This window comes from Frankia umida (assembly GCF_023242945.1).
GTDB classification, from domain to species: Bacteria; Actinomycetota; Actinomycetes; order Frankiales; family Frankiaceae; genus Frankia; species Frankia umida.
This window is the reverse complement of sequence record NZ_JALKFT010000007.1, coordinates 151,291-208,961: the sequence shown is the minus strand read 5'-3', so window position 1 is coordinate 208,961 and position 57,671 is coordinate 151,291. Positions and strand designations below refer to the sequence as shown.

General features: G+C 72.6%; 45 protein-coding genes, 1 other RNA gene and 1 pseudogene (1 of these 47 running past the window's edge). 33 read left to right on the top strand and 14 right to left on the bottom strand.

Features of this window, described 5'->3' with window-relative positions; translation table 11 throughout:
* The 3 genes in view from MXD59_RS09770 to MXD59_RS09760 are tightly spaced (at most 8 nt apart) and all read right to left on the bottom strand, a layout consistent with a single transcriptional unit that may run on beyond the window.
* Window positions 1-1,402: the 5' portion of a transglutaminase TgpA family protein gene (locus MXD59_RS09770; protein ID WP_248824407.1), read on the bottom strand. Its footprint begins 1,199 nt before the window's first position; only the first 1,402 of its 2,601 coding nucleotides appear in the window; the start codon lies at window positions 1,400-1,402; its stop codon lies off the left edge, out of view.
* The gene (locus MXD59_RS09765; protein ID WP_248824406.1) at window positions 1,399-2,862 is read right to left on the bottom strand and encodes a DUF58 domain-containing protein; all 1,464 of its coding nucleotides are present in this window, start codon (window positions 2,860-2,862) and stop codon (window positions 1,399-1,401) included. Before MXD59_RS09765 ends, MXD59_RS09770 begins: the two co-directional genes overlap by 4 nt.
* Before the next feature lie 8 nt (window positions 2,863-2,870).
* Complete coding sequence (locus tag MXD59_RS09760) at window positions 2,871-3,899, bottom strand: AAA family ATPase (RefSeq protein WP_163547345.1); 1,029 nt, start codon at window positions 3,897-3,899, stop codon at window positions 2,871-2,873.
* A 695-nt stretch (window positions 3,900-4,594) separates the two neighbouring features.
* Between MXD59_RS09760 and mraZ the strand changes: the two genes are divergently transcribed.
* The 10 genes and pseudogenes from mraZ to murG all read left to right on the top strand — a co-directional run bounded on the left by mraZ (window position 4,595) and on the right by murG (window position 18,357).
* Window positions 4,595-5,026: a division/cell wall cluster transcriptional repressor MraZ gene (gene mraZ / locus MXD59_RS09755; RefSeq protein WP_248812737.1), complete on the top strand. Its 432-nt coding sequence runs from the start codon at window positions 4,595-4,597 to the stop codon at window positions 5,024-5,026.
* Window positions 5,027-5,192: 166 nt separating this feature from the next.
* Window positions 5,193-6,176 (top strand): 16S rRNA (cytosine(1402)-N(4))-methyltransferase RsmH, encoded by a 984-nt coding sequence (gene rsmH / locus MXD59_RS09750; RefSeq protein ID WP_248824405.1) that lies wholly within the window; start codon window positions 5,193-5,195, stop codon window positions 6,174-6,176.
* Window positions 6,173-7,000 carry a cell division protein FtsL gene (gene ftsL / locus MXD59_RS09745; protein ID WP_248824404.1) on the top strand — a complete coding sequence of 276 codons (828 nt, stop codon included), beginning with the start codon at window positions 6,173-6,175 and terminating at the stop codon, window positions 6,998-7,000. Before rsmH ends, ftsL begins: the two co-directional genes overlap by 4 nt.
* 467 nt (window positions 7,001-7,467) lie before the next feature.
* Complete coding sequence (locus MXD59_RS09740; protein WP_248824403.1) at window positions 7,468-9,177, top strand: peptidoglycan D,D-transpeptidase FtsI family protein; 1,710 nt, start codon at window positions 7,468-7,470, stop codon at window positions 9,175-9,177.
* A gap of 131 nt (window positions 9,178-9,308) precedes the next feature.
* Window positions 9,309-10,937, top strand: coding sequence for a UDP-N-acetylmuramoyl-L-alanyl-D-glutamate--2,6-diaminopimelate ligase (locus MXD59_RS09735; protein ID WP_248824402.1), 1,629 nt, complete (start codon window positions 9,309-9,311; stop codon window positions 10,935-10,937).
* Entirely contained in the window at window positions 10,934-12,595 is a 1,662-nt protein-coding gene (locus MXD59_RS09730) for a UDP-N-acetylmuramoyl-tripeptide--D-alanyl-D-alanine ligase (protein WP_248824401.1), read from the top strand. Before MXD59_RS09735 ends, MXD59_RS09730 begins: the two co-directional genes overlap by 4 nt.
* Window positions 12,596-12,644: 49 nt before the next feature.
* Window positions 12,645-13,712 (top strand): phospho-N-acetylmuramoyl-pentapeptide-transferase, encoded by a 1,068-nt coding sequence (gene mraY / locus MXD59_RS09725; protein ID WP_248812704.1) that lies wholly within the window; start codon window positions 12,645-12,647, stop codon window positions 13,710-13,712.
* A gap of 4 nt (window positions 13,713-13,716) precedes the next feature.
* Window positions 13,717-15,204, top strand: a complete 1,488-nt coding sequence (gene murD / locus MXD59_RS09720) for a UDP-N-acetylmuramoyl-L-alanine--D-glutamate ligase (protein ID WP_248824400.1) — start codon at window positions 13,717-13,719, stop codon at window positions 15,202-15,204.
* A gap of 183 nt (window positions 15,205-15,387) precedes the next feature.
* Window positions 15,388-16,755 (top strand): annotated as a pseudogene (ftsW, locus tag MXD59_RS09715) (putative lipid II flippase FtsW); the annotation flags it as partial.
* Window positions 16,756-17,217: 462 nt separating this feature from the next.
* Window positions 17,218-18,357 carry an undecaprenyldiphospho-muramoylpentapeptide beta-N-acetylglucosaminyltransferase gene (murG, locus tag MXD59_RS09710; protein WP_163547352.1) on the top strand — a complete coding sequence of 380 codons (1,140 nt, stop codon included), beginning with the start codon at window positions 17,218-17,220 and terminating at the stop codon, window positions 18,355-18,357.
* 184 nt (window positions 18,358-18,541) lie between these two features.
* Here murG and MXD59_RS09705 read toward each other — a convergent pair whose 3' ends face one another.
* On the bottom strand, window positions 18,542-19,105 hold the full coding sequence (locus MXD59_RS09705) for a nitroreductase/quinone reductase family protein (protein WP_248824399.1): 564 nt from the start codon (window positions 19,103-19,105) through the stop codon (window positions 18,542-18,544).
* 137 nt (window positions 19,106-19,242) lie between these two features.
* Window positions 19,243-20,907, bottom strand: coding sequence for a UDP-N-acetylmuramate--L-alanine ligase (locus MXD59_RS09700; RefSeq protein WP_248824398.1), 1,665 nt, complete (start codon window positions 20,905-20,907; stop codon window positions 19,243-19,245).
* A gap of 386 nt (window positions 20,908-21,293) precedes the next feature.
* On the opposite strand from MXD59_RS09700, the gene ftsZ reads away from it, so the two are divergent.
* The 7 genes from ftsZ to MXD59_RS09665 all read left to right on the top strand — a co-directional run bounded on the left by ftsZ (window position 21,294) and on the right by MXD59_RS09665 (window position 26,812).
* Window positions 21,294-22,847, top strand: a complete 1,554-nt coding sequence (ftsZ, locus tag MXD59_RS09695; protein WP_248824397.1) for a cell division protein FtsZ — start codon at window positions 21,294-21,296, stop codon at window positions 22,845-22,847.
* 23 nt (window positions 22,848-22,870) lie between these two features.
* The gene (gene pgeF, locus MXD59_RS09690) at window positions 22,871-23,602 is read left to right on the top strand and encodes a peptidoglycan editing factor PgeF (RefSeq protein WP_248824396.1); all 732 of its coding nucleotides are present in this window, start codon (window positions 22,871-22,873) and stop codon (window positions 23,600-23,602) included.
* Window positions 23,599-24,495 (top strand): YggS family pyridoxal phosphate enzyme, encoded by an 897-nt coding sequence (locus tag MXD59_RS09685; protein ID WP_248824395.1) that lies wholly within the window; start codon window positions 23,599-23,601, stop codon window positions 24,493-24,495. Before pgeF ends, MXD59_RS09685 begins: the two co-directional genes overlap by 4 nt.
* A gap of 10 nt (window positions 24,496-24,505) precedes the next feature.
* Window positions 24,506-25,066 (top strand): cell division protein SepF, encoded by a 561-nt coding sequence (locus MXD59_RS09680; protein ID WP_248824394.1) that lies wholly within the window; start codon window positions 24,506-24,508, stop codon window positions 25,064-25,066.
* 49 nt (window positions 25,067-25,115) lie between these two features.
* Window positions 25,116-25,400, top strand: coding sequence for a YggT family protein (locus MXD59_RS09675; RefSeq protein WP_504858348.1), 285 nt, complete (start codon window positions 25,116-25,118; stop codon window positions 25,398-25,400).
* A gap of 93 nt (window positions 25,401-25,493) precedes the next feature.
* On the top strand, window positions 25,494-26,474 hold the full coding sequence (locus tag MXD59_RS09670; protein WP_248812714.1) for a DivIVA domain-containing protein: 981 nt from the start codon (window positions 25,494-25,496) through the stop codon (window positions 26,472-26,474).
* Between the two features lie 179 nt (window positions 26,475-26,653).
* Window positions 26,654-26,812: a hypothetical protein gene (locus MXD59_RS09665; RefSeq protein ID WP_248824393.1), complete on the top strand. Its 159-nt coding sequence runs from the start codon at window positions 26,654-26,656 to the stop codon at window positions 26,810-26,812.
* 458 nt (window positions 26,813-27,270) lie between these two features.
* On the opposite strand, the gene ileS is transcribed toward MXD59_RS09665, so the two are convergent.
* Window positions 27,271-30,591 carry an isoleucine--tRNA ligase gene (gene ileS, locus MXD59_RS09660; protein WP_248824392.1) on the bottom strand — a complete coding sequence of 1,107 codons (3,321 nt, stop codon included), beginning with the start codon at window positions 30,589-30,591 and terminating at the stop codon, window positions 27,271-27,273.
* 502 nt (window positions 30,592-31,093) lie between these two features.
* On the opposite strand from ileS, the gene lspA reads away from it, so the two are divergent.
* The 7 genes from lspA (at window position 31,094) to MXD59_RS09625 (ending at window position 37,606) form a co-directional block, all read left to right on the top strand.
* A complete protein-coding gene (gene lspA / locus MXD59_RS09655; RefSeq protein ID WP_248824391.1) occupies window positions 31,094-31,882 on the top strand; it encodes a signal peptidase II in 789 nt (262 codons plus the stop codon).
* Entirely contained in the window at window positions 31,879-32,817 is a 939-nt protein-coding gene (locus tag MXD59_RS09650) for an RluA family pseudouridine synthase (RefSeq protein WP_163548525.1), read from the top strand. Before lspA ends, MXD59_RS09650 begins: the two co-directional genes overlap by 4 nt.
* The gene (locus MXD59_RS09645; protein ID WP_248824390.1) at window positions 32,814-33,818 is read left to right on the top strand and encodes a hypothetical protein; all 1,005 of its coding nucleotides are present in this window, start codon (window positions 32,814-32,816) and stop codon (window positions 33,816-33,818) included. The genes MXD59_RS09650 and MXD59_RS09645 overlap by 4 nt, the downstream gene beginning before the upstream one ends.
* A gap of 150 nt (window positions 33,819-33,968) precedes the next feature.
* Window positions 33,969-34,613 (top strand): DUF6308 family protein, encoded by a 645-nt coding sequence (locus MXD59_RS09640; RefSeq protein WP_248824389.1) that lies wholly within the window; start codon window positions 33,969-33,971, stop codon window positions 34,611-34,613.
* 89 nt (window positions 34,614-34,702) lie between these two features.
* Window positions 34,703-35,665, top strand: a complete 963-nt coding sequence (locus MXD59_RS09635; protein ID WP_163548522.1) for an ABC transporter ATP-binding protein — start codon at window positions 34,703-34,705, stop codon at window positions 35,663-35,665.
* Between the two features lie 40 nt (window positions 35,666-35,705).
* On the top strand, window positions 35,706-36,686 hold the full coding sequence (locus MXD59_RS09630; RefSeq protein WP_248824388.1) for an ABC transporter permease: 981 nt from the start codon (window positions 35,706-35,708) through the stop codon (window positions 36,684-36,686).
* Window positions 36,687-36,913: 227 nt separating this feature from the next.
* Window positions 36,914-37,606, top strand: a complete 693-nt coding sequence (locus MXD59_RS09625; RefSeq protein WP_248824387.1) for a hypothetical protein — start codon at window positions 36,914-36,916, stop codon at window positions 37,604-37,606.
* Here MXD59_RS09625 and MXD59_RS09620 read toward each other — a convergent pair.
* A complete protein-coding gene (locus MXD59_RS09620; RefSeq protein WP_248824386.1) occupies window positions 37,554-38,228 on the bottom strand; it encodes an LON peptidase substrate-binding domain-containing protein in 675 nt (224 codons plus the stop codon). The genes MXD59_RS09625 and MXD59_RS09620 overlap by 53 nt on opposite strands.
* 245 nt (window positions 38,229-38,473) lie before the next feature.
* Here MXD59_RS09620 and MXD59_RS09615 point away from each other — a divergent pair, with 245 nt between their 5' ends.
* On the top strand, window positions 38,474-38,914 hold the full coding sequence (locus MXD59_RS09615; protein WP_248824385.1) for a hypothetical protein: 441 nt from the start codon (window positions 38,474-38,476) through the stop codon (window positions 38,912-38,914).
* A gap of 54 nt (window positions 38,915-38,968) precedes the next feature.
* Here the strand turns inward: MXD59_RS09615 and MXD59_RS09610 are convergent, their stop codons facing one another.
* Together MXD59_RS09610 and MXD59_RS09605 are read right to left on the bottom strand one after the other, a co-directional pair.
* The gene (locus MXD59_RS09610) at window positions 38,969-41,362 is read right to left on the bottom strand and encodes a DUF8189 domain-containing protein (RefSeq protein ID WP_248824384.1); all 2,394 of its coding nucleotides are present in this window, start codon (window positions 41,360-41,362) and stop codon (window positions 38,969-38,971) included.
* 167 nt (window positions 41,363-41,529) lie between these two features.
* On the bottom strand, window positions 41,530-41,820 hold the full coding sequence (locus MXD59_RS09605) for a hypothetical protein (RefSeq protein ID WP_248824383.1): 291 nt from the start codon (window positions 41,818-41,820) through the stop codon (window positions 41,530-41,532).
* A gap of 194 nt (window positions 41,821-42,014) precedes the next feature.
* Here MXD59_RS09605 and MXD59_RS09600 point away from each other — a divergent pair, with 194 nt between their 5' ends.
* From MXD59_RS09600 to MXD59_RS09580, 5 genes are all read left to right on the top strand, one after another.
* On the top strand, window positions 42,015-42,932 hold the full coding sequence (locus MXD59_RS09600) for a Nif3-like dinuclear metal center hexameric protein (protein WP_248824382.1): 918 nt from the start codon (window positions 42,015-42,017) through the stop codon (window positions 42,930-42,932).
* Between the two features lie 128 nt (window positions 42,933-43,060).
* Entirely contained in the window at window positions 43,061-43,804 is a 744-nt protein-coding gene (locus MXD59_RS09595; RefSeq protein ID WP_248824381.1) for a zinc ribbon domain-containing protein, read from the top strand.
* A gap of 129 nt (window positions 43,805-43,933) precedes the next feature.
* Window positions 43,934-45,082, top strand: coding sequence for a bifunctional RNase H/acid phosphatase (locus MXD59_RS09590; protein ID WP_248824380.1), 1,149 nt, complete (start codon window positions 43,934-43,936; stop codon window positions 45,080-45,082).
* A gap of 530 nt (window positions 45,083-45,612) precedes the next feature.
* Entirely contained in the window at window positions 45,613-46,341 is a 729-nt protein-coding gene (locus MXD59_RS09585; RefSeq protein WP_248824379.1) for a hypothetical protein, read from the top strand.
* A gap of 88 nt (window positions 46,342-46,429) precedes the next feature.
* Window positions 46,430-47,320 carry a DUF4097 family beta strand repeat-containing protein gene (locus MXD59_RS09580; protein ID WP_248824378.1) on the top strand — a complete coding sequence of 297 codons (891 nt, stop codon included), beginning with the start codon at window positions 46,430-46,432 and terminating at the stop codon, window positions 47,318-47,320.
* Between the two features lie 5 nt (window positions 47,321-47,325).
* On the opposite strand, the gene MXD59_RS09575 is transcribed toward MXD59_RS09580, so the two are convergent.
* The 4 genes from MXD59_RS09575 to rnpB all read right to left on the bottom strand — a co-directional run bounded on the left by MXD59_RS09575 (window position 47,326) and on the right by rnpB (window position 50,940).
* Window positions 47,326-48,345 (bottom strand): NsdA family TPR-like regulatory protein, encoded by a 1,020-nt coding sequence (locus MXD59_RS09575; protein WP_248824377.1) that lies wholly within the window; start codon window positions 48,343-48,345, stop codon window positions 47,326-47,328.
* A gap of 262 nt (window positions 48,346-48,607) precedes the next feature.
* A complete protein-coding gene (locus MXD59_RS09570) occupies window positions 48,608-49,564 on the bottom strand; it encodes a TIGR01777 family oxidoreductase (RefSeq protein ID WP_248824376.1) in 957 nt (318 codons plus the stop codon).
* Window positions 49,561-50,370, bottom strand: coding sequence for a TetR family transcriptional regulator (locus tag MXD59_RS09565; protein WP_248824375.1), 810 nt, complete (start codon window positions 50,368-50,370; stop codon window positions 49,561-49,563). Before MXD59_RS09565 ends, MXD59_RS09570 begins: the two co-directional genes overlap by 4 nt.
* A gap of 152 nt (window positions 50,371-50,522) precedes the next feature.
* Window positions 50,523-50,940, bottom strand: an RNA gene (gene rnpB / locus MXD59_RS09560) — RNase P RNA component class A.
* Window positions 50,941-51,061: 121 nt separating this feature from the next.
* On the opposite strand from rnpB, the gene MXD59_RS09555 reads away from it, so the two are divergent.
* The 3 genes from MXD59_RS09555 (at window position 51,062) to MXD59_RS09545 (ending at window position 56,795) form a co-directional block, all read left to right on the top strand.
* Window positions 51,062-51,586, top strand: a complete 525-nt coding sequence (locus MXD59_RS09555) for a lipopolysaccharide assembly protein LapA domain-containing protein (protein ID WP_248824374.1) — start codon at window positions 51,062-51,064, stop codon at window positions 51,584-51,586.
* A 1,669-nt stretch (window positions 51,587-53,255) separates the two neighbouring features.
* The gene (locus MXD59_RS09550) at window positions 53,256-56,318 is read left to right on the top strand and encodes a serine/threonine-protein kinase (protein ID WP_248824373.1); all 3,063 of its coding nucleotides are present in this window, start codon (window positions 53,256-53,258) and stop codon (window positions 56,316-56,318) included.
* A 162-nt stretch (window positions 56,319-56,480) separates the two neighbouring features.
* Window positions 56,481-56,795, top strand: coding sequence for a GlsB/YeaQ/YmgE family stress response membrane protein (locus MXD59_RS09545; protein WP_248824372.1), 315 nt, complete (start codon window positions 56,481-56,483; stop codon window positions 56,793-56,795).
* Between the two features lie 117 nt (window positions 56,796-56,912).
* Here MXD59_RS09545 and MXD59_RS09540 read toward each other — a convergent pair whose 3' ends face one another.
* Entirely contained in the window at window positions 56,913-57,563 is a 651-nt protein-coding gene (locus MXD59_RS09540; RefSeq protein ID WP_163549773.1) for an MBL fold metallo-hydrolase, read from the bottom strand.
* Window positions 57,564-57,671: the final 108 nt, after the last annotated feature.

Genomic DNA, 57,671 nt, shown 5'->3' with positions numbered 1-57,671 from the left:
TGGTGGGTGCGCCCTGCAGGTCATAGGTGAACGTGGGGCCACGCAGGTACTCCTGGATGGCGTAGACCTTCTCGTAGGTGGTGGCGGCACCCTGGGTGAGGGTGGTGAGCAGGGTGCGCAGCCGGCCGTCGAGGTTCGCCGGCAGCAGTGTGTCGATGGCCAGGTCCGCGGGCACACGGCCGTTGGAGCTCAGCAGCTGCGCCCGGGTCGGATCCGGACTGACCGCCTCGACCTGGTAGCGCACACCGGCCGTCGAGGTGCGGGTCGAGAAGATGGTGCCGGTCGGATCGGCGAGCCGCCAGTCGCCGACCAGGCCCTTGATCTTCGTCGGGATGCCGGGCACCGGCAGGTACAGCTCGTTGAACCGGTCGCTGATCGTGACCTCGGCGCTGGCGATGCTGGTCGTCCCACCAAGCTGTGGTTTCGGGAGACCCTCGCTCACCCGGTCGTCGCGGGTGGCGTTGAGCGCCCGCAGGGTGAACAGCTGGCCGTCGAAGTTCTCCAGCGCGGTCAGCCGCAGGTAGCGGGGAGTCTCGGTGCGCACGCGCAGCAGCGGGATGGTGGCGTCGGAGTGCAGCTGCTGGCTGACCGAGACGATCGGCTGGACGACACTGGCCGAACTCGGGCCGTCACCAGCGCCGTAGCCGCTGCGCCGTGAGACCAGCCCGGAACCGTCCAGCGACGGCAGTGCCAGCGGCAGGGTGACCGCGACGACCAGCGCGGCCAGCGAAACCCCGAGGGCCGTCACGGCCACCCGGGGGCGCGGCGGCTCACCGGCCGACCCGTCGGCGCCGGCCCCGGTGGACGTGGCCACGGGACGGCCCCACCGGCCGATGGCGAGCCGTCCATCCAGCAGAAGCAGGGCGACGAAGCTCACCGCGCCGAGGCCGAACGCCAGCGCGCCGACCCCGCCTGGCAGGATCGCCGCCGACACCGCGTACAACGCCAGCAGCGGCAGCCCGCCGAGGGTCGGCCGCTCCAGGGTCACCACGATCAGCTCGACGAGCATGGTGGTCAGATAGACGCCGAGCACGATGAGCACGACCAGACCCGGCCGGTGCGGGACCGGCGTGGCCAGCCGCGAGATGTCCGAGCCGCCGTCGGCGATGAGATCGCGCAGGGTGCGTACGGTCAGCGGGGTCGGGATGAGCCCGAGCAGCGCCGTGCCACGGGCGCAGAGCAGTGTGACCGTCACGGCCAGGCCGGCGAGGCTGATCACCAGCCCGGCCACGGTGGGCAGCCGCAGCAGCCGGCTCACCGTCGCGGTCACCACGGCGACGACCACCGCGATCACTACCGGGACCAGCCACCAGCGGGTGCCGTCGAACAGCCGGGACAGCGCACTGGACGACAGCAGACAGGCCACCGTGGTGACCGCGGTGGGCGCGAAGCGACGGTTCACCTGCCCACCGCCGCGCCGCGCAGCCCCGGAACCGCCGGGGCACCCCGCCCGGGCGACACACTCGGCCCGACCGCGCCGTCACGACCGGCCGCGACACCCCGGCCGGGGAGATCACCCGGGCGGCCAGGCCCACCCGCGCCGGTGGCCGTGGCGCCGAGGCGACCGCTCGCCGCCGCCGGACCGCGGGCAGCGCCACCGGCGCCCGGCCACAGGGCGGCCAGCCGCGCCCCACGTGGGGCGACGAGCACCGCCCAGCCGGCCCGCGACAGAATTCCGCGCACCGCGACCAGGTCGCCGGCCGCCGATTCGGGTGCGGCGCCGGGATCCCAGCTGGTCACGTCGAGGAGGACGGCGATGGCCGGGGCGCCGGTCGGACGCAGCCCGCACAGCGCCGTGGCCAGCGTGGAATCGGCGTGCCCCAGCACCGCCACGATCATGCCGCCCTGGCCGGCACCGGCGCCGGCGCCGGGACGCCGCACCGCGGCCAACGCCGGACGCAGGGACGCCGTCTGCGCCGGGGACAGCGTGGACAACTCGTCGAGCAGGCCGGACAGGGCCGTGCCGGCGATCGTCGTGACCGGGCCACGGTCGGTGATCAGCCGGACGCGATGCCCGCCGCGGGCCAGGTGCATCCCGATGCCGCCGACGGCGCCGATCGCCCATTCGAACGCGTCCGACCCGGGGGCGCCGGTGAAGCCGGGGGAGCCGGGCCACGCCTGGGCCCGGGAATCCAACAGCAGGGTGGCGGCGCTGGTGTGCGGATGCTCCTCCCGGCGGACCATCATCTCGCCGGAGCGGGCGGTCGTCTTCCAGTGCACCCGGCGCAGGTCATCGCCCGGCCGGTAGGGACGGGTGGTGGTCTCGTCCTCCCCGACGAGGCCGCTGACGCGACGCTGCTCGGCCCGCTGGCTCGCCGACCCGCGGGGCAGCGTGCGGGGCAGCCGCTCCAGCGCCGGGGCGACGACCAGCTCGTCCAGGCTGCGGAAGCTGCGGGTCAGTTCGCACAGGCCGAACGGGTCGCCCAGGCGGATCGCCATCGGGCCGATCTGGTAACGCCCGCGGGTCGTCGCCCGCAGCGCGTAGGTCAGATCACGGCGGCCACCCGGTTCGATCCGGTCGAGGACGAACCGCGCCCCGCCGCCGAGCCCGGAACCGGCGGTGTCCTCCACGAGCAGCACCGAGGACGCCGAGCGGCTGACGTTCTCCAACTGGATGCGCACGGCCACCCGGTCACCGGCGGTGACCCGACGTGGCTCGAGGCGCCGGGTGCACGACAACCGGTACCGGGTGCGGCACACCACGGCCGCCGCGAGGATCGGCAGGCAGGCCAGCAGAATCCCGATGCGCAGCAGATCCTGCTCGCCGAGCAGGACGGCGGACACCACGCAGGCGGCTCCGGCCGCCAGAAACGAGCGGCCCCGGATCGTCAGACCGCGTAGTGCCGCGACAAAATCCCGCACACGCAGCTCTAACGACCGTGGCGCAGCGGGCGTGCCCCGCCGGGTCGGACAACGGGCACCCGATCCAGAATGTCGGCCAGAATACGGCCGCATACCTCGGTGGCCGGCTCACCGGAAAGCAGGATCTCCGGATGGGCCAGCAGCCGGTGGGCCAGCACCGGAATCGCCATCTCCTGGACGTCGTCGGGTAGGACGAAGGCCCGCTGGTCGAGGGCGGCCCGCGCCCGGGCGGTGCGGATGAGGTGCAGCGCCGCCCGCGGAGAGGCGCCGAGCGACACATCGGGATGCGCGCGGGTGGCGCCGACCAGATCGACGATGTACTGGCGTACCTCGGGGGAGACGTGCACCGTGCGAACCAGGGCGACGAGCCGGATGATCTCGGCGGCGTCGGTGACCGGGGTGACGCCGGTCAGCGGATTGTTGCTGCCGTGCGAGTCGAGCATCGCCATCTCGGCGGCGGGTGACGGGTAGCCCATCGAGATACGGGCGGTGAAACGGTCGCGCTGGGCCTCGGGAAGCGCCCGGGTGCCTTCCATCTCCACCGGGTTCTGGGTGGCGATCACCATGAACGGCGGTTCGAGCCGGTAGGTGACGCCGTCGACGGTGACCTGGTGCTCCTCCATGCATTCGAGCAGGGCCGACTGCGCCTTGGGCTCGGCCCGGTTGATCTCGTCGCCGACGACGATGTTCGCGAACACCGGGCCCGGCCGGAACTCGAAGTCGCGGGTGCCCTGGTTGTAGACGCTCACGCCGGTGACGTCACCGGGCAGCAGATCCGGCGTGAACTGGATGCGGCGCACGCGGGCGTCGATGGAACGGGCCAGGGCCTTGGCCAGCATCGTCTTGCCGACGCCGGGCACGTCCTCGATAAGCAGGTGGCCTTCGGAGAGCAGCACCACGAGCGCGGTGGTGATCGCCTCGCCCTTGCCGTCGATGACGGTCTCGACCGAGGCGCGCACGCGCCCGGCCACCTCGGCGAGATGACCGATGTCGGTCACCGGGTCACGCCAGTGACGCAGACCAGGATCGGTCACCACCAGTGTCCCCCTCCGGGAGTCGGTCGTTCGGGTGTCGATGCGTTCGGGCGCGCGTTCGGGTGCCGAGACCGCGAGGGGCTCGGCACCGGGTGGCACCGCCCGCGAGCGTCTCGTCACCGGTCGGTGCGCGGCTTGTTCAGGCGGTGCCCGTTTCTTTTGAGTGTGACATCCGCAGGTCCGCCGCAGGAGACGGTGGTCGCGGAATCTCACGTCCTCGCGCTTGTGTACGGACAGCCGCCGGACGGACTCGACCGACGCCCACAGATCGGTGCCGGGTTGGTACGGGGTTGGTCGGGGCCCCCGGGCGGGGGTCACCCACCCGTGCCGGAGGCGTTCCACCGACGTGCGATCTGGTCGACCGAGGCGTTGCAGGTAGAGCCTGTTTCTGTCTGGTTTTCGCGGTTTATACCACCCCGTAACAGGGCATAGCAGACGCCCGCTGATGGAGTGTTCCTGGTGGGTTGGTGCGGGGTGTCGAGGGGGTGTTGGGTGGGGGGTAGTGGAGTAGAGTGGCGCGCAGTGGGGGGCATCAGCGTGCAGATGGGCCTGCGGATGGGTTCTGTAGGTGAGCCCAGCGGGTGGGCCTGGCGAACGGGCCCGGCGAACAGGTCCTGCGGATGGGCCCGGCGGCCGGTTCTGGGCTGTCGGGCGCTGTCCTCCCGGTAAGGGGTCGTGGCAGGGAGGTCGAGGGCGCCGTGTTCCTCGGCAGTCACACGCCGCGGCTGGATGACAAAGGGCGGTTGACGCTGCCCGCGAAGTTCCGGGACGAGCTGGAAGGGGGGCTGGTGATCACCAAGGGTCAGGAACGCTGCCTGTACGTCTTTCCGATGGCGGAGTTCACCCGGATCAGCGAGTCCCTGCGCACAGCTCCGGTAACCGCCAAGGCGTTGCGTGACTACAGCCGGATCTTCTTCTCGTCCGCCGCTGACGACGTACCCGATCGGCAGGGACGAATTACCATTCCCGGCCCGCTGCGCGCCTATGCGGGTTTGGTCCGCGAGTGCGTCGTCAACGGTGCGAACACCAGGGTCGAGGTGTGGGACGCCACGCGTTGGCAGACCTACCTGGACAGCCAGGAGGAATCGTTCGCCGAGCTGTCCGAGGAGGTCCTGCCCGGAGTGATCTGAGTCGTCCTGGGCCGTGCCTGTCGCGGCCCGCCCGGCCCGCCTCCCGTTCACCTTCACCGGCCGCCTCTTCCCCGGCGACCGGCGCCAGGTGGGCGTGGAAGCCCTCACGCACAGCTGAAGAAGACGAGGTTCACGAGCGGTCGAGGGAGGCTCAGCACTGAACGCGATGCACACGCCTGTGCTGACCGACCGGGTACTCGATCTGCTCGCCCCGGCCCTGACCACGCCGGGTTCCGTGGTGGTGGACGCGACCGTGGGTCTTGGTGGGCACACCGCCGCGCTGCTCGAACGGTTCCCCGAGCTCCAGGTGATCGGGCTCGACCGCGACCCGGAGGCGCTCGCGCGCAGCCAGGCCCGCCTGGATGTCGTCGCCGGCGGCCGGTTCCGGCTGGTCCAGGCCGTCTACGACGAGATCGGCGAGGTGCTGGCGCGCCTGGGTCGGGCCTCCGTGCGCGGAGTGCTGTTCGACCTCGGGGTGTCGTCGCTGCAACTCGACACCGACGAACGCGGTTTCGCCTACTCCCGGGACGCCCCGCTGGACATGCGGATGGACGGCGGCGACAGCGGCGGGCAGACCGCGGCCGACATCCTCAACCATTACGACGCCGCGGCCCTCGCCCGCGTTCTGCGGGTCTACGGCGAGGAGCGGTTCGCCCGACGCATCGCCGAGGCGGTCGTGCGAGCCCGCGCCGACACGCCGTTCACCACCTCGGCCCGCCTGGTCGACCTGGTCCGCGACGCGATTCCGGCGCCGGCCCGGCGCACCGGCGGCAACCCGGCCAAACGCACCTTCCAGGCACTGCGCATCGAGGTCAACACCGAGCTGGACGTCCTGGCCCGGGCGCTGCCCGCGGCCTTCGACGCCCTCGACGTCGGCGGGCGTGTGGTGGTCCTGTCCTACCACTCGCTGGAGGACCGGATCGTCAAGCACCAGCTGGCGCCGTACGCGCAGACGCTGGTCCCGCCGGACATGCCGGTGATCCCGGCGGGTGCCGCGCCCCGGCTGCGCTGGCTGACCCGGGGTGCCGAACCCGCGAGCGAAGCAGAGAAGTCCGACAACCCGCGGGCGGCCTCCGTCCGACTGCGGGCCGCCGAACGTACGGCCCCGAACCCGGGTCAGGCCCGGCCCACCATCGGAGGTGCATCGTGACCGCCACCGCGCAGCCGCTTTCCCGCGACGATCGCGCTGCCCGTCCGGCCTCCTCCGGTCGCGCCGCCACCTCGGGCCGGTCCGGTTCGACGGGTCGTACCGGTTCGTCGGGCCGGACGGGTTCGGCCGGTCGCGCCCGGTCCGCGGCGACCCGGTCGGCCCAGGAACCGCCGGCGGGCCCACCGATCCCGCCGGGTCGCGCCGCGTCGATGCGGGCGGCGGCACCGGCCCGCTCGGCCGCCGCGACCGCTCCTGTCCTCGAGCCGGTATCGCGACGCGCACCCGTGCGGGTGCGGCTCACGGTCGTGCGGCCGGCGCCGCCGGGAGCCCGCAAGGGTCCCTTCGTCTTCCTGCTGCTCATACTGCTCGGCGCCGGGCTGCTCGGGCTGCTGCTGCTCAACCTGGCGCTGATGGAAGGCTCCTTCCAGGAGTCCAAGCTGCGCACCCGGGCGGCGTCGCTCGCGGACGCCCAGCAGGCCCTCACGCTCCAGGCCGACCAGCTCTCCGACCCGGCGGCCCTGGCCGCCGCGGCCGCCCGCGACGGCATGGTGCCCGGTGGCGTCCCGCAGTATGTCGCCCCCGGCTCGCCGCTGCCCGCCGGTGCCCGGGTGCTGTCCCGGTCGCCGGAAGGCGGTGCCATCCTCGTGATCGTGCCCGCGCCGGCCGACCAGCAGGCCGCGACACAACAGCCGGCCGCGTCCGATCCGCGGGACACGACGGCAGCGACCACCGGGACGAGCGCGACCACCGCGGATGCCCCCGCGGCCGGTGGTGACGCCGCCGCGACCGGCGCGCAGGCCGGGCCGGGTGACACCGGACGGTGAGCCCGAGCGAGCGCGGCCCGTCAGGCTCCGACGCCCGCCGCCCATCGGAGGGCAGGACCTCCGGGTCTCGCACGTCAGCCGCGCGCCCGTCGGAATCGGGCAGATCCCCGGCCGGCCGGACGTCGGGCACCCGGGCATCGACCTCCCGTAGCTCGCAGACCCGAAGCTCGGCGACACGAGGTGCTGGGACACGAGGTGCTGGGACACGCGGGTCCGCACCGCGCGGCGCTGGCACCGGGACCACCGGAAGTCGCGGCGTCGGCGCCCGGGCGTCCACGCGGGGGGAGTCGTCCCCGCGGGGGTCGGCGACCCGGGGGGCGGTGACGCGCGCGTCGAGGACGCGGGGCTCGGCGGGTCGACTGGCTGACGGTCTGCGTGGCGGGGGGCGTCCGGGCGGCGGCCGGCGACCGCCACGGCCGGTGGTACCGCGGACCTACCGCCTGGGCAGCCCGCGTCGGCGGGTCCGGGTGACGGTCGTGCTCATGGTGGGACTGCTCGGCGTTCTCGCGCTGCGACTGACCCAGCTGCAGGGGATCTCCGCGTCGAGGTACGCGGCCCAGGCCGAGGCGCAGCGGCTGCGGGTCATCCAGCTGCCCGCGGCCCGCGGTGCCATCACCGACCGGACCGGGCACACCCTCGCCCAGCACGTCGAGCTGCGCGCCGTCTACGCCAACCCGTCGAACATCAAGAACGTGCCGCTCACCGCGGCCAGGCTCGCCCCGCTGCTCGGCGAGAGCGTCGCGACGCTGACGAAGCGGATGACCACCGACCCGGACGCGGGCGTCAAGTTCGTCTACCTGGCCCGGCGACTCACCCCGCAGGTCGGCGACAAGGTCACCAGACTGGGACTGGCCGGTATCGGGATCACCGAGGAACGCGGGCGCACCTACCCGGGTGGGTCGCTGGCGGCGAACGTCATCGGGTTCATGCGCAGCGGCGAGGGCGACGCTCTCGTCGGCGGTGGCGGCATGGAGCTCGAATACGACCAGCAGCTGCGCGGCGCCGACGGCAAACGCCAGCTGATGGCCAACCCGGAGGGCATCGAGATCCCCTCCGGACGTACCTCCCAGACAGATCCGGTGCCGGGTTCGGCGTTGCGGCTCACCCTGGACCGGGACATCCAGTGGAGCGCCCAGAACGCCATCGCCGAGGCCGTTCAGTCGTCCCAGGCAGACGGCGGCACCGTCGTCGTGATGGACCCGCGCACCGGCGACATCCTGGCGATGGCCGACGCGCCCACGTTCGACCCGAACCACATCACCGCCAAGGACACCGCCGCGCTGGGTAACCGTGCCACTCGGGACGCCTACGAGCCCGGCAGCGTCAACAAGGTGATCACGATGGCGGCGGCGCTGGACCAGGGGCTGATCACCGACCAGACACCGGTGACCATCCCGCCGTCCATCGTGCGAGGCGGGGTGAGCATCGAGGACTCCGAGAAGCACGGTGTGGAGCACCTGACGACGGCCGGTGTGCTGGCCCGCTCGAGCAACATCGGCACCGTGGAGATCGCCGACCAGGTCGGGCGGGCAGGACTCGAACGGGCGCTGCGGGCCTTCGGTCTCGGCGCCCGGACCGGGCTGCACTTCCCTGGTGAGGGCAGCGGCCTGCTGCCATCCTCGAAGGACTGGTCGGGCAGCCAGGCGGCCACCATCTCCTACGGTCAGGGCATGTCGGCGACCGCCCTGCAGATGGCCTCGGTGTACGCCACGGTCGCCAACGGCGGCGTGCGGGTCACCCCGCGCCTCGTCGACGCCGTCACCGGCCCGGACGGTGTCGTCACCACCGCCGCGCATCCGCCCGGCCAGCGGGTCATCAGCGCGCAGACCGCCTCGACGCTGACCGCGATGCTCGAGACGGTCGCCACCAACGAGGGCACCGCGCCGCTCGCCCAGGTTCCCGGCTACCGGGTCGCCGGCAAGACGGGCACCGCCTACCGGCCCGACCCGGTGCACGGCGGCTACCAGGGGTACACGTCGTCGTTCATCGGGTTCGCCCCGGCCGACGCCCCGCGGGTGGTGGTCGAGGTCGTCCTCGACAACCCGAAGAACGGGTACTACGGCGGGCAGGTCGCCGCGCCGGTGTTCCAGAAGGTGATGAGCTTCGCGCTGACCACCCTCGGGGTGCCGCAGCCGACGACGAAGCCCTCCCCGCTCGTCCTCGACCTTGACCAATAGCCGCGGATGCCCCGCGTGTCCAGGCTCGTTCGGCGAGTCGGGCCCGGGCCCGGGCGTGTCCGGGGCAGGACCACCCCCATGCCCGGGCGCCCGTGCGGATGCCCGTGCCGGCGCCCACTAAGGTCGTCAGCGTGACCTCTCCGGCACCCCGACCGGCCGCCACCGCGCCCTGTGCCCTGGCTGACCTGCGCACGGTCCTCGCCGACACCGGCGCGGACGCCGCTTTCGACGCCGCGGCCGTCCTCGGTGTCACCCACGACTCCCGGCAGGTTCGTCCGGGGGATCTGTACGCGGCCCTGCCCGGGGCACATGTGCATGGTGCCCGGTTCGCCGCGCAGGCGTTCGCCGCGGGTGCGGTGGCCGTGCTCACCGATCCCGCGGGCGCCCATCTGATCGCCACCGACAGTGACCGCGATGGTTCGCCGACTCCGGCCTTGGCCTTGTCGTCGCTCTCGGCCGCAGGGTCGGCGCCGGTACCGGTGCTGGTGAGCGCCGATCCGCGGCGCGACCTCGCCGCGGTGGCCGCCCGGGTGTACGGCGACCCGTCAGCCCGGCTGCGGCTGCTCGGCGTCACCGGCACGAACGGCAAGACGACGACCGCCTTCCTGCTGGACGCGGGTCTGCGGGCCGCCGGCCACACCACGGGGCTGATCGGCACGGTGGAGACCCGCGTCGGCGCGCAGCGGCTGGCCAGCGCCCACACCACCCCGGAGGCCAGCGATCTGCAGGCGCTGCTGGCGCTGATGGTGGAACGCGGCGTCGACGCCGCCGCGATGGAGATCTCCAGCCACGCGCTGGCCCAGCACCGCGCGGACGCGCTGCACGTCGCCGGTGCGCTGTTCACCAATCTCAGCCAGGATCACCTGGACTTCCATCCGACGATGGAGGACTACTTCGAGGCCAAGGCGACCCTGTTCGCGCCCGGACGCGCCGACGTGGCCGTGATCGGCGTCGCCGACCCGTGGGGCCGCCGCCTCGCCGCCCGCCGCCCGGACGCGATCACCTTCGCCGTCGAGGGCCCGGCGGACTGGACGGTCGCGCAGCTGTCCGCCGGCCCCACCGGCTCGGACCTGGTCGCCCACGGCCCGCGCGGCCTGCGGGTACCGCTGTCGGTGCCGCTGCCCGGCCGGTTCAACGTCGCGAACGCGCTCGGCGCCCTGGCACTGCTCGTCGCGGTCGGTGTCGACGCGAACCGAGCGGCCGCGGGCATCGGCGCGCTGCCCGGCGTCCCCGGACGGATGGAACGGGTCGAGGCCGGGCAGCCGTTCCTCGCCCTCGTCGACTTCGCGCACACCCCCGACGCGGTGACCACACTGCTGGAGACCGTCCGGCCGCTGGTGAAGGGCCGCCTGATCACCGTGCTCGGCTGCGGCGGTGACCGGGACCGTGGCAAACGTCCGCTGATGGGCGAGGCCGCCGCGACACTCGCCGACCTCGCGATCCTGACCAGCGACAACCCGCGCTCCGAGGACCCGGCGGCCATCCTGGCCGAGATGCTCGCCGGTGTTCCCGCGCACCTGCGGGTGGACAGTCGCGTCCTGGTGCGGCCGGACCGGTCCACCGCCATCGCCGCCGCGGTGGCCGCCGCCGGCCCGCAGGACGCCGTCGTCGTCGCGGGCAAGGGCCATGAATCCGGCCAGGAACAGGCCGGTGTGATCACCCCGTTCGACGACCGCATCGTGCTGCGGGCCGCGCTGGACGCCCTGGACGCGGGCCATCGGGCCGCGGCCGAGGGCCCGACGGGTCGGGTGCGTGGATGATCCCGCTCACCCTCGCCGAGGTCACCGCGGCCACCGGTGGCCGCCTCGAGGCCGGTGCGGACCCGGCTGCCCTGGTGCGTGGCGTGACGGTCGACTCGCGGCTGGTCGCCCCCGGTACCCTGTTCGTCGCGATCGTCGGCGAACGGGTGGACGGGCACGACCACGCCGCCGAGGCGATCGCCGCGGGCGCCCCCGCGGTGCTGGCCACCCGCGCGGTGACGGTGCCCTCGGTGCGGGTCGACGACCCGCTGGCGGCACTGGCGGGGCTGGCGGCCCTGGTGCGTGACCGGTCGCCGGCGGCCGTCGTCGCGGTCACCGGCTCCGCCGGCAAGACCACCACCAAGGATCTGCTGGCGGATCTGCTCGGCGAGATCGGTCCGACGATCTGGCCGCCGGGTTCGTTCAACAACGAGATCGGCCTGCCCCTGACCCTGCTGCGCACCGAACCCGACACCGCGTTCGTCGTGCTCGAGATGGGCGCGCGCGGGCTCGGTCACATCGCGGCCCTGTGCGCGATCGCCCGTCCCAGCGTCGGCGTGGTGCTGAACGTGGGCAGCGCCCACGTCGGCGAGTACGCCGACGGCCGGGCCGGGATCGCGAAGGCCAAGGGCGAACTCGCCGAGAGCGCCACCGACACCGTCATCCTCAACGCCGACGACCCCCTCGTCGCCGCCATGGCCACCCGTGTCCGTCGCACCGCCCAGGTGATCACCTTCACCCAGGCCGCCGACGTCGGCGGGCAGCCACCGGCCTCGCCACCGGCGGCGCTGGTGACCGAGGTGGGGGCGCGGCAGGTGCGGGTGGACACGGCCGGGCGGGCGTCCTTCGTGCTGGTCGCCGGGGGAGAGCGGCATCCGGTGACGCTCGGGCTGGTCGGCGCGCACCAGGTCGCCAACGCGCTGGCGGCGGCGGCGGTCGCACTGCGGCTGGGGCTGCCGGCGGCGCGGGTGGCGGCGACCCTCACGGCCGCCCGGCCACGCAGCCGCTGGCGGATGGAGGTCAGCCGGACCGGGGCCGGGGTCACGATCGTCAACGACGCGTACAACGCGAACCCGGAGTCGATGCGTGCCGCGCTGCACACCCTGATCGGTCTGCGCGGGTCGGGCCGGGCCTTCGCCGTACTGGGTGGAATGGGTGAACTCGGTACGGTGGCCGACGAGGCACACGATGACCTTGGACGGCTCACCGTCGACCTCGGCATCGACCGGCTCGTCGCCGTCGGCGCAGCGGCCCGCCGCGTCCACGCCGCCGCCGAGACCGCACTGGCCACCAGCGGTGTCAGCGGTGGTGACGGTGTCGGTGAGGACGCTGTCGGCGGCAGGTCGTCGACGTGGGTCGCGGATGCCGACGCGGCGGTCGCGGCGGTGGTGGCGCAGGCGCGGGTGGGTGACGTCGTCCTGGTGAAGGCGAGCCGGTCGTACGGGCTGGAACGGGTCGCGCAGGACCTGGCCGCGGCGTTCGGCCCAGCGCAGGACAGTGCGGCTGGCAGGGACAGTGCGGCTGGCAGGGACAGTGCGGCCGGCAGCGGCAGTGCGGCTGGCAGTGACAGTGCGGCCGGTAGCGGCAGTGCGGCCGGCAGTGACAGGGGAACTGGTCAGAACAGCGGGGTCGGCCGGGGAGTCGGCACGCGGGTCGGTGCGGAGATCGAGGGGATATGAGGACGGACGGCTGTCGGCATCGACGTGATCCTGCGGGTGGGACGTCCGGGTGAGGGGCGTACTGATAGCGGCGCTGGTCGCGCTGGTGGTGTCGTTGCTGGGCACGCCCTGGGTGATCCGGCTGTTCCGCCGGCAGGGTTACGGGCAGGAGATCCGCGAGGACGGGCCGTCCAGCCACCTGACCAAGCGCGGTACCCCCACGATGGGCGGCACCGTGATCATCCTGGCCACGTTGGTGGGCTACTTCCTGGCCCATCTGGTGACCGGGATCGGCTTCACCGCGTCCGGACTTCTCGTGTTGCTGGTGATGACCGGGCTTGGGCTGGTCGGGTTCCTGGACGACTGGATCAAGATCCGTAAGCAGCGCAGCCTGGGCCTGACCGCGCGGATGAAGTTCGCCGGCCAGGCCGCGGTGGCGCTGGCGTTCGGCCTGCTCGCGGTGCGGTTCAAGAACCACGACGGGCTGCTGCCGGGCTCGACGTACATCTCGATCGTGCGGGACACGTCGATCTCGGTGGGAATCATCGCGTTCCCGTTGCTGGCCTGGATCATCATCGCGGCGACGTCGAACGCGGTGAACCTCACCGATGGTCTGGACGGGCTCGCCGCCGGAACCTCGGCGATGGTCTTCGGCGCGTACGTCGTCATCTCGTTCTGGCAGTTCGGTAACCAGTGTGGGTCGGCTGCCGACCAGTCGGGCTGCTACCTGGTGCGTGACCCGTTGGACGTGGCACTGGTCGCGGCGGCGGCGATGGGCGCCTGTTTCGGTTTCCTGTGGTGGAACGCGAGTCCCGCGAAGATCTTCATGGGGGACACCGGGTCGCTGGCGCTCGGCGGTGCGTTCGCCAGCATCGCCATCGTCAGCCGGACCGAACTGCTGCTGGTGGTCCTCGGCGGGCTGTTCGTGATCGAGACCCTGTCCGTCCTGATCCAGGTGGCCTTCTTCAAGGCGACGAAGAAGCGTGTGTTCAACATGGCGCCGATCCACCATCACTTCGAACTCGCCGAATGGCCCGAGACAACAGTGATCATCCGCTTCTGGATCGTCTCCGGCCTCGCGGTGGCGTTCGGCCTCGGCCTGTTCTACGCCGAGTTCCTGAATCACGGCGGAGGGTAGCAGCATGTCGGGCGGCGCCTCGAACGACCCCATCCGACCGGCACCAGCCGACCCTGCGACGCCCACGGGCCGGCCCGAGTCCGTTGGCTGGCCCGAGTCCGTTGGCTGGCCCGAGTCCGTTGGCCAGGCCGAGTCCGCTGGCCAGACGGAGTGGGCGGGACGGTCGGTGCTGGTCGTGGGGATCGGGGTGTCCGGGGCGGCGGCGGCGCGGACGCTGCTGACCCGCGGGGCCCGGGTGCGCGTCGTCGACGCCGGGGATGGCGAACGGCAGCGGGCTGCGGCCTCCCGGCTGCGTGAACTCGGCGCCACGGTCGAGCTTGGCGGACTCCCGGCCGGCCCGGGCGGTGCGTCGCTGGTCGTCACCTCGCCCGGCGTGCCCCCCACCGCGCCGTTGATCACCGCTTCGGCCGCGACGGGGGTACCCGTCTGGGGGGAGGTGGAGCTCGCCTGGCGGCTGCGAGGTTCGGCCGACTGGTTGGCCATCACGGGCACCAACGGCAAGACCACGACGACCGAGATGCTCGGCGCGATCCTGGTCGCCGGTGGGCTGCGCGCGACCACCGCCGGCAACATCGGCACCCCGATCGTCGAGGCTGTCGACGCCGATCCTCCCTATGAGGCGCTGGCCGTCGAGCTGTCCAGCTTCCAGCTGCACTACACCGAGCGCCTCGTCCCGTTCGCGGCGACGGTGCTCAACATCGCACCCGACCACCTCGACTGGCATGGCGGTGCCGAGGCGTACGCCTCGGCGAAGGGACGGATCTTCGCGGCCGAGCAGACCATTGCCATTGGTAACGCCGACGACCCCGCGAGCCTGCGTCTGCTGGCCAAAGCCCACGGCCGCCACGTCCTGTTCGGACGTGAACTTCCTGGTGAGGGCGTTACAGTCACTGAAGGTCACATTGTGGATCATGCTTTTGGTGGCGGCCGAATCGTTGCTGTCCGTGACCTTCAGGTGATGGGGGATCACATGATCTCCAACGCGCTGGCCGCCACGGCACTCGCGCGTGCCCGGGGAATCGCGCCCGACGCGATCGGTGCGGCGCTCACGGGATTTCGCGCCGGGGCCCATCGCAACGCGCAGGTGGCCGTCGTGAACGGCGTCCGCTGGGTGGACGACAGCAAGGCGACGAACCCGCACGCGGCCGCCGCGTCGCTGGCCGGCTACTCCTCGGTGGTGTGGATCGCCGGCGGGCTGAACAAGGGCCTGGACTTCGATGACCTTGTTCGGACGGCCGGTGGGGTGCTGCGCGCGGCCGTCCTGATCGGTACCTGTGCGGATGAGATCGCTGCCGCCCTCGCCCGACACGCCCCCGATGTCCCGCTGGAACGGGCTGCCGGCATGGACGATGCGGTGAGGGTTGCGGCATCGTTCGCCCGGGCGGGCGACACGGTGCTCCTCGCGCCGGCCGCCGCATCCATGGACATGTTTCGCGACTACGCGGCCCGCGGTGACCAGTTCGCGGAGGCGGTACACGCGCGAGAGGGGTGAGGCGTGGCGGGGTCGGGGCCGGAACGCGGTTCTGGGGCACAACGCGGTTCCGGGCCACAACGCGGTTCCGGGCCACAACGGGGTTCCGGGGCGCCGCGGGGTGCCGGGTCACCGCGCGGTTCCGGACCGCAACGAGGCTCCGGGTCGCCGCGGCGTGACGGGCCGTCACGTGACGAGGTTCCGGTGCGGCCGCGGTCGGTCGCGGTGGTAGGCGGGGCAGGCGAGCAGGACCGGGAGGCGGTGTCGCGGATGCCGCTGCTGGACCGGCCGCTGGCGTCCTACTACCTGTTGCTGTCCTCGGTCGGTCTGCTGCTGCTGCTCGGCCTGGTCATGGTGCTCTCGGCGTCCAGCGTACGGTCGTACGCGGACTCCGGCTCGTCCTACACGTTGTTCATCCGGCAGGCGATCTGGGTGGGCATCGGTGTGCCGATCGCCGTGCTGGCCAGCCGCCTGCCGGTGCGGGTCTTCCGGGGGGTGGCCTACCCTCTGCTCGGCCTCACGATCTTCCTGTTGCTGGTGGTGCTCGTCCCGGGGATCGGCAGTGTCCGCGGCGGTGCCCGGCAGTGGATCGTGGTCGGTCCGATCACGGTGCAGCCCAGCGAGCTGGTGAAGATCGCGCTGGTGCTGTGGTGCGCCGATCTGCTGGTGCGCAAGCGCCGCCGGCTCACGGAGGCCAAGCACCTGCTGGTGCCCCTGGTGCCGATGTTCCTGTTCATCGACCTGCTGATCCTGCTCGAGCCGGATCTCGGCGGCGCGATCTGCGTGACCGTCGTGCCGCTGACCATCCTGTGGGTGGTCGGCACCCCGAAGCGCTTCTACGCCGCGATGCTCGTGGCGATCATCGTCGCCGCGACGATGCTGGCGGTGCTGGAGCCCTATCGGATGCGCCGCCTGCTGTCGTTCACCGATCCCTTCGCGGACGCCAACGGGGATGGCTTCCAGGCCGTTCAGGGCATCTACGCGCTCTCGACGGGTGGCTGGTGGGGTGAGGGGCTCGGCGCGTCCGTGGAGAAGTGGCCCGACCTTCTGCCGGCGGTACACACCGACTTCATCCTGGCGATCATCGGGGAGGAGCTGGGGCTGGTCGGCAGCCTGGTGGTGGTGGGCCTGTTCGGGGTGCTCGGCTACGCGGGGCTGCGCATCGCGCACCGCAGTGACGACCTGTTCGTCCGGCTCGCCGCCGCCGGCGTCACCGCGTGGATCATCGTGCAGGCGGTGGTGAACATGGGCGCCGTCGTCGGCCTGCTGCCGATCACCGGAGTGACCCTGCCCCTGGTGTCGTTCGGCGGTTCGTCGTTGCTGCCCACACTGCTGGCGCTGGGCATGCTGCTCGCCTTCGCCCGGTCCGAACCGGCTGCCGCCGAGTACCTGCGGCGACGCGCCGAGGAACGGCGGGCGGCCCGGGCCATCCCGATCCGGGTGCGGACCAAGCGGCTGCTCCCCGGTCGGCGTCCGCGCCGTCCGGTGCTCGGCCTGGTGACCATCGAGGGCAACCGCATCGACCCGTCCCAGGCCGGCCGCTCGGGTGGCCGCGGCCGGCCCCGTGGGCGCGGGTCGCGCCAGCCACGCGTACCCAGCCAGCCGCGCACACCGCGTGAGCCGCGCACACCGCGCGCACCGCGTGAGCCGGCAGAGCCGCGTGGACGCCGCGAGCCGCGTGCGTCGACAGAGCCGCGTGGACGGCGTGAACCGAGTGAACCGCGTGGAGGGGGCCAGCGCGAGTCCGGCGGGCGGCGGGAGGCGGGTGAGACGCGGGACACGCGCTCGGCGGGTGGCTCGCGGAGCTCCGGGCGGGGGAGCGGGCGGCCCGACGGTGACGACCCGGTGGGTCCGGAGGGTCATCCGCCAGGTCGCCGCAGGTCACGGGGGGTGGACAGTCGGGACATCGGTGGCCGGGCGCCGACCGGGCCGCGCCGTCCGGGACGTGGGATGGGCACGCCGTCAGGGCCCGCCGGGCGCGTCGGCGGGCCCGGGGTGACATCGGTGCGCCGTGATGTGTCATCGTCTTGACCGATGTTGCGAAGCGTGGTGCTCGCCGGCGGCGGGACAGCCGGCCATGTCGAACCCGCCCTTGCCGTGGCGGATGCCCTGCGGGACGTTGACCCGCGGCTACGGCTGACCCTGCTGGGCACGGCGGTCGGTGTCGAGGCACGGTTGGTGCCGGCGCGCGGCCATGAGCTGGCGACGGTGCCGAAGGTGCCGATGCCGCGCCGTCCCGGCCCCGATCTGCTGCGCCTGCCCGGGCGGCTGCGCGCCGCGATCCGCCAGGCCGGCTCCGTCCTGGACGAGACCCGGGCCGACGTCGTCGTCGGCTTCGGCGGGTACGTCTCGGTGCCGGCCTACCTGGCCGCCCGCCGCCGCGGCATCCCGATCGTCGTGCACGAGGCCAACCCCCTGCCGGGTCTGGCCAACCGTCTCGGTGCCCGCTTCACCCCGTACGTCGCCACGTCCTACCCGGGGACGCCCCTGCGTGGCGCGACCCTCACCGGCATCCCGCTGCGCGCGGAGATCCTCACCCTGGATCGTTCTCCCGCCGCCGTGCGCGCCGCCCGCGGCCGCTACCACCTCGACCCGCACCGTCCCACCCTGCTCGTCTTCGGCGGATCACAGGGTGCGCGCAGCCTGAACCAGGTGATGACCGCGGTGGCGCGTCCGCTGGCCACCGCCGGCGTCCAGGTGCTGCACGCCGCGGGCCCCAAGAACTACGACGAGGTCGCCGCGGCCCTGCCCCGCGGTCTGCCGGCTCCCTACGAGCTGCGGCCGTACCTGGACCACATCCCGTCCGCCTACGCCGCCGCCGACCTGACCCTGTGCCGCTCCGGGGCGATGACCTGCGCGGAACTCGCCGCGGTGGGCCTGCCCGCCGCGTACGTACCGCTGCCGATCGGCAACGGTGAGCAGCGCCGCAACGCCCTGCCGACCGTGGAGGCCGGTGGTGGTCTGCTCGTCGAGGACAGCGCGCTGTCTCCCGACTGGCTGCTCGAGAACGTCCTGCCGGTCCTCACCTCGGCGGAACGTCTGGCCAAGATGTCGGCGGCCTGCGCCGGCACCGGCCATCCCCGTGCCGCCGCCGCGATCGTCGAGCTGATCCACACCGCCGCCGCCACCCGCCGGCGCACCCGTCGCTCCCGCCCCCGCCACGCGGCCTCCTGAGCACGGCCGTCGTCGCGGCTGCCGGCCGCTGTCCGGTCCTCGGCCTGGCCTATTGAGCTCGTCCGCCAGCCGTGGACGTCCGCCAGCCGTGGACGTCAGGGGGCCGTGGACGTCAGGGGGCCGTGGACGTCAGGGGGTCTGGGGCCGCACCACCCGGACGGGACCGGGGTGGACGGCGGGGCGATCAGCGCAGCAGGGCGAGCACGACCACCGGGATCTCGCGGTCGACCTGGTCCTGGTGGCCGCGGATACCGGGCATGGTCTCCACCAGCGCGGCGTACAGGCGGACCCGCTCGTCGGCGGTGGCGGTCGTCGCCTCGGCGTCGACGCGCTCGTGGCCGAGTTCCACGACGACCTTGGGGTTCGCGGTCAGGTTGAGATACCAGTCCGGATGGCGCGACGACGCCATGTTCGAGGCGAACACGACGAGACGGTCGGATCGCCGCGCATCGACCCCGGACCCGCCCGCGGCGGCCGGCTGGTCGCCCTCGCCCATGCTGCTGCTGTCGGTTGTGGTGCTGCCGTCGGCGGCGGGGCCGGCGTCGGGGGTGGGGGCCTCGGCGACGTAGCCGAGCGGGGTGACGTGCTCCTTGCCGGAGTGCCGTCCGATCGTCGTCAGGAGTACGAGACGGGAGCCGGGCAGGGTCTTCTCCAGGACGCCACCGGTCGCCCGGTACTCGGCGATCACGGTCTGGTTGACGGCCTTGAGGTCGAAGCCGGGTGTGCGGGGAACCTGCGTGTCAGCCATCGTCTCAATCCATTCTCACCGGTCGCCGCCGGCCGGAGCCGGCGGTGGGCGTGTTGCGGCAGTCAACCATCCGTCCCGCGTGAGGGCACGCAGGATCGGTCGGCCTCGCCGCGTCGGACTGGTGGACCGCGGCGCGATCAGGCGGGCAGGGGGATGCCCAGCGAGGCGAGCAGGCGGGGGCCGACGGTCGTGATCGTCCCGGCGCCGAGCGTCAGCAGCAGCACACCCCGGGTCGCTCCCCGCCCCGAGGATTCAGGGGCGGCGGGGCTGCCGTCGACGGGGCCGCTGGACGGTGGGACACGGGGCGCGGGGGGGACGGACGCGGGGTCGTCGAGTGCGGTGTGGACATCGGCGGTGAGGCGGTCGATCAGAGCCGACCACGGCACGTAGTGGGCGGGCGGCGCGGTGATGCGGCTCACCAGGTCGCTGGGATGCAGGCCGAGGTCGTCGGTCTCGCGGGCGGCGTAGACGTCGGTCACGTAGACGCGGTCGGCGTCGGTGAAGGCGGCGGCGAAACCGTCCAGCATGGCCGCGAAGCGGCTGTAGGTGTGGGGCTGCAGGACCGCCCACACGTCGCGGTCACCGGCGCGGGAGCGAGCCGCGGCGAGGGTCAGCCGGATCTCGGTGGGATGGTGCGCGTAGTCGTCGATGATCTCGAGGCTGTGGACACCGTCCGGATCGGCCGCGGCGGAGGTGACGGGCAGGGGTGTGCCGTCCACGGCGGTGGCGGTCAGGGGCGCGGCGGCGGGGGAGACACCCGCGGGCAGGATCTCCGCCGGCGGACGGACGGACGGCTGCCAGTAGCCGACGAACTCGAACCGGCGCGCGGCCCCAGTATAGGTCGCCAGGGTGCCCAGAGCCTGGGCGGGTTCGACGCCGAGCTCGGTGGCGACGGCGAGCGCGGCGAGCGCGTTGAGCACCGAGTGGTGGCCGGGCACGGCCAGGACCAGGCTGCCGACCTCCTCGCCCGCCCGCAGCACCCTGGCCCGGGTCGTGTCGTCGGCGGCGGGGACGACGTCCACGGCCCGCCAGCGGCGACCAGCGCCGAAACCATAGTCGGTCACGGTCACACCGGCGGACCAGGCGGGGTCGGCGCGCAGGGCGGCCAGGACCGCGCTCACGCCGGGATCGTCCCCACAGGCGACGAGGTGACCACCGGGGCGGATGCGCCCGGCGAAGGCGGTGAAGGCGGCGCGCACGGCGGCCTCGTCCGGGAAGATGTCCGGATGCTCCCACTCGACGTTGGTGATGATCGCCAGGGTGGGGCTGAGGCCGGCGAAGGCCCCGCCGTACTCGTCGGACTCGAGCACGAAGACGTCCCCCGCCCCGGTGAGCGCGTTGCCACCGAGCTGGGAGACCTCCGCCCCGATGACGGCGGTCGGGTCGAGCCCCGCGGCGCGCAGCACCAGGGCGAGCATCGCGGACGTCGTCGACTTGCCGTGTGAGCCGGCGACCGCGACCAGCCGGTAGTCGGCGGTGAGTTCGGGCAGCCACTCGGACCGGCGGCGCACCGGCAGGCCCAGCTCACGGGCGGCGACGATCTCGGGATGGTCGTCGGCCAGGGCGCTGGAGGCGACCACAACGTCCACCCCGGCCAGTTCGGTGGCGAGGGCCCCCGGCCCGGTGGCGGGGCCGACGCGCACGGGGACGCCACGGGCGCGCAGCGTCGCCACCCGGGGGGAGTCCTCCGCGTCGCTTCCGCTGACGGTACCGCCGCCAGCCAGGTGGATCTGGGCGAGGGGCGACAGCCCGGCACCGCCGATGCCGAGGAAGTGGACGTGCTGGGTCCGCTGACGGGTCACGGGGGCAGTACATCATCCTCGGTACCTGACCTGATGCGTCCGGGTAGGGCCGTCCGGGTGAGTCCGCACGTGTCATCCGGGTGCGCACGGTGGTGCGAGGGACACAGCGGTGTCAGGGGTGCGGAGCGGGCTGTGTCAGGATTCTGGGGAGAGCTGGGACACGAAGCGGGATGACGCGCCGGCAGCTTCCTTGACCAGTGCCTAAGCCGTGCCTACTGTCCGATCCACAGCCGGAAGTTGACATAACTGTAACCGTCTAGCTGACGGTGAAGGTTGAGACTCTGACTGTTTCCCCCGCTCGCCGCGCGGCAATGCCGTCCCGCGGTGCCGCAGGGGCGGGGTTAATCCCCGTCCGACCACCGACGCCGCTGGAGGACCGACACCGCATGGCTGCCCCCCAGAACTATCTCGCGGTCATCAAGGTCGTCGGGATCGGTGGTGGTGGTGTCAACGCCGTAAACCGGATGATCGAAGTCGGTCTCAAGGGCGTCGAGTTCATCGCCATCAACACCGACGCCCAGGCCCTGCTGATGAGCGACGCCGACGTCAAACTGGACGTCGGCCGTGAGCTGACCCGGGGCCTTGGCGCCGGGGCCGATCCCGAAGTGGGCCGACAGGCCGCCGAGGACCATCGCGAGGAGATCGAGGAGGTCCTCAAGGGGGCCGACATGGTCTTCGTGACCGCCGGCGAGGGTGGTGGCACCGGAACCGGTGGCGCCCCCGTGGTGGCGAACGTGGCCCGCTCGCTGGGCGCGCTCACCATCGGTGTCGTCACCCGGCCGTTCACCTTCGAGGGCCGGCGCCGGGCTACCCAGGCCGACACGGGTATCGACACCCTGCGCAACGAGGTTGACACCCTCATCGTCATCCCGAACGACCGACTGCTCGCGATGACAGACCGCGACATCAGCGTTCTGGACGCCTTCCGCAGCGCCGACCAGGTGCTGCTCTCCGGTGTTCAGGGCATCACCGACCTGATCACCACCCCGGGTCTGATCAACCTCGACTTCGCCGACGTCAAGACGGTCATGTCGCATGCCGGCAGCGCCCTGATGGGTATCGGCCGAGCCAGAGGTGACGACCGTGCCACCGTGGCCGCCGAACAGGCCATCGCCTCCCCCCTGCTGGAGGCGAGCATGGACGGTGCCCAGGGCGTTCTGCTGAACATCTCCGGTGGCTCCGACCTCGGCCTGTTCGAGATCAACGCCGCCGCCGAACTGGTCGCGGACGCCGCCCATCCCGAGGCGAACATCATCTTCGGTGCCGTGATCGACGACGCGCTCGGGGACGAGGTGCGGGTGACGGTCATCGCCGCCGGCTTCGACACGGTGCAGGACCGCCGTACCCGCACGCTCAACGCGACCCAGCGCCGCCCGGGTGCTCCCGGTGCCACCGGTCCCGGCGCGACCGGTCCCGGCGGGGCGGGCGGGGGTGCGGCCCTGCCACCCGGCGCCACCGGCGCCGCGTCGACGACGATCCTCCCGCCGCTGCCCACGATCCCGGGCACACCACGTACCGTCACCGCGGCGCCGTCCTCGCCGCCCCCGGCGACTCCACCAGCGGCCCCCGCGGCTCCCGCGCCGGCCCCGGCCCGTGCGCAGGCCGCCGCGCCCACGCCCAGCTACCTCCAGGCACCTCCCTCGCCGATCAGCTCGTCCAACGTCGGGCACTACCACCCCGACCCGTTGCCCGACCCGCCGGCGACCCGCCCGAGCGCCAACCCCGGCGACTCCACGGTCATCCCCACGGTCGAGTCCCGGGTCGCGCCGCCGGCACGGGAGACGAACATCGAACCGTCCACGGGCGATCACGGCTATGGCGCCCAGCACCGGTCCGAGCCGCCGCGCGCCAGCGGCCCCCGGCCGACCTACCCGCCGCGTCGTCCCGTCCGCCCGGTCGCCGACGACGACGAACTGGACGTGCCGGACTTCCTCAAGTAGCCGACCCAGGGGAGACCCCGGCCATGCCGGTTCTCGTGACGACCCGGGCGGGCGGGGTCAGCGCACCACCCTTCGGCGGGCCCGACACCGCCACCGGGCTCGACGCGGCCGGCCGGCCCGACGTGGTCGGTGGGCTCAACCTCGGCGACCATGTCGGGGATGACGCGGACGCGGTGGCGGCCAACCGGGCTCGGCTGGCCGCCCGGCTGGGCGTGCCGGTCCGGTACATGCGCCAGGTCCATGGTCGCCAGGTCGCGCTGGTGCGCGAGCCCGGGCCGCCGCCCGAGGCGGACGCGCTGGTCACCGATGTGCCTGGGCTCGCACTCGCGGTGATGGTCGCCGACTGCGCACCGGTGCTGTTCGAGGCGCCGACCGCGGTCGGGGTCGCCCACGCCGGCCGGGTGGGCATGGCCGAGGGCGTCATCGGCGCGACGGTCGAGGCGCTGACCGATCTGGGGGCCCGCCCCGACCAGCTCGAGGTCACCATCGGGCCATGCGTGTGCGCGGGCTGCTACGAGGTTCCGGCGCCGCTGCGCGCCGAGGTCGAACGTCTCGTGCCGGGCAGCGCGGCCCACACCCGGCAGGGCAGTGCGGCCATCGATCTGCGGGCCGGCATCCTCGGCCAGCTCACCAGGATGGGTGTGACTCGCGTCGCGGTGTCCGCTCGGTGTCCGGCCGAGGACTTCTCGCTCTACTCCTACCGCCGCGACGGACGAACCGGCCGCTTCGCCGGCCTCGCCTGGCTGCCGTCATGACGGACGCCGCCAGACCAGCGCACCACGCCGACCAGCCACGCCACGCCGACGAACGGCGCCGGGCGGATCTTGCTGGCCGGCTGGCCGCGGTGCGGGAGCGGATCGCCACCGCGGCCGTCGCCGCCGGACGAGACCCCGCCGAGCTCACTCTTGTCGCGGTCAGCAAGACCTATCCGGCCGAGGACGCCGTGATCCTGCACACTCTTGGCCTGCGCGACTTCGCGGAGAACCGGGAGCAGGAGGCCGGACCCAAGGTGAACCTCGTCACACACCAGCTCCTTGGGGGCGGTGCGCCACGAGCGGGGGGACCCGAGGCGGGGGCGGGGGCGGCGGCGGACCCGGCGAAGGCGGCGTCGACGCCGGGCGCCGGGCTGGCGGTGCCCGACCGGCCGGTGTGGCACTTCGTGGGACAACTCCAGCGCAACAAGGCCAGATCCGTGCTCCGTTGGGCGGACTGGGTGCAGTCTGTGGACCGTGCGGCCCTGGTGGACGGCCTGTCACGGGCCGCGGTCGAGCGTGGCCGGCCACTGTCGGTCTGCCTGCAGATCTCGTTGGACCCCCCGAGGGCCTCCAGTGGGGCGGATTCGAGTGGGGTTGCCGTTTCGGGCCGTGGCGGCATCGATCCGGGCGCCGTCAGCGAGCTCGCCGATCTCGTCGCGCGGGCACCCGGGCTGACACTGCGCGGGGTGATGGCGGTTGCGCCACGTGGTGAGTCACCACGTGGCGCATTTGCCCGTCTGCGGAACGTCGCGGAACGCCTGGTCAGAGACCACCCTGGAGCCACGGTGATCAGTGCCGGCATGTCAGGAGATCTCGAGTCGGCCATCGCCGAGGGCGCGACACACCTACGGATCGGGACCGCTTTGTTCGGTGAACGGCCTGGTGTCCCTTAGAGTCGCGCCCATGGGGCTCGGGCGCAGGGCGATGGTCTACCTCGGTCTGGCCGAGGAGGACGACGACTATCTCGATGACGACTACGACGACGACGGTCGTGCGGTAGACCATGACGATCGGCGTCTTGACGATCGCCGAATGGTGCATGATCCGGTTCCGATGGACCGCTCGGTCCGCCGGATCGACGCACGGGAGGAGTCGGTCGCCATGCCACGTCGTCCACCGGTCGAACCGCTTCGCCCCACCGGACCCGTGCCGGTGCGCCGGGTGGCCCCCGTCGAGGAGCCACACCCCTACCGGATCACGACGCTCCAGCCACGTAGCTACAATGAGGCTCGCCAGATCGGTGAGGAGTTCAGGGACGGCACGCCCGTTATCATGAACCTCACCGACATGGACGATGTCGACGCCAAGCGGCTGGTCGACTTCGCCGCCGGGCTGATCTTCGGGTTGCGTGGTGACATCGAGAAGGTGACCAACAAGGTCTTCCTCCTCTCGCCGCACAACGTCGAGGTCACCGAGACGGACAAGCGACGCATCCGTGAGGGTGGGTTCTACAACCAGTCATGACGGGGTTCGCGAGCTGGTCGCGTCCCCCTGGTTCACAGGAGAGGGTGCCATCAGCACGCTAGGACAGCTGCTCTCGTGGCTGCTGCTGGTCTACCTTCTGTTCCTGATCGCGCGTTGGATCACGGACCTGGTACTCGTCCTCGGCCGCTCGTTCCGCCCCACCGGGCCGCTGTTGGTGATCTTCGAAGCTGTGTACACGGTGACTGACCCCCCGTTACGGTTCATCCGGCGCATCCTGCCTCCGTTGAGGGTGGGTAGTGTCCAACTTGACCTCGGCTTTCTGGTGCTGTTTCTAGTGATCGTCGTGTTGCGAAGCTACGCCCAGAAGCTGTAACGGGGTTGTGTGCACACCGCGAACGCGGGCGCGGGAGACTGCCCGCAGACCGCCCTCTCTTCGGGGAGCGGCGATGCCGCACGAGGAGGCGACGTGGCTCTGACACCACAGGACGTACAGAACAAGGTCTTCAGTCCGACGCGGTTTCGCACCGGCTACAACGAGGATGAGGTCGACACCTTCCTTGACGAGGTCGAAGCGGAACTGACCCGGCTGCTCGACGAGAACAGCGACCTGCGTCGCCAGCTCGACGAGGCCCGCCGCTCCGGTGGCGGAGGGCCCGCGGTGCCCGCGCAGATCCTGGAGGAGAACCAGGGCCTGCGCCGTCAGGTGGACGAGTCCCGTCGCCAGATCGCGCAGTTGCAGGCCCAGGCCGCTCAGGCCGCCCGTGAGCGCGCCGCCGCACCCCCCACCGGCCCGCAGCCCCCCCAGCCCCAGCAGGGTGGCGCGCCGACCACGGTCATCCCCGCCGTCGGTCAGGGCGGCGCCCTCGCCCGCACCGGCCCCAGCCAGGCCAGCGAGGCCGAGATCGAGCAGCGCGTCGCCCGCACGCTCGTCCTGGCCCAGCGCACCGCCGACGAGGCCCTGCGGGAAGCCCGCGCCGAGTCCGAGCGTGCCCGCCGCGACGCCCGCGCCGACGCCGACCGCATCATCGGCGAGGCCCGCGCCCACGTCGCCGAGCAGCTCGGCGGCCTGGAGGAGGACAAGCGTCGCCTCGAGGGCCAGGTGGAACAGCTGCGCGCCTTCGAACGCGAGTACCGCACCCGCCTGCGTGCCTACCTCGAGATGCAGCTGCGCGACCTCGACGGCATGCCGACCCAGCCCGCCGTCGGCGCCGGCGCCCCACAGCGCCCCGGCCTCAACCCCGGCGCCCCCACCCCGGCGCCCACCGCCGTCAGCATGGGCCCGGGCCCCGGCCCCGGTCAGGGCGGTGTTCCGCAGAGCCCCGGCCACCAGCCGACCTTCCCCCCCGGCCCCCCCATGCCCGCCGGCGCGATGGCCCGCGACAACGGCCACGGCCGCCCCGACCTCGACCCCGCCCGCCGCGACGGCCCCGGCATCCAGGAGTACTGACGCCCCCGGCGCCCCGGCCCCGGCCTCGGGCTTCCGGTTGAGCTCGGGGGCTCGGCACGCCCCGACGCACCCCGGCTTGGCGCTCTCGGTTCCGTCGGTGGTTTCGACCTGACGGACGGGCCGGCTGAGCGCGCCGCGTGCTGGATGGCTGTGCCTGACACTGTGAAGGAGTCTGCCGCGTGTTGACGCTCTGTGGCGCGTTGCTCGCGGTCGGCCTGGTGCTGGCTGTGCTGGGTATCGTCGCCAGCAGCGGCTTCGTCTACGCGTCCGTGATCGTCGTTCTGGTCGCGTGGGCTCTTCTACCCCTGGGCGCCCTGCGCCGAACCCCCGCTCCCTGAACATCGCGGCGCGAGGGTGCGCCGCGATCCCGCCCGCCGCCCGGGTCGTCCTGTGGTGCAGCGGTTGCTTCGGGTATCCGAAAATGATCCTCCCCCGGGATTCGCCCGGGCCGCTTCCCGTGGCTCCTCGACCATCTCTGTCATCCACGAGATGTCACCCTGACCGCGCCAGCCCCTGGATGTACGAGGGGCCAACGGGTCGCCAGCCCTCAGCACGATCTGATCACCGTCTGCCGGGCGCTCGGTACGGCCGGACAGGTGCGGCTGTCGGGTCATGCCGCTGGGGCAACGAGCACGCCTGCGGCCGTGGCTCGCGATGAAGATCATGGCGTGCCGAGGGTTGTTCGGGAAATCGGCCTCGACTGCCCGAACAACCCTCGGCACGCGCCCTTACAACCCTCGGCAGCTGCGCTGCGCTGGGACATGGCGGCCGCAGCGCCGCAGCGCCGCAGCGCCGGTCAGCTGGCGGTGGCGGCCGGGGTGGGGAGGGTCGCGCGGGTCAGGCTGAACGTGAGGCCGAGGTCGCTGTTGGCGCCGGTGTCGGTACCGGTGCCGGCGCCAAGGTCGGTGTTGGTGCCGGTGAGGGGGGTGGTCTGAGTGGGCAGGGGGGCCAGGTCGGCGGGGTCGACCTCGGTGAAGGTGACGGCGAGGACCTCCTCGGCGACGGTCTGGCTGTGGGTGCGCAGGGCGAGAGCGGTGGGGGCCAGGGTGCTCGCCCACCGGACGTCGACGCGGTCGGTGATGTCGAGACCGGCGGCCTTACGGGCGTCCTGAAGGATGCGGACGATGTCGCGGGCGACACCGGCGCGGGCCAGATCGGGGGTGATCTCGAGGTCGAGGGCGACGGACAGGCCGGATTCGGCGGTGACGGCCCAGCCCTGCCGGGGGGTCTCGGTGATGATCAGATCGTCGCCGGAGAGCTCGATGGTCTCACCGTCCACGGTGAGGGTGAGGCGGCCGTCCACCGGTGCGCCGGCGGTGGCGATGGCGGCGGCGACGGGCTTGGTGCGGTTGCCGAAGCGACGGCCGAGGGCGCGGAAGTTGGGCTTCACGGTGACGTCGACGAGGTCGGACGTGGCCGCCTCCACCGTCCCGACGTTGAGCTCCTCGGCGATCTGGGCGTGCAGTTCGGGGGTGAGGGTGGCGAAGGCAGCGGCGCCGACGACGGCCCTGGTCAGCGGCTGACGGGTGCGCACACCACTGGACGCGCGGGCCGCCCGGCCGAGTTCGACGATCCGGCGCACCAGCTCCATCTGCGCGGACAGCTGCGCCGAGTGCAGGTCGGCGGGCAGCTCGGGCCAGCTGGTCAGGTGCACGGAGTCGGGGGTGGTCGGGGTGGTGTCGGCGAACAGGCGCGCCCACAGCCAGTCGGTGAGGAAGGGCGTGAACGGCGCCATGATCCGGGTCAGGGCGTCCAGGCAGGTGTGCAGGGTGGCCAGGGCGTCCGGGTCGCCGGCCCAGAAACGGCGGCGGGAACGGCGCACGTACCAGTTGGACAGGTCGTCGACGAAGCGGGCGATGCGTCGTCCGGCGCGCAGCGAGTCGAAGCCGTCCAGGGCCTCGTCCACCTCGGCGACGGTGTCGGCGAGCTCGGACAGCGCCCAGCGATCCAGGACGTGTCGGCGCGCCGACACACCGGCCGGGGCCGTCTCACCGGCGGCCGTGGTGCTGGCGGTGTCTGTGCTGGCGGTGTCCGTGCTGGTGGTGTCCGTGCTGGTGGAGGGGCGCCAGCCGGCGGCACCGGCGTAGAGGGCGAAGAAGGACGCGGTGTTCCAGTAGGTGAGCAGGACGCGGCGGACGATGTCCTCGATCGCCTCGTGGCCGACCCGACGATCGGACCAGGGGGAGCCGCCGGCGAGCATGAGCCAGCGGACCGCGTCCGCGCCGTGCCGGTCGAAGAGTTCGAACGGGTCGAGGACGTTGCCGACGTGCTTGCTCATCTTGCGGCCCTCGGCGTCCAGCAGCAGCCCGAGGCAGAGCACCGTCTCGTAGGACGAGCGGTCGAAGACGAGCGTGCCGATCGCCATCAGGGTGTAGAACCAGCCGCGGGTCTGGTCGATCGCCTCACAGATGTACTGCGCCGGGTAGTGCCGGGCGAACTCCTCGGCGCCCCGGTGCGGGGCACCCCACTGGGCGAACGGCATCGCGCCGCTGTCATACCAGACGTCGATCACCTCGGGCACCCGGTGGGCGTCCGCCCCGCAGGTGCGGCACGCCACCGTGATCTCGTCGACGAACGGGCGGTGCGGGTCGAGGCTGGTCAGGTCGCGTCCGGCGAGCTCCGACAGTTCCGCGAGCGACCCGACGCAGACCAGGTGGGACGGGTCGTCCGCGCACCGCCAGATCGGCAGCGGGGTGCCCCAGTAGCGGTTGCGGGACAGCGCCCAGTCGACGTTGCCGCGCAGCCACTCGCCGTACCGGCCGTCACGGATGCGGGACGGATGCCAGTCGGTGCGGGCGTTCTCCTCGAGCAGACGGTCGTGGATCGCGGTGGTGCGGATGTACCAGGACGGCAGCGGGTAGTAGATCAACGGGGTGTGGCAGCGCCAGCAGTGCGGGTAGCTGTGGGTGTAGGTCAGCGCACGCCACAGCCGGCCACGGGCGGTCAGGTCCGCGTTCAGCGGTGCGTCGGCGTCCTTGAAGAACAGCCCGCCGACCAGCGGTGTGTCGGCGACGAACCGGCCGTCGCGGCCGACCGGGTTGACCACCGGAAGCCCGGCGGCCCGGCAGACGGCGAGGTCCTCGGCGCCGAACGCGGGGGACTGGTGGACGAGCCCGGTGCCGTCGGTGGTGGTGACGTACGCGGCGGTGACCACCGTGTGCGGGACACCGGTGCCGGTGGCGAACAGCGCGGCGTCGAGCAGGTCGAACGGCCGCTCGTAGCGGGCACCGGCGAGCGCGCGGCCGGTGAAGCGCTCGAGGACACGGGCATCCTCCCCGACGGCCGCGGCCACCAGCGCCTCGGCGACGACGAACAGCTCGCCGCCGGCGGCCTGGACCAGCACGTACTCGACGTCCGGGTGCACGGCGACGGCCGTGTTCGACACCAGCGTCCACGGCGTGGTCGTCCACACCAGCAGGTGCGCGCCCCGCTCGGCCAGGCCAAGCCCGTCGGCGAGCAGGGGGAAACGGACGTACACCGACGGGTCGTCGACGTCGGTGTAACCCTGGGAGACCTCGTGGTCGGACAGCGGGGTCTCGTCCCGCGGGCAGTACGGGGTGACGCGGAAGTCCTCGACCAGCAGGCCCTTGTCGAAGATCTGGCGCAGCGACCACCAGACACTCTCGATGTAGCTGGTGTCCATGGTGCGGTAGGCGGTGTCGAGGTCGACCCAGTAGCCCATCCGCTCGGTCATCGCGGCGAACTCGGCGACGTGGCGCTGCACCGACTCGCGGCAGCGCTCGTTGAACTCGGCGATGCCGTACGCCTCGATGTCGTTCTTGCTGGTGAAACCGAGTTCCTTCTCGACGGCGAGCTCGACGGGCAGGCCGTGGCAGTCCCAGCCGGCCCGGCGGGGGACGTGGTAGCCCTTCATCGTGCGGTACCGGGGGAAGATGTCCTTGAAGACGCGGGCCTCGACGTGGTGGGCGCCGGGCTTGCCGTTGGCGGTCGGTGGGCCCTCGTAGAAACGCCACAGCGGCCGGTCGGCGCTCGCCGCGAGCGACCGGTGGAAGACCTTCGTGTCCTGCCAGCGGGCCAGCGTCTCGCGTTCGAGGGCGGGCAGGTCCGCCTGCGCGGGCAGCGGGGCGTAACGGGGGGTGCGTGGGGCGTCGTTCATCGTGGCGGACCCGGTCTTCCTCGGTCGTCGTCGCTGGCTGGTCGTCCCTCTGCCTGGCATCGGTGCCGGACAGGGGCATCGGTGCCCAGGCAGAGGGACGACGCCACCGGACGCCCGCACGGGCAGCCGGGGGTACCGCGGTACCACCCTCCTTGCACGCCCGGTGCCGGCACCGCCGCGGAACTCACGGCGAGGACGGCGGACCGGGCGGCCTCTCGTCACGCGCGCGACGACCGGATCTACTGAGGGCCCGCGGCACCGGGAGGTGCCAGGGCGCGGGCTCCGTTCTGCCGGCAGCTCAGGGGTGATCTTCGCGGACGTGCTGGCCACCGGGCTTCCACCAACCCCGGCTCGCTCGGGCCGCACTCGCCGCTACTCGTCCCCATCGACGCCGTGTCGCGCACGACCGAGTCTAGTCGACCGGGCCGACAGTTCTCCCGGTCGGGATCGCGTGGGGCGTGGGGCGTCCGCAAGCCGCGGGGTGGCCCGTAAAGTGGACCCGATGGGGGAGGCGACAGGTATCGGGACGACCAGGGTCTCGTCGGCCAGCCTCTCGTCCACCAGCGTCTCGTCGGCCAGTGTGGCGTCGGCCAGTGTGGCGTCGGCCGGTGTCGCGCCGGCCGGTAGCGCGACGACAAGCATCGGGAGCAGCGTGTCCGAAGATCCCACCGGCCGCGGTGCCCCCGCCTCCGCCGCCAGCCGCCCGGCGGGGGTGGGAGCGGCCCGCCGTCCCGTCGCCCTGCTGGTCGCGACCGCCGCGGCGCTGATCGCCCTCGACGTGATCACCAAGCATCTCGCGGTGGCGAAGCTGTCGGGCCGCAACCCGGTCGAAGTGATCCCGGGTGTGCTTGACCTCGAACTCACCCGCAACTCCGGCGCCGCGTTCAGCATCGCCGGCGGGTCCACCGTGGTGCTGAGCCTGGTGGCCCTGCTGGTGATCGGCGTGGTCGTCTTCACCGCCCGCCGGCTGCGCTCGACGGGTTGGGCGGTCGTGCTCGGTGCCCTGCTCGGTGGGGCCATCGGCAACCTGATCGACCGGATCTTCCGCGCGCCCGGTCCGCTGCGTGGCCACGTCGTCGACTTCGTCCACCTGCACCACTGGCCGATCTTCAACGTCGCCGACTCGGCGATCGTCTGCGGTGGCGTCCTGGCGGTGCTGCTGTCGCTGCGCGGCGTCGGTCTGGACGGCAGCCACCACACGGACATCCCGGACGGTGCCCGCGGGGATGGCGCGACCCCCGAGCACACCGAACGGTCCGAGCCCTCCGAGCAGCAGGCGCCGCGCGGGTGAACACCAGTGGTGACCTGCGCAGCCTCCCGGTGCCCGACGGCCTGGACGGGGTCCGCCTGGACGCGGCGATCGCGCGGATGTTCGGGCTGTCCCGCACGGCGGCCGCGACCCTCGTCGAGGACGGCCAGGCCAGCCTCGACGGTCAGATCCGTGGCCGGTCGGACCGGGTCCGTGGTGGCTCGTGGCTGGAGGTGTGCCTGCCGGCGCCGCCGCGGCCCATCACCGTCGAACCGACGCCGGTCGCGGGGCTTGGCATCCTGCACGACGACGACGACATCGTCGTCGTCGACAAACCGGTCGGGGTCGCCGCCCATCCCGCCCCCGGGTTCACCGGGCCGACGGTGATCGGCGCGCTGGCCGCGATGGGCTACCGCGTGTCGACCTCCGGCGCCGCGGAGCGCCAGGGCGTGGTGCACCGTCTCGATGTCGGCACCACCGGCGCCATGGTCGTGGCCAAGAGCGAGCGGGCGTACACCCTGCTCAAGCGGGCGTTTCGGGAGCGGGAGGTGGACAAGCGCTACCGCGCCGTCGTGCAGGGCCATCCCGACCCGTCCCGTGGCACCGTCGACGCCCCGATCGACCGGCATCCGCGGCGTCCGGGCCTGTTCGCGGTGGTCGCCGACGGCCGGCCCAGCGTCACCCACTACGACCTCGACGAGGCGTTCCGGGCCGCGTCGCTGCTGTCGGTGCGCCTGGAGACGGGCCGCACCCACCAGATCCGCGTGCACCTGTCGGCGCTGCGGCATCCCTGCGTCGGCGACCTGGCCTACGGTGCCGACCCGACCCTGGCCGAGCGGCTGGGGCTGCGCCGCCAGTGGCTGCACGCGGCCTCGCTGTCGTTCGAACATCCCGGGCATGGTGGCCAGGTCACGTTCACCAGCCCCGATCCGGCTGATCTCGCCGACGCGCTGGAACGGCTACGGGACCAGACATGACCGAGGCGGCCGGTGCCCGCGCCGGCGCCGGTACGGGCCTGGGTGCCAGCGGGCACGGGGCGCTCGGGGCGCTTGACCGGTTGGACGACGTCGTCGTGCCCCGGGCCCGCCATCTGGTCGTGGCGCTGCGGCGTCTGCTGGTGGCCGGCTTCGACCCGCCCGCGCGGCGGGCCCGGCAGGTCGTCGACCGGCTACGGGTCACCGAGGGCGACGACGGTGCCGCCGGTCCGATCGTGCTGCCGGGCGGCAGGGGTGGGCGGATCGTCGTGCTCGGCGTGGTGACCCTCATCGTGGTCAGCGCGGTGGCGGCCATCGTGCAGGGCGCCCGCGACCGGGCACCGACCCTGGTCGCCACGGGCGGGGCTGGGCACGGCAGGGGATTACCGGGCGGCTCGGCACCCGCTCCGGTGCCGGCCAGCGCCCCCGAAGGCGGTGCGTCGCAAGGCGGTGCGTCGGAGGGTGCCGCCGCGGTGCCGGCGGTGCGGATCGGGCCGGCCGCGCAGGACACGGTCGCTGACTATCTCGGCGCGAGCCGGCAGAGCCTGGCCTCACTGACCGCGGCCGCACCCGCCACCGACGTGTACGCCGTGGCCAGCCTGACCGCCGCGGTCGCCCCCGGCGGGCTGCTCGACGTCGTCGGCGGCTACCGGATCGTGCAGGTGTTCTTCACCGCGGGGATCAGCGGCGAAACCGAGCAGGTCACGGTGCGTGACCCGGTGGCCGATGTCCAGGCCGCGTTCGCCGCCGCGGCGAGCCAGGCGTCCGAGCGCGCCGCCGCCGACGGGCGGGCCGGCGACGCGCACGCCCAGGAACGTGACGATCGCGCCGCGGCCGACCTGCGGGCCGGTTGCGCCTGCCTGTTCGCCGCGGTCGTGCGTGCCCCGGCGGGACGACTCACCCAGCTCGCCGCCGACCCCAGGGTCCGTGTCGTCGACCCCGCGCCACCCGACACCGCCCCGCCGACTGTGACCTTCATCCCACTGGTACCGGATCGGCGCTGACTCGCCTGGTGGCGTATCGCATCATCGGCGCTGGTCGCGGTCAGTTCCAGGTCATACTGCGGCCAACCCCGACGCTCCCGGACCGGCGGGGACCGGGCAGGATGACGGCGGACATGGTTTAGGTTCCGGACAACGACAAGGAGCCCAGCGGTGAAGCTGGCGAGAGGGACCCGAGAGGTCTTCGACGCGGAAAGCCTGCTGGCCGAGTATCTGGGCCCTCGTCGGCGCGGACTGCGGTACGCCTACCCCTACTACGACGGTCTGGTCACCAACAGCGACCCGGACCTGCTGTGTACCAGTGATCTGCTCGCCCCGAGTCTGCTCGGCGTGCACGTCGCCGTCGACCGGATGCACACCCTGACCGCCCTGCAGCCGCTGCTGCAACGCGCGCTGGACAAGCTTCCCCCCGGGATCGAGCTGGTCGAGGCCGACGAGGTGACCCTTGACCTGGTCGCGGCCCTCTACGACCCGCTTGACGACCCCGACGTCTCCGACCGCGACGTCAAGGGCTCGCTGATCGCGAAGGTGCTGCACCGCAAGCGTCCGGCGTTGGTGCCGCTGTTCGACTCCAAGGTGCGGATCTTCTACCAGCATGAGGACTGCGTCCCGCCGTCCCCCCGCGACGGCCGCAGCTGGCGGCAGTACATGGGCCTGCTCGTTCGGGCCATGCAGTACGACCTGAGGGAGAACGCCGAGGAGTTCCGTCGGCTCGCGAGCCTGGTGCCCGAGGGCGGTCCGCCCGTCACCCCGCTGCGGATGCTCGACATCGTGGTCTGGATGAGCAGCGCGGTCTGATACGCAGTGCCCCGACATAGGCGCCGATGCGGGGGGTGTGAGGCTTCCCCGACGACCGGGGCGGCCCGCTCGCCGGTTCGGCTGCGAGAATGGGCGGCGTGTTGAGCTACGCCGTCCGCGGGCTCACCCGGCGACACGGGGTGGGCGAGCACTCCGTCCTCGCAAACGACGGCATCGACCTCGACGTGCGCCAGGGTGAGGTGTTCGGAGTCCTTGGCCCCAACGGTGCGGGCAAGACGACTCTGGTCCGCCAGCTGATGGGCCTGTTGCGCCCGGATGCCGGCACGATCACGATGTTCGGTCGAGACGTCCGCGCCGAACCCGACCTGCCCTCCCGGCTGGCCGGCTACCTGGGTCAGGCTGACCTGGCCCTGGCCGAACTTCCGGTGGCCACGGCCGTCGGCACCACCGCCCGGATGCGCGGGCTGTCCCGTGCCGACGCCCGGTCCGCGCGCGACGCCATCCTGACCGAACTGGGCCTGACCGAGGTCGCGCACCGGCCGCTGTCGAGCCTGTCCGGTGGGCAGCGGCGGCTGGCGTGCGTGGCCACGGCGCTCGTCGGCGACCGGCCGGTGCTGATTCTCGACGAGCCGACCACCGGCCTTGACCCGGTCGCCCGCCGGGCGGTGTGGGGGGCACTGCAGCACCGCCGGGACACCGCCGGCACCACCATCGTGCTCATCACGCACAACGTTCTGGAGGCCGAGTCGGTGCTTGATCGGGTGGCCGTGCTCGAGGCCGGGCGGGTCATCGCCTGTGACACGCCCGGTCAGCTCAAGGCGTCCGTCTCCGGCGACGTCCGGCTCGACCTCGCCTGGCGGCACGACCCGCCCACCGACGATCCGACCATCGCCATGCTCGCGGGCCTGGCCACCATCCGCGGCCGCCGCTGGACGGTGCGGATGGCCCCCGTCGCCGCCCGCGAGGCCCTTGGCCGGCTCACCACCGGAGCGGCCTTCGCCGCCCTGGACGACTTCAGCCTCGCCACACCGTCCCTGGAGGACGTGTACCTCACCCTTGGCGGGGCGTCCCGAGACCTGGAGCGGACGTGACCGAACCTCTCTGTCGTCCGGCCCAGCAGGTGTGGGCCCGATGACCGTTGTTCCCGACGCCCGTGGCACCACGATGAACGTCGTCCGCAGCGTCCCGGTGGCGAACCTGCCCGGGCTGACCGCGCCGGAGGCCACCGCGCCCCGCACCGACCCACTGCCGCGCGCCGAGCCGTCGGCCGACCAGTCGTCCGCTGACCAGGCATCCGCTGACCAGTCGTCGGGCGACCAGGCGCTGTCCACGGGGCCCGCGGGACTGATGCTGCCGCGCATCCCGGCGGCCACCGGCTTCGGGACCGCCTTCGGCGCGGTCTACCGGGGGCAGCTCGCCCGGTCGAAGGTCGGACGGATTCCCCTGCTGTTCGTCGCGTCGTTCCAGTCGATCGGCATCCTGGTGCTGCTGCGGGGCATCCTCGACGTCGGCGACAACGCCGCCGCCGGGCAGGTCGTCGCCGGGTCCACGGTGCTCGTCGTCGCGTTCGTCGCGCTGAACCTGCTGGCGCAGCGCTTCGGGGCGCTGCGGGCCGCCGGTGCGCTGGACTACTACCTCACCCTGCCCATCCCACCGGCCGCCGTGGTGCTTGGCACCGCCGCGTCCTATGCGACCTTCGCCGCCCCCGGCACGCTGGTCACCGCGGTGTTCGGCAGTCTGCTGTACGGGCTGTCGCTGTCCGGGCTGTGGCTGCTCGCGCCGGTCGTGCTGCTTTCCGGGGTGTGCCTGTCGGGTATCGGCGCCGCCGTCGGCCTGCTCGCCCCACGCCCGGAACTCGCGACGATCGCCGGTCAGCTCGGCATGAGCATCGTGCTGTTCCTCGGGGTCATCCCCGCCGACCGGCTGCCCGAGGTCGGCCGGCTGGCCCGCGACGCCCTGCCCAGCACCTACGCCGTCGACGCCCTGGCCGCCGCCTTCCAACGCGACGTCAACTGGACGACGGTGGTCGCCGACCTCGCCGTCTGCGCCGCCGTGGGCGTCGGCGCCCTCGCCATCGCCGTCCTGGCCCTGCGCCGCGTCGGCACCTCCTGACCCACCCGTCCCCGGGGCGCTGACCGGCCCGTCCCGGGGCGTTGAAGGACGGGCCGCGGCCCCGGTGCTCGCCGCCCTCGCGCGCCCGCGCGGCCGGCGGGTCGGCTGCTGGCTTGGGCGGCGGGGCCGGTGTACCGGCACGATAGGGTCAGGTGTCAGAAGCGGTCGGTATGGCGGTTCCCGCGATGAGACCGCCGAGCGGGTGCCTGGTGGCGGAGCGGGGCGACGTGAGGGAAAGATCATCCGAATCCGGGCCGGTCTCGGCTGGTCCGCAGGATCCGTCGGCGCCCCCCGCGTCACCGCTGGGAGCCGGCATCCACGGGGATGCGGGTGAGCGGGCCGGGTGGTTCGCGGTCCTGCCCGGGCGAGGCGGTGCGCATCCGGGGCTCGGGTCGCCGGGGCGACGGGGATATCTCGCCGGGCTGATCTGCGCGGCGGTCATGGTGGTGGCGGGGTTTCCGCTCGGTCTGCTGTGGGCGGCGGCGGCGCCGCATCTGAATGTGAACGGGGCGCTGGCCGGTAACGAGTCGGCGTTCGCGGTGCAGAGCGACATCGACGCCCGGTTCGGGCTCATCTGCGCCGTCGCCGGGCTGATCGGCGGCGCGGTGGCGCTGTGGCGGGCACGGGACGCCGGGTGGCCGGTGCCGCTCGGGCTCGCCGCCGGTGGGGCCGCCGGGGCGCTCATCGCCGGGTGGACCGGTCATCTGCGCCGGTCGGCGGACGCCCTGCACGGGCTGCCGGCGAACGCGTCCTCGGTGCTGGTGGATCTGGTGGACGTGCGGGTCCGGGCGCACGGCCTCTATCTGGTGCTGCCGGTGACGGCGCTGCTGGTGTTCGGGCTCGGCCTGTGGGTGGCGTCCCTGCGGGTCAGTTCGGGCTCGGGTCGACGCGGCGCAGCTCACTCGACCCGATCGTCGTGATCCGCCCCAGCAGCCCGACCTCGCGGTGCAGCAGCGCCCGCTCGGCGCGCAACCGCTGCGCCGCGTCCGCCTGGGCGAGCAGCCCCTGGCGTTCGGACAGGTCGGTGACCGCGGCGGCGGCCACCACGTAGGACAGCGCGATCGGATCGTCCGGCAGGTCCGGCAGGGAGATCTGCACGGTGCCGGTGGCGGCGAGCCGCTCGGCGTAGGTGCGCATCAGGCGCTGCACCGGGCCGATGGCCTCCTGGGCAGCCTGGGCGTCACCGACCTCGTCCGGCAGGTACTCGACCTGACCGAGCAGGTAGGGCGCGCCCCGCTGATCGACCTCGTCGATGCGGAAACGCCGCCCGCCGACCGTCAGCAGCGAGAACCGCCCGTCGGGATGTTCCTGGACGCGGCGCAGCACCGCGGTACAGCCGATCTGGTGCAGCGCCGGCACCGCCGGACCCACCTCGCGCCCGCGCCGGATCGCCACCACCCCGAAATGGCGGGAGTGGTCGTCGGGCTGGGCGAGCAGTTCGCGGACCAGCGTCCGGTACCGCTCCTCGAAGATCTCCAGCGGTAGCACCAGCCCCGGCAGCAGGACGGTCCCCAGCGGGAACAGCGGCAGTCGGGTGCTCATCGCCGGCGTTCTCCCCCCTCCGGCGCTCTGCACCGGTCCACGGCCGAGCCTTTCTGCAACTTTGTCCCGGGACGGGCACGGTGTCCATCCGGCAGGCTCTGTGATTCTTCCCTTTCCTCGGCCGACAGGCGTCCCACACCCGCCGCGCCGGCCGTCCGCCGTGGTGTGGGGTGGCCCGACCGGGGGATGCGTTCCGATGGGGAGGTAATCGGGACATTCGCTGGTGCGCGCCGGACAATGGGCCGGTGTGGGGAACCGAACCGGAACTACTCGTCATTCTGGACCTGTCGGACGACCCTGGCTCGGCCGCCCCAGCCGAGGAGACGTGCGAGGGCGAGGCGGGCCCGGGGCCCGTGAGCGGGCGGCCGGGAGGTCCGGGTGGCCGGGGGGACGCTGACCCGGCAGTGGGCGGGTTCGGGCAGGTCACCTCGACGTTTCCGCCCCGGCTGGTGCTGCTGGCGGCACCGACGTCGCGGGCCCAGGAGGTGGCCGCGCTGCCGGGGGTCCGGGCGGTGTGCGTGGACGCGGTGCCGGCGGACCTGCGCGCGGCGCTGAGTCCGGCCGAGTCGTTGTTCGTCGACGGCTGGCTCGCCCGGCACGCCGAGAAGTCCCGCGGCCCCTCCGACGGCAGGCCCTGGGACGCCCCCGGCCACACGCCCCCGGACGCGCCGAACCCGACCGGATAGGCCGGCCGCCGGCGTGCGCCCGCCCGCCGGCGGTTCTGGTCCTGGGGGAACGGGTCAGAAGACGCGGCGGGGGGTGGACCAGGTGGCGGTCGGCCCGGAGGACCGCCAGATCATGTGGAGTTCGTCGCCGACGCGGGCGAGGACCTCCAGATGGCCGTCGAAGTTGCTCTGGATCATGGAGACCGCGTCGACGCGCCCCAGCGAGGGGGCGAAGGGGCGCGGGCCGCTCCAGAACGGGGTGGAGGCGCCGTTGTTGCGGTAGTAGTGGATCAGCCCGCCGCCGGTGGAGGGAACGACGACCTCGAAGTTGCGCGCGCCACCGGAGAACGTGCTCTGGATGAGCGCGGGGTTGCCGGCGACACCTTCACCGAAGGTCGGGCCGGTTCGCCACACCGCGGTGTTGTCCCGGGTGAGGTGGACGAGCCGGCTGCCGACCCGCACGACGGCCTCGAGCATGCCGGTGCCGCCGCCGAGGGTGCCGTGGATCAGGCTGACCGCGTCGACCTTGCCGAGGTTCGCGCCGAACCGGGTCGGGCTGCTCCACGGGAAGCCCTGCACGTCGTGGTTACGCCACAGGTGGACGAGGCCGACGTCGGCGGCGGGCACGAGCAGTTCGAAGTTGCCCTTGGCGCCGAGTCGGCTCTGGACCAGCGACGGCACACCCCGGACACCCTGACCCGAGGCGATCGGGACGGGTGCGTGCCAGGCGAACATGCCGGTGCTTTCCCGCCAGAGGAACTGCAGCCCGTCCCCGACCCGGACGACGACCTCCAGCGGCCCCGGACTGGCCAGCGTGCTCTGCACCATCGAGACGGCGTCGACGGGGCCGAGGGACTGCGCGGTCTGCCACGGATCGCGCCACGGATAGCTGGTGACGTCGTTGTCGCGCCAGACGTGGGTGAGCCCGGCGAACACCGAGGGGACGAGCACCTCGAAGTTGCCGGTGCGGCCCAGACCCTTCGACTGGATGAGCACCGGGTTGCCGGTCACGCCACGTCCCCAGCCGAGCTGGCTCGGGGTGTAGCGGCACAACGCGAAACTGTTGGAACGCATCAGGCAGTCGACCGGGGCGGAGGCGCAGCTGTCGCAGTTGCCGTTGGGGGCGTGGAAGACACCCCATTCGCCGCCGCAGTCGCAGCCGGCGCCGCCGTACTCGTCGGGGGCGCCGAAGATGTGCCCGGTCTCGTGGGTGAACACCCGGTCGATGTTGTCGGGACCCCAGCCGTCGTTCTCGTACGACATGACGATGCGCGGCCCGCCGATGGACGAGTACGCGAAGTAGCCGACCGGGTACTTGGTGAAGAACGCGCAGTAGGCCCAGGTGGTCTGGAGCCGGCCGCGCAGCGCGTCCACGTAGTCGTAGACGCCGTCGAAGTTCGGCTTGTGGCCGAGCCGGTCCATGGTCGGGTCGCGCCACAGCGCTTCGAGGTCGGTGGCGTTCGGGTTGGCCGCGACCGACAGCCGCACGATCTGGATGTCGTAGTGGAAGGCCAGGTCCGCCGCCGGGTTGGTGGTGGCGTACCAGGACAGGCCGTTCTGTACCTCGGCGACGACCTTCGTCCGCTCGGCGGCGGTGAACTGCAGGTCGGCGGTGGGCCCTTCGACGAGGATGAGCCCGACGGCGACCGAACCCTCCAGCCGCGAGCTGGTCGGCACGCCCGCCGCACCGGACGACGGCAGCTGGCCGTTCGACGCCCCGTCGCCGATCGCCCCGTCGCCGATCGCCCCGTCGCCGATCGCGCCGTTCGACGAGGTGGCCCGCACCGCTGTCCCCGTGGCCGCTGTCCCCAGGGGCGAGGTACCACCCGCCGACGTGGTGCCGCCCACGGCGGACGACGGGTCGGTGGGGGCCGGCGGCGTGGCGGTGGGGGAGAGGGCCGCGGGCGGGGCCGGGGTGCTGGGCGCGGAGGTCCGCGGGGGTGGGACGTCGGTGCAGGGCCGGTCCATGTCCCAGTCGTGGCCGTCCCGCGGGCGCTCGGCCTTCATCTGACGGTAGGCCGAGCTCGCCCGCAGCCGGAAGGCGTCCAGACCCAACGTCTCGGCGCGACTCAGACCGGGGGAGACCCCCGTGGTGGACACGACGCTGCCGTCGGCGGGGGGGATCAGCGCGGCGAGCCCGCGCACCCCGGGCTGGTGCTGCGTGGTCGCCGAAGGGCGCGCGGTATCGGGGTCACGCGGCCGACCGAGCACCTGGACCCGCCCGTAGTGATGCAGGGTCCGCTCGCCGCGGGGGTCCGCGGGTGTCGCCGCGCCCGGGCCGCCGGCGGTCGTGCCCGCGGTGCCCGCTGTTCCGGCGGCACCGGTCGGGACGGCCGAGGTGGTCGTGGCCGGTGGGGTCGCCCCCCGCCCCGGCTGGTCAGGACTCGCCGCCGCGCGCAGCACGCTGGCGCTGCCCGGACCGGACGGGATGATCAGCGCGCGTTCGTCGACCGGTACGTCCCCCGCCATGCGTGATCATTGTCCTTTCGGTGGGAATGGCTGTGCGGAGTTGTATCGCGATGGGTGGTCATTGTGTCGGGCTTTTGCCCAAGCAGCCGCTTTCCGTGGCCGATCGCCCCGGGCCGTCCGGTGGGCCCGGCGCGCTGCGGCCGCCCGGATCGGCCCGTCGGCTTCGGCTACCGGGTCGGCGGCAGGCCGTTGCCCGACTGCGGCATCTCGGGCCAGCTCGAGCCGACGGCGGCACGCTGCGTGCCGCCCATCCCGTTGTTGCCCAGGGAGCCGCCGCCGATGCTCGGCCCACCCATCGCCGGGTTACCCATCCCGTTGTTGCCCAGGGCGGGGCCACCCACGGCCTCGGCGACCTTGCGCATGATGGCCTCGACCAGCCGGACCGCCTCGGCGGTCCCGAGGTTCAGCACGATCTCCGAATCACCCGCCACCTGGAACCGCACCGACACGTCCGCCATGGTCAGGTACCCCTTCGTTGTGGCCGCCCGCACCTGTGCGGGTCTGTTGCCATCCGTGACGTTACGGGGGGAAGGGTCCGCGGCGTGCGGCGCCTCGGCCTCGACTCTGCATCGTGTCGGTGTCGTCTCGGCAGCGGTGCGGCCGGCGTGACCGCATGGCAGACAGCCGCGACCGTACGGGTAGGGTTCTCCCGATGGACGATGGGACGGCGACGGTCCGTGACTGTGTCGCGGTGTTGGAAAGCGTCTATCCGCCGAGCTGGGCCGCCACGTGGGACGCGGTCGGGCTGGTGGTCGGCAACCCGGACACACCGGTCGAGTCGGTGCTGTTCGCGGTCGACCCGACCTCGGAGGTGGCCGCTGAGGCGGCCCGCTCCGCCAACCTGCTGATCACCCACCATCCGCTGTTCCTGCGCGGCGTGCACGCAGTGGCCGAGACGACCCCCGGCGGCCGGGTGGTCGCCACCCTGGTGCGTGCCGGCGTGGCCCTGTTCACCGCCCACACCAACGCCGATGTCGCCGCACCCGGGGTGAGCGACGCCCTGGCCGCGGCGCTCGGCCTGCGCGACGTCCGCCCGCTGGAAGCACAGCATGCCGCCGCCGTCGAGGCCGAGGCCGCAGAGGTGGCCGCCGGGGCGGCCGGGGCGGTCGACGAGCACGACGCCGGTGGCGAGCCTGACCCGGCGGTGTGCCGGGGGCTCGGTCGGATCGGTGAGCTGGCGGCACCCGAGCCGCTCGGGGAGTTCTGCGCCCGGGTCGCGCGGGCACTGCCCGCCACGGCCGGGGGAGTGCGGGCGACCGGGCCCGCGGACGCCCCGGTGCGCCGGGTGGCCGTCTGCGGCGGGTCCGGTGGGGAGATGGTCGGTGCCGCCCGGGCGGCCGGCGCCGACGTGCTGGTCACGGCGGACGGCCGGCACCATCACGTGCTGGACGCGGTCAGCGCCCATCCGGTCGTCCTCGTCGACGTGGCGCACTGGGCCAGTGAATGGCCCTGGCTCGAGCAGGCCGCCGCCCGGTTGACGGCAGGTCTCGCGGCTCGGGGACGTACGGTGAGGACGACGGTGTCCACTCTTGTGACCGACCCCTGGCGCCTGCACGTCTCGTCCCGCTAGCCCGGCGGGCGAAGGCACGCGGCCGCGCCCGCGGTGGGCCCGTCGCGACACCTGGGCACGCTTCGGTTCGACGGCACGCTTCGGTTCGACGGCACGACGCATTTCGAGGGCACACCGGTGAGGAGTCCATGAAGGCCGAACCAGCAGTTCAGCTCCGCCTGCTTGAGCTGCAGGCGCTTGATTCCGGCATCGACCGGCTGGCCGCGCGCCGCCGTACGCTGCCCGAGCTCGAGGTCATCACCGCCCGCAGCGCCGATCTGGCGTCGATCAGTGACGATCTCATCGGTGTCCGTACCGAACTCGGTGATGTGACCCGAGCTCAGCGTCGGTTGGAAGACGAGATCGAACTGGTCCGTTCCCGCTCCGCGCGCGACACCGATCGGCTCGGCTCCGGTGCCATCAGCAACGCCCGTGAGCTGGAGAACCTCCAGTCCGAGGTGGCCTCGCTCGCGCGCCGCCAGGGCGTCCTGGAGGACGAGGCGCTCGAGCGGATGGAGGCCGTGGAGGCCCTGGACGGCCGCATCGCCGACCTGGAACGCCGCGAGGCCGACGTGCGCGCCGAGATCGACGCGGCGAACACCGCCCGGGACAAGGCCTGCGGCGAGATCGACGCCGAGACCGTCCGCCTGCGTGACAGGCGCGGCGCTCTCGCCCCGTCCCTGCCGGACGCGCTGGTCACCCTGTACGAGCGCATTCGGTCGACGTCCGGTGGGGTCGGCGCGGCGGCACTGCTGCGGCGACGCTGCCAGGGCTGCCACCTCGAGCTCTCCGGCGGGGATCTGCGTGAGGTCGCCGCCGCGCCCGCCGACGAGGTGGTCCGCTGCGAGGAATGCCAGCGGATTCTGATCCGCACCGCCGAGTCCGGCCTGTAACCGGACGATCCAGCTGGACGGGGACGCGCCGCGCCGCGGCGAAGTGGGGTCGGCGGTCGGGGGGTGAGCTGTCGGTGGGAGGCTTACGCCGGGCACGGCGTGTGGGCAACGGCGTGAGGGGAGACGCGGATGAGCACCGAGCGCACACTGATCGTCGAGGCTGACGGGGGGTCCCGCGGCAATCCGGGCCCGGCGGGCTACGGCGCCGTCGTCCGTGACGCCGCGAGCGGTCGTGTCATCGCCGAACGCGCCGCGTCGATCGGACGGGCGACCAACAACGTCGCCGAGTACTCCGGGCTGATCGCGGGCCTGCGGGCCGCCGCCGACCTCACCGCGCCGTCCACCGGGTCGGTCACCGTCGAGGTCAGGATGGACTCGAAGCTCGTCGTCGAGCAGATGAGTGGTCGCTGGAAGATCAAGCATCCGTCGATGCGCCCGCTGGCCGAGGAGGCCGCCGGCCTCGCCCGCGACTTCGCCGCCGTGCGCTACCGCTGGATTCCCCGCGAGCGCAACGGCGACGCCGACCGACTGGCCAACGAGGCCATGGACGCGGCCGCCGCCGGCCGCACCTGGGAACCCACCGAACCCCAGTCGCCCGACCCCGAACCCCACCGCGCCCCCACCACCAACCGCCTCTCCGGCTGGATGGCCCCGCCCGCGCCGCCGACCACCACCGTCCTGTTGCGTCATGGCCAGACCCCGCTGTCCGTGGAGAAGCGTTTCTCCGGCACCATCGAGGCCTCGCTGACCGACCTCGGTCTCGAACAGGCCGCCGCCGCGGCCCGCCGGCTGCGCGACGAGCCCTTCGACCTCATCCTCAGCTCCCCGCTCAAGCGCGCCCGCCAGACCGCCGAGGCCCTCGGCCGCGACTACACCGTCGAGGACGACCTGCGCGAGTCCAGCTTCGGTGCCTGGGAGGGCATGACCTTCGCCGAGGTCCGCGAGCGTTTCCCGGACGACCTGGACGCCTGGCTCGCCGACCCCGCCGTCCCGCCCCCCGGCGGCGAGAGCCTGCTCGACACGGTCGCCCGGGTCGGCCGCGTCCGCGACCGCCTGCTCGCCGAGCACCCCAGCGCCCGCGTCCTGATGGTCTCGCACGTCACCCCGATCAAGGGTCTCACCCAGCTCGCGCTCGCCGCCGAGCCGACCGTCCTGTACCGCCTGCACCTCGACCTGGTGGCCCTGACCACCATCGACTGGTACTCCGACGGTCCCGCCGTCCTGCGCGGCTTCAACGACACCCACCACGTCGCGCACCTCACCACCGCCGGCGAGTAGCAGCCCGCTGCCGAGTAGTCACAGTCAGGGAGTGGCCAGGCCGTTGGCGGGGCCGAGTAGCCGGGTCTGTCGTCTGAACGTGCGGCACCATCCCCCGGATGACGGCATCGCCGAGGAGTTCGACGCCATCGTCGATCGCCATGAACCTGCCCGTCCACCTGTGCACTCTCCGTAGCTAGATCGCGCCTCTCCAGTGCGGAAAGCAACGCTGCTCTCGCCGTCCCCACGGTCCGCAACGAGCCCTACGGCAAGATCCGTCCACGCGGGTCGTTGTGGGGGCATATCGGACACGACTGCCCCCACGGCGACCCGTGTGCACCCTGCACACCCGCGACCCCCGGCAGTGGCATGACGGAACGTGATCACGGTCGAGGGGCGGCGCCGGGCGCGGCGGTGGCAGGGCTCGGTGTCCGCCTCGTCCTTCGCGGCTGACGCGGTAGTCATGGCGCCAAAGTGGCGCCCGAATGGGCACTTGGGTGGCGCCAAAGTTGGCGTTGACATGGCGCCATAGTGGCGCCAGACTGATGGTCATGGACCTCACGCCGTATGTGGAGAACCTCCGGAGCGAGCTGCTGGCTGCGGCGGACTCGGGGGAGGCCCAGGCGCTGGCCGAGCGGCTGACAGCTGCGGTGGCCTCGGCGTCCCGGCTCACGTTGCTCGAGGTGCTGTCCGCCGCCGCGGAGGAGGTCACCCGTGACCTCGCCCCTGGGTCGGTGGAGGTCCGGCTGCGCGGGCGCAACCCGTACTTCGTCGTGACCCCGCCGGAGACCTCCGGCCGTGAGCGCAACGGCCAGGGAGGACCTCCTGTCACGGGCACGCCGGCGGGAGGCGAGAGTGCGCCGGGCGAGCAGGGCGAACCGAGCGGCCCGCAGATCCGGCGTGGCCCCAGCGGCTATGACGAGCACGATGGGCCGCAGTGGCGGGATGCGTCGGCGACCTGGGTTCGACCGGGTCGGTCGGGGGTGGCCACGGGGGGCGCGGGTGCTGCGGGGGCGTCGTCGGTGGGACTGCCACCGATGCCGGCGGAGTTCGCGGACGGCCGGGACGGCGCCGTGTCACGCATCAACTTCCGGCCGCCGGAACAGCTGAAGCTGCGCATCGAGGCCGCCGCCGCGCAGGAAGGGTTGTCGGTCAACGCCTGGCTCGTCCGCGTGGTCAGCGCGGCTCTTGCCGATCCCGGGACCGAACCGGATGCCGGCCGGCGCCGGGCCCGCCGAGACCCGGGTGGTGGCGGACGCTTTGTCGGCTGGGTCGGCTGACCCTGGGACCGGCCCGCGATCCCAGCGGGACATCGTGCGGAAGGCATCGAAAAGCTGACCGGACAAGAGCGAACGAGGAGGAGCTCGCGTGGCCACATTCAGTACACCCGAACCCATCACCGTCGACCTGAAGCTGGGAGACGGCCAGGTGCGGATCATTGCCAGTGACCGTCAGGACACTGTCGTCCAGGTCGAAACGGAAGGTCCGGGCCCGGCATCGGGACGCGTCCGGGTCAATTTCACCGGCAACAAGCTCGAGATCAGGTCGACAAAACCCGCGGGTGGACGCGCCGGCAACCGTGGCCCGGTCGGCGTGACGGTCGAGGTACCGAGCCGGTCCAGTCTGGTGACGAGGACCGCCAACACCGACATTCGCGCCCGGGGGATTCTCGGTGCCTGCCGGCTGAACGGCGCCACCGGTTTCGTCGAACTGGACCGGACAGACGAGGTGCAGGTGAACCTCGCCGACGGTGACCTGCGGATCGGCTGTGTGAACGGGGATGTCGTGGTGCGCAGCGGGCGAAGCTCGGTGCATATCGACGAGATCCGTGGCGCGGCGACCGTCAAGGCCGCGACCGGCCCGGTTGTCATCGGGATGGCCGGGGGCGACCTGGTGGTGGCCACCGCCGGCGGCGACGTCGCCGTCGATCACGCCGCCGCGAACGTCACCGTCCGCACCGCATGGGGCAACCTGCGGGTCGGAGAGGTGGTCGGCGGGCGGGTCGACCTCGCCACCGGAACCGGCGACGTCGAGGTCGGTATCCGCGCGGGTCTGGCCGCCTGGGTGGACGCGCTCAGCAAGAACGGTGAGGTCCGCACCCTGCTGCCCCCGCGCAGCGGCCCTTCCTCGGCCGAGGACAAGACCGAGGTCCGTGCCCGCACCCAGAACGGCACCATCCTCATCCGCCCCGCCACTGACCCCGCCACGCCTGCCGACCCGACCGGCAACGTCGATCCCGTTGCCCCCTCCAGCGGGTGAAGGCGTCAGGCGGGGACGGCGGGAAGATCCCAGGTGTCGAGGCGGGTGGCGATGCCGGTCATCCCGGGATGGTGGCCGACGCGGCGGCGGGCGTCGGAGAGAAAGCGCCTCGCCCGGCGGGTCATCACCGCGTTGGGCCGGTGAGCGGAGATGTCCAGGGCCTCGTTGACCAGCGCCTCGGCCCGGTCTGCGTCACCCTGGTGCAGTTCGGCGGTGGCGGCCGCGATCCGGGCCATTGACCGTAGCCCGGTCGCCCCGGCCTGGTCGAGGCGGTGCAGGGCGGCATCGGTGTAGACCCGGGCGGCACGGGTCGCACCGAGTTCCACGTAGGCGGCGGCCGACAGTTCCGCGAGCGTGAGCGGGTTCAACGTGTCGATCGAGAAGCCGGGAACGCCACGCTGCTCCGCGGTGAGCGTGCCCTCGACCCGCCAGGCCCGGTCGATCGCCAGGTGCACACCGGGTCGATCACCCATCGCGGCCAGCACCCGGGCCTCGATCGCGGCCGCCCGGCCAGCCACCGGTGCCCGGGTGCCGACGTGGGCCGAGGCATCCCGGGCCAGCTGCAGCGCATCGTCAAGGCGACCGGCCTTGCGGGCGAGCGACGACTGCCACAGCCGAACCCATGCCTGCAGCGGCCGATCCCGGGCCAGGTCCGCGTGCTCGAAGGCCTCCGCGAACGAGACCCGGGCACACGTGGAGTCGCCGACGTCATGGCGGGTGGTCGCCCACAGCGCGGCCAGCCGGCCGGCGGCCCGGTGCAGGCGGGCGTCAACGGCGGTGGAACGTCCGCCCTCGACCAGCATCGCGCGTACCACCGGTTGATGTCGCCGCAGGTACAGCGCGGTCGCACCGATCGGGTTCCGTTCGTAACCAGCGGTGAGCTGACAGATGCGGGACTCGACGTGCCCAAGAACGTCCTGTGACGGGATCATGCCGACGCCTCGCAGCAGCAGCAGGCCGGCGGGAAACGCCGTCCCTGCGTCTGCGGACAGCCGGAAGAACCGCCGCCTGCTGATCTCATGCATAGTGCACCTGTGCCCTGGTAGGTCTCCCGCCGCGCGGGAACATCGTCCGTTTGCGGACGGACCTGGACCGGACCCACTTCCATGTGCGCCCCCGTACTTTGCCCGACCACGTACTACGCGGACGCTAGTTGCGCGCGGACGTCAGAGAAGGGCCAGGACGGGTGGCTGCGAGTGGTCTCCCGCCGTGGCCGACCAGGACGGTCCGGGCATGGGCAGCCGGGTACACCGGCGGTGTGACCTTCCACCGACGAGGCCCGTGGCGTCAGTCGTGGCTCCGGCGCCGGGCGACAAGATCGCGAGCTGCCTCCGGCCAGTCGGGAAAGTCGAAGGTGAAGCCCGCGTCCAGCAGCCGCCCGGGAACCACCCGGCGGCTCTTGAGGAGCAACTCGGTGTCGGTGCGCAGGGCAAACGCGCCGATTTCGGCCATCCAGGCGGTGGCGGGCAGGCCGGCCCGGACGCCGGCCGCCCGGCGTAGCGTCGCCATGAACTCCCGGTACGGCAGCGGGCTCGGTGACGCGAGATTCACCGGGCCGTCCACATCGCCACGGTGCAACAGAAACTCGATCGCCCGCACCAGGTCGACGCCGTGAATCCAGGACATGTACTGCCGCCCCCCGGCGATCGGCCCGCCAAGACCGCACCGGGTCAGGCGCGTCATCATCTCGAAGGCACCGCCCGCGCCGGAAGCCATCACGATGCTCGTTCGCAGTGCGACCTTCCGTGTGCTCGGGGTCTGCGCATCGGCCTGTGCGCGTTCCCAGTCCCGTGCGATCCTCACGCTGTAGGCCCAGTAGGCGGGGACACCTTCCTCCGAACCTCCGAGAACGCCGGTCGCCTCGTCGTTGGCCCGGTCGACACTGTGCGCGTAGATCGTGGCCGTACTCATCTGGAGCCAGACCGACGGCGGGCGGGCCGCCTGGGCGATCGCCGCGCCCACGACCGTGGCCGAATCCACCCGCGAATCCAGCATCTCCCGCAGATGACGTTTGGAGTAACGGCAGTTCACGCTTCGCCCGGCCAGATTGAGCACAGCGTCGGCACCGTCGATCTCCGCCAGCCACGTTCCTGTGTTGCGACCATCCCACCAGACCACCCGCGCGCCGGGTATACGGGCGTCCTCCCGTCGGCTCAGGACGACCACCTCGTTCCCGGCGCGGTCCAGCGCGTGCGCGAGGAGGAGACCGAGATGTCCGGTGCCACCGGGAATGACGATCTTCATCGTGCCCGGCTTCCGCGACGCGGTGTTGCCTGTGTTGCCTGAGGCGTGGGCTGCCGCATCTCGACCAGCAGAGCATGGATATCGGCGGTCACCGAGCGAAGCCCCGGAAGCCGACTCAACGGCAGGAGCCGGCTGATCAGTCGAGTGGTCGTGTCAACCAGCCGGCGGGTGCGTATCTGGTCGGGTGAGCGGTCACCGACCCAGAACAGCGTGATACCGAGATAGGCGAGCCAGAGCAGCTCCGGCAGATCCCGGGCCAGCGCTTCGCTGATTCCTCCGGCAGAGTCCTCGACTACCTCCCGGAAAAGGCCGATGGCGGCCTCGCGAGCAGCGGTGGATTCCCCACTGAACGGACTGGCTGGCGACGATGGCAAGATCGCTGTCTTGATGAAAGATCCGGCGAAGGCGTGGTAGGGCGCCATCTCGTCGATACCGGCGTGGAGCACTCCGCGGAGCCGGTCGGCGAACGCGGCGTGCTGTAGTGCCTCGGCAGCCCGCCGTCGATGCCCCTCCTGGATGGTGGCGTAGAACTCCTGGACAAGAACTTCCTTCGAATCGAAATAATAGTAGGCGTTTCCCAGCGAGACGTGGGCCGACTGGGCGATCCCGCGCATCGTCGTGCGGTCATATCCGCGCTCCCGAAACGATGCCAGGGCCGCGTCCAGAATCAGCGCCCGAGTCGCGCCGCCGCCAGCGCCGCCCTCGGTGGTAACCGGATCATCGGCAGTGCGCCGGCCGGCCGCATCGCTGCCCGCTGTGCCCGACCCGCTGACGGCGTCGTGGCCATCCATGCCCCTGACGGTCATGCCGAGCTCCTCTGGTCGACCGGATTTTCGTACCGTAAGCCGTTGGTTGAACATGTTCAATCAACGGCTTACAGGTGCGGGCTCTGGCTTCTTTGGCCGGCATGGGAAGCGCCGACCGCGCGGGATATCGCCGCAGGTCGGCGGGCATGGGGCGGATGAGGTGGCCTGTAAGCCGGGTTCTGTGGCCGGGGGAGCCTTGCGGCACCCCGGTGACGGCCATCTCTCTAGGGCCGTCGTTGCCGACGGCCTCAAGCGGTCTACCCGCAGGCTCGGGCGGGCAGCCCTCAGACGCCTGCGCGGCCCGCGACCGATACCGGCCGCGAACCTTATTGACCTTGCTCCGGGCGGGGTTTACCGAGCCGCCCAGGTCACCCTGGGCGCTGGTGCGCTCTTACCGCACCGTTTCACCCTTACCGGCGCCGCATGCGACACCGGCGGTCTGTTCTCTGTGGCACTGTCCCGCGGGTTACCCCGGGTGGGTGTTACCCACCGCCCTGCCCTGCGGAGCCCGGACTTTCCTCGGCGGCACCGGGACAGGCCCGACACCGACGCGGCCGTCCGGCCACCTCATCCGCTTCCTTCAGCATAGGGCACCCCGCGGCCTAGACTTCCAGTCAGGGGATGGAACCTGGACGGCTCGGGGCGCGCGCCGACAGGTGACCATGGGCGACGTACACGATGGGGCGGGACGATGGCGGGACCTGAGCAGCCGGGCAAGCGGATCGATCCCACCCGTCCATCGCAGTCCGCGCCACCCACCGGCGTCGGCACCGGGGCCGCCGGCTCACCGGCCTCCGGGCAGGTCCCAGGGCCGTCACCCACGCCCTCGGCGTATCCGGCGGGTCCGCAGGGTGGTCCGGCCTCCGGCACGGGCGCGTTCCCCGCCAACCCCACCGTTCCTGGTGGTCCTGTTCCCGGTGGTCCTGTTCCCGGTGGTCCGGCCGGGGGTCGATCGGCGCGGCGGGGGATCGGGTACACCACCTACGCGATCACCGTCCTGGTCGCGGTCATCGCCATCCTCGTCGTCATCTTCGTGGTCAAGAACGACGCCCAGGTCAGCATCTGGCTGTTCGGAACCACCCGGCAGATGTCGGTGGCCGGGGCGCTCGCCGCGTCCGCCGGTGGTGGGCTGATCATCGGTCTGCTGGTCGGGGTGATCCCGCAGATCCGGCTGCGCCGCGAACTGCGCCAGCTGCGCCGCGCCGCCCGCGGCTGACCCCGCGCCACCCTCGGCTCGCGGTTTCTCTCGGTTCGTGGTTCTCCGCGGTTCGTGGTTCTCCGCGGTTCGTGGTCGCGTGCCGAGGGTTGTTCGGTCACGTGCCGAGGGCTGTTCGGCGTGTGGGGGGTGACATCCTCGAACAGTCCTCGGCATGTCGCGATCTCGTTCGCGATCCGAGTCGACCTGGGTGCCGCCGGCCTACCAGTCCGGCGCCACGATGATCGATTGTTCTCCAGGCCTCGGCGGGATCGGCTGAGCGCCGGTTCCTCGGCGATGGGGTCGCCGGGACAAGCCCCGGGCCGCGCGGACCCCCGATGGCGGACCAGGGATCGCGATCCCGCCGCGCCGGTCTGAGCCCGGGCAGGGGCGGAACGAGTCGACGCACGGAGCGCGGGAACGGACGGCGCGGGGGAACGGACGGACGGGGTCGGGGACGGACGGTGGGGGACGGGGCGGATGGGTGGGGTAAGGGGCGGATGGGTGGGGCGGGTGGGTAGTCCTGCGGGGTGCGGCTATAGCTGGTCGTAATGTTCGTGATCCCCGGAATCATCGGGACGAGCGCCGTGGCCGGGCGAATATCGCCCTGGCGGTCCAGCGGTGTCCGGGGGTCTGCGTGGCAGGCGCGTCCGACCGATTCGTGGCAAAGAAATCCGGTTGGGCTCCTGTCGTTCTGGAGTGGTCATGTTGGCCTTAATTGGCATCCTGATCTGGGAGGGGTTTCATGGCGGAAACACGCGCCATTCGCCGACTGGGTCGAAGCCCGGTACGGCACGTCGTCATCCATTCGGGCGCGTCCTGCGTCACCGTCGAGGGGCAGGTCACAAGGACGGTGCTGAGTGCGCCTGCCAGGGCAGTCGCACCGGCGGCGGCAGCGTCCGCGGCAGTGTCCGTGGGAGCTGCCGCGGCCCGGGAAAACGCCCGGGCGGCAGCGGTTCTGGTGCCGCGGGCGGCCGCGGCGGATGATGCCGGGGGCGAACTCGTGGAGCGGTTCATTCTGGTTCGTAGCCGACGGAACCCGCATCTGAACTGAGCGCACAGGGCACTTCAGCGGCGGCGTCCGACGGGCGCCGCCGCTGCTATTTCCGCCACCTCTTCGATGCGTTTGTGCAGAACGGCCCCCAGATCATGTCGAGCGCTGGCCGGTTGGGGTAACCGATAGGTGTGTCTGTCGGGAGCCGAATGGCCGGGTAGCTGCGGTTCCATCGGTACAGTCCCATTTGTGACACCGCAGCGAACCGATCCGTCCGATGGGGCCGTCCGCGGCCCTTCGCGGTACGTGCGCCGGTACCGAAAGTCCCGAGGGCGGCCCGCGAGACCATCCGTGTGGGGCTGCCCGGTGTGACGGGTCGCCCCTCCCGGACCGGGTAGCCCGTTCGGGCTCGCCCGATCCGGCCGCAGGCACCGGGCCGATGGCCCGCGCAGGGCCCGGCGGACGCCCGGGATTCACGGGCTGCGCAGGTCAGGTTCACAACCGGACCACAGGTTGCGGCGGCACGGTGAGTGCGAAGTCCGGCGAGGTGGATCGACCCGGGGGCCGATTGGCCCGCCGCAGGTTGCCTTGCCGGTAATAACGGGCACATCGTGCATATCGGGCATGGCTGGAGTTGCAGAAGGTTGGAGCCACCGCCGGACAGGCCGTGGACACCGACGACATGAGGAGGTCGACGTGCCGCCGAGGCCACTGCGCGCGGGAGACCCCCAGCAGATCGCCCGGTTCGCGCTGAAGGCGCGGCTGGGGTCCGGCGGCATGGGCGTGGTGTATCTCGGGTCCGATGACAGCACCGGGCAGGCGGTGGCGATCAAGGTCATCCGATCGGACTTCGCCGCCGACCCGGAGTTCCGCGCCCGGTTCCGCCGCGAGATCGAGGCCGCCCGCGCGGTCGGCGGCGCCTGTACCGCCCGGCTCGTCGACGCCGACCCCGACGCCGACGACCCCTGGATGGCCACCGAACTCATCGGCGGTCAGAGTCTCGCCGAGGCGATCGCGACCAAGGGTGCGATGACGACTCCCGTCGTCGTCGCGCTCGCCGCGGGCCTGGCCGAGGCGCTCACCGCCATCCACGGCGCCGGCATCGTCCACCGTGACCTCAAGCCCGGCAACGTCATCCTCAGCGGCGACGGACCCAAGGTGATCGACTTCGGGATCGCCGCCGCCGTCGACGCCACCGCCGCCACCCGCACGGGCGTCCTGCTCGGCAGTCCGGGCTACATGGCCCCCGAACAGGTCACCGGGCACGGTGAGGTCGGCCCGGCCGCGGACGTGTTCGCCTGGGGACTCACCGTGCTGTACGCGGCCACCGGTCGGCCGCCCTTTGGTACCGGACGGGCCGACGCGCTGCTCTACCGGGTGGTGCACAGCGAGGCCGACACCGGCAACGTCCCTGGGCGGCTGCGCCGCGTCGTACGTTCGGCGCTGGCCAAGGATCCGTCGGCCCGTCCGACCGCCGCCGCGCTGCTGCGTGACCTGATCGGCCGCTCCGATGATCCCGCCGCCGCCACCCGACGTCTGCTCGACGACGCCTGGGACATCCCCTCGGTCGACCCGGCCGAACTGCTCGCCGCCGCGGCCCGCACTCCGTCCGGTTCATCCGGCTATGTGGGGTTCTCGGGTTCGTCGCAGGGCGACAGTCTGCGCGACCTCGACTTCCACGACAGTCAGACGCTGGCCGGCCTGCCTCTTCCACGATCAGCGGTCAGCATGGACCCGTCCCATGAGCGCCGCGAGGGGGGGCGTCCCCCCGGACGGGCCGCCCGTCGGCTGCGGGCCTGGGGTCCCGGCGGATTCACCGCGCCGGAAGGCGATGCCCACCATTCCGGTGTCGCTCGTGGACGGGTCCAGCCGGGCCAGGTGCCGGGGTCGACAGGTGTGGGGATGCCTCCCACCCCGCCGGCGCCGGTCGCCCCCGGCGTCACCGGTTCGCCGGCCGGCTGGCGCACCGGCACGGCCCGTCGCGGACGATCCGCCCGCCGCACCCCCTCCGCCCGTGACGCGGCCCGCCGCGGCAGGTCCGGTGGCGACACCGGCCCCGACGACGCACCAGCCGGACCACCAGCGGTCGCCGAGGTCACCGGCCTGCTCGACCCGCAGGCGCTGACCCCCTGGCATACCCTTGGCGGCCAACTGCCGTCCCGCAACGATCCGTCCTGCCGTGATCGGCCCGTCCGATTCGCCAACCCCGGACGGGATGAGCGTGCCGGCCGGGATGGGGACGCCGGTCGAGATGGGGACGCCGGTCGGGATGAGCGTGCCGGTCGGGGTGAGAGCGCTGGCCTGGACGAGGACGATGCCCGCGAGCCAGGCGTTCCCGGTCAGCGGCGTGCCCCGGAGGTGTCCGGGGAGCAGCCGGTCGGCTCCGGCCGGGCCGCGGCGATGGCGATGGCCGTGGCCGGCGCGTCCGTCCAGGCGGCATGGGAGGGCGCTGATCATCCGGACGCGGTGGACCGGGTTGATCAGCGCGACGATGGCCCGGCACAGGACCGAGCGCGGCGAACCGTGGGACGTCTCCCCGGCATCAGCCCGGCCGATCCGGACGGCTCACTCGAGTCGCCCAAGGCGGCGACGAGGCAGCCGCGGGAGGCCTCCGACGGCTCCGGCGGGGCACTCGAGCGGTCGCCGGTGGCATCCGGCGGCTTTGGCCCGGTATCCGAAGCCGCCGAGGATGCCGCTGGTCAGGCCTGGTCGATGGCCGCCGCAGAGCAGCGCGAGCGTGGCGAGGATGTGGTCGGCGACAGTCACAGCGACGTCGCGGACATCGGCGAAAGCACCGAACTCGACGGTGCCGGTGACGTCGGCGGGAGCCTGCCGGCGCTCGAGTCGGGGTCGGGGCTGGAGCCGGGGCCGGCGACCCCGGCCTGGGCTCGGGAACGACTGGTCGTGGCCCAGATCGGCGTCGGCACCGGTGCCGACACCAGAGCTGCTTCCGGTTCGCGCGAGATCGTGCGGATTGGTGGCGGGCCACTGGGCGGATCGCCGGCGGGGGCGCCCGCGGGGGCATCGGCGGGGCGGAATCCTCGTCGCAACGCCATGCTCGCGGCGCTGGCCGCGGCGGTCGCCACGTTGACGGCCCTCGGGGCGGCCCATGCCGCTGGTGGGTCCGGCGGCAACGGTGCCGGCGGGGCGGGTCGTCCGACGCCGACGCCGGTGGTTCGCATGGTTTCCCCGCACATGGCCGGCTCCGTGCCGTATCCCAGGGTCGGGACCCGGCTGACCGGACCGGCGGCCAACAGTGCCGCGCTGGCCAGCGGCTCGACGTCGGCCAGCGGTTCGTCGTCACCCACCGACGCGCCGTTGCCCGCCCTCGACGACGTGCCGGCCTTCCGGGGCGCCGTCAGCCAGCTCGCGGCCGGGCAGTCGTTCGTCGACTTCATCGCCGATCATGAGGCCGAGGTCGTCCTGCTGGATCTGCTCGCACCGACCGACGGCAACGGCCAGTCCTTCTTCCCCGGCCCTGATCTCGGCGGGGAGTCCGTCCCCAACTTCACCCTCTACGACTCCTGCAACACGCTGTCCCTCGGCCAGGCTCCCGGCTCGGACACCGCCCTGGGCTGCACCGGAACCACCTACCGCCTGAGTGACATGGCCGGTCGCGGCGCGACCTTCGACTCGTCCCGCGGCTTCTACCGGCTGCACGGCTACTTCCGCGTCCACATCATCGGCACCACGCGGACGGGCATCACCGCCGTCAACCTGCTCGCCATCGACCCCAACACGCTCCCCGGCAGCGGCTGACCCGCGCCACCGATCCACCGCCGGCCCCTGGTAGTCCGCTGACCTCGGACGGGATCCGGGACGGGGGCGGGGCTCGAGGCGGGGGTGGGGACGGGGCGGGGTTGTTTGTGGACGGGGGCGGGCGGAGAGAAAACAGGGAGGATCTCGACCTGGGGGTGCAGGATGTTCCAAGTCATCTGGATAGTCTTCGCCGGTCTTGTGATCGGCGTGCTGGCTCGTCTGCTCGTGCGGGGACGGCAGGATATGCCGCTGTGGCTCACCGTCGCCGTCGGTATCGTCGGCGCGCTCGTCGGTAACCTCATCGCCAGCGCGATCGGGGTCCGGCACACCGGCGGTATCGACTGGATCCGCCACGTTCTCCAGGTCGGTGTCGCGGTCGGTCTCATCTTCGCGGTCGCTCCGCTGTGGGCCGCCCGCGGCCCGGGCAGCGCCCATCACCACGACAAGGACCGGCATCACACCGCCGGTCGCCTCTGACGGTCCTTGCTGACAGCCACCTCTGACGGTCGCCCCTGACGGTTACGTGCGGGCGCGTCCACCGGCCCCGAGCTGGTGTCCCTGGCCGGGGCCGGTGGACGAATCCCGAACCGGCTGTCAGTGGCCGCGGCGGGCCCAGTCGTCGACGTCCAGCGCTTCCTCGCCGATGGTGGTGTCGTCGCCGTGGCCGGTGTGGACGATGGTGGCCGCCGGGAGGGTGAGCAGGCGGCTGCGGATCGAGGTGAGGATGGTCGGGAAGTCGGAGAAGGAGCGTCCGGTGGCGCCCGGGCCGCCGCGGAACAGGGTGTCGCCGCTGAACAGGACGGGGCTGTTCTGCAGCTGGCCGTAGAGGCAGACACCGCCGGGGGAGTGACCGGGGGTGTGCAGGACCTGCAGGACGCCGCCGCCGGGCAGGGTGAGGATCTGGTTGTCGGCCAGGGCACGGTCGGGGGGGCGGCGCGGGTAGACCATGCGCCACAGTTCGTCGTCCGCGGGGTGCAGGGCGATCGGGGCCCGGACCAGGTCGGCGAGTTCGGCGGCGGCGTTGATGTGGTCGTTGTGGCCGTGCGTGGCGACGATGCCGGTGACGGTGCGGCCACCGACGGCGGCGGCGATCACGGACGGATCGTGGGCCGCGTCGATCACGAGAACCTCGTCATCGTCGCCGACCAGCCAGACGTTGTTGTCGACCATGAAGGTCTGGCCGTCCAGGGTGAACCCGCCACGTGTGATGACGCGGTCCACCCGGAGGTTCGCACTGCCGGTCATGCCGCCTGCTCCTCACCCCGAACCTGACTCCGAACCCGGAGCGGTCCGCCCCGCGGGGATGGCCGGTGTCGGGTGGCGTGCTGCACCCGTCCGGTCGGCCCCCGCTGG

What these genes read in the sequence shown, in the direction of transcription:
- rsmH (WP_248824405.1), top strand. Translation starts at nt 5,193, where the DNA reads ATGCACACGCCTGTGCTGACCGACCGGGTACTCGATCTGCTCGCCCCG.
- MXD59_RS09730 (WP_248824401.1), top strand. Translation starts at nt 10,934, where the DNA reads ATGATCCCGCTCACCCTCGCCGAGGTCACCGCGGCCACCGGTGGCCGC.
- murD (WP_248824400.1), top strand. Translation starts at nt 13,717, where the DNA reads ATGTCGGGCGGCGCCTCGAACGACCCCATCCGACCGGCACCAGCCGAC.
- murG (WP_163547352.1), top strand. Translation starts at nt 17,218, where the DNA reads ATGTTGCGAAGCGTGGTGCTCGCCGGCGGCGGGACAGCCGGCCATGTC.
- MXD59_RS09705 (WP_248824399.1), bottom strand. Translation starts at nt 19,105, where the DNA reads ATGGCTGACACGCAGGTTCCCCGCACACCCGGCTTCGACCTCAAGGCC.
- ftsZ (WP_248824397.1), top strand. Translation starts at nt 21,294, where the DNA reads ATGGCTGCCCCCCAGAACTATCTCGCGGTCATCAAGGTCGTCGGGATC.
- pgeF (WP_248824396.1), top strand. Translation starts at nt 22,871, where the DNA reads ATGCCGGTTCTCGTGACGACCCGGGCGGGCGGGGTCAGCGCACCACCC.
- MXD59_RS09685 (WP_248824395.1), top strand. Translation starts at nt 23,599, where the DNA reads ATGACGGACGCCGCCAGACCAGCGCACCACGCCGACCAGCCACGCCAC.
- MXD59_RS09680 (WP_248824394.1), top strand. Translation starts at nt 24,506, where the DNA reads ATGGGGCTCGGGCGCAGGGCGATGGTCTACCTCGGTCTGGCCGAGGAG.
- ileS (WP_248824392.1), bottom strand. Translation starts at nt 30,591, where the DNA reads ATGAACGACGCCCCACGCACCCCCCGTTACGCCCCGCTGCCCGCGCAG.
- lspA (WP_248824391.1), top strand. Translation starts at nt 31,094, where the DNA reads ATGGGGGAGGCGACAGGTATCGGGACGACCAGGGTCTCGTCGGCCAGC.
- MXD59_RS09645 (WP_248824390.1), top strand. Translation starts at nt 32,814, where the DNA reads ATGACCGAGGCGGCCGGTGCCCGCGCCGGCGCCGGTACGGGCCTGGGT.
- MXD59_RS09635 (WP_163548522.1), top strand. Translation starts at nt 34,703, where the DNA reads ATGGGCGGCGTGTTGAGCTACGCCGTCCGCGGGCTCACCCGGCGACAC.
- MXD59_RS09630 (WP_248824388.1), top strand. Translation starts at nt 35,706, where the DNA reads ATGACCGTTGTTCCCGACGCCCGTGGCACCACGATGAACGTCGTCCGC.
- MXD59_RS09620 (WP_248824386.1), bottom strand. Translation starts at nt 38,228, where the DNA reads ATGAGCACCCGACTGCCGCTGTTCCCGCTGGGGACCGTCCTGCTGCCG.
- MXD59_RS09610 (WP_248824384.1), bottom strand. Translation starts at nt 41,362, where the DNA reads ATGGCGGGGGACGTACCGGTCGACGAACGCGCGCTGATCATCCCGTCC.
- MXD59_RS09605 (WP_248824383.1), bottom strand. Translation starts at nt 41,820, where the DNA reads ATGGCGGACGTGTCGGTGCGGTTCCAGGTGGCGGGTGATTCGGAGATC.
- MXD59_RS09600 (WP_248824382.1), top strand. Translation starts at nt 42,015, where the DNA reads ATGGACGATGGGACGGCGACGGTCCGTGACTGTGTCGCGGTGTTGGAA.
- MXD59_RS09595 (WP_248824381.1), top strand. Translation starts at nt 43,061, where the DNA reads ATGAAGGCCGAACCAGCAGTTCAGCTCCGCCTGCTTGAGCTGCAGGCG.
- MXD59_RS09590 (WP_248824380.1), top strand. Translation starts at nt 43,934, where the DNA reads ATGAGCACCGAGCGCACACTGATCGTCGAGGCTGACGGGGGGTCCCGC.
- MXD59_RS09585 (WP_248824379.1), top strand. Translation starts at nt 45,613, where the DNA reads ATGGACCTCACGCCGTATGTGGAGAACCTCCGGAGCGAGCTGCTGGCT.
- MXD59_RS09575 (WP_248824377.1), bottom strand. Translation starts at nt 48,345, where the DNA reads ATGCATGAGATCAGCAGGCGGCGGTTCTTCCGGCTGTCCGCAGACGCA.
- MXD59_RS09570 (WP_248824376.1), bottom strand. Translation starts at nt 49,564, where the DNA reads ATGAAGATCGTCATTCCCGGTGGCACCGGACATCTCGGTCTCCTCCTC.
- MXD59_RS09565 (WP_248824375.1), bottom strand. Translation starts at nt 50,370, where the DNA reads ATGACCGTCAGGGGCATGGATGGCCACGACGCCGTCAGCGGGTCGGGC.
- MXD59_RS09555 (WP_248824374.1), top strand. Translation starts at nt 51,062, where the DNA reads ATGGCGGGACCTGAGCAGCCGGGCAAGCGGATCGATCCCACCCGTCCA.
- MXD59_RS09545 (WP_248824372.1), top strand. Translation starts at nt 56,481, where the DNA reads ATGTTCCAAGTCATCTGGATAGTCTTCGCCGGTCTTGTGATCGGCGTG.
- MXD59_RS09540 (WP_163549773.1), bottom strand. Translation starts at nt 57,563, where the DNA reads ATGACCGGCAGTGCGAACCTCCGGGTGGACCGCGTCATCACACGTGGC.